We start from the raw sequence: 57,671 nt of genomic DNA, 5'->3' as shown, positions 1-57,671 counted from the left end.
GGCAAAGTCGAACTCGGCCATCAATTCGGTCAATGCCTGGCGAACCGACTGCACCTGCCGTTCATCCAGCCAGGCCATGCCCAGACAGGTCCAGGGCAGCTCGGCCCTGAGCAGCTTCACGGCCACGTGCTTGAGCTCGGGCTGCTTGGAGCGCGGGCAGCGCTCTGGCGTGGTCAAGGCGTTGACGCCCGCAAGCCGCTGCCCCTTGGAGCCCATGCCGCTCAGGTACATGCTGCCCCAGTGCATGGGCAGATAAAGCTGTGCGGGCTGCAACCCCGGGTCCGCCTGGACGGGCAGAACGATGGCGCCATAGCGGTTGGAGACATGGACCAGATCGCCGTCCTGCAGCTGCAGGCGCTGCATGTCCTGGCGACTGACCTGCAGCTGCGGTTCGCTGACATGGGCAAACAAGCGCCCCAGCTGGCCGGTGCGCGTCATGCCATGCCATTGATCGCGCAGGCGGCCGGTGTTGAGACTGAACGGATGCCGTGCATCGCGCGGCACAGCCACCGCCTGCCAGGGCTGGGCATCAAAGCGTGCGCGCCCGTCCTCCGTCGCAAACACCGCATCGCCATACAGACGCTGCCGGCCCTGGCTGGCGCCTTGCGGCATGGGCCATTGCTGGGGTCCCTTGACCTCCAGCACCGCCCAGCTCAGACCCGTGATATCCAGATCGCGCCCGCGTGTGGATTCGCGATGCTCGTTCCAGACAGCTTCGGCACCCGCGTCGGCATTCACGGTGTCATAGGGGAACAGCGTGGGCAGCGAGGGCCGCAGATGCTGCTCCAGGCGCCGTGCCAGCTGCACGCCTATCTGCCAGTCATGGCGTGCCGCCCCCGGTGCGACCACGGCAGCGCGCACCCGCGAGATGCGCCGCTCGCTGTTGGTGACCGTGCCCAGCTTCTCGCCCCAGGTGGAGGCAGGCAGCAGCCAGTCGGCATAGGCCGTGGTCTCGGTCGAGGCAAAAGCCTCCTGCACCACCACCAGCTCGGCACGCTCCAGCGCCCTGCGCACCATGGCCTGCTCGGGCATGCTTTGCGCGGGATTGGTACAGGCAATCCACAAGGCCTTGATCTGGCCGTCGGCAGCGGCCTCGAACATCTCCAGTGCGGACTTTCCGGGCTGCGCTGGAATCGACTCCACCCCCCATAGCCGCTCCACTTCGGCCCGATGCTCCGGCTTGGCCAGATCGCGATGCGCGCTCAGCAAATTGGACAGCCCGCCCACCTCGCGCCCGCCCATGGCATTGGGCTGACCCGTCAGCGACAGGGGCCCGGCGCCAGGCCTGCCGATCTGGCCTGTCGCCAGATGCAGATTGATCAGCGCGGCGTTGTTGGCCGTGCCGCTGCGGCTCTGGTTCAGACCCTGGCAGTACAGGCTGAGCGTGGGACGACGCGCGCCCGTCGGCTCCTGGGCACCGCCCAGCGCCATCCAGCGCGCCGCCTGGTAGAGGTCCGCCACGGGCAGGCCGCAGATGGCAGCGACCTTCTCGGGCGTCGCTTCGCGCACCAGCTCCTTGAGCTGTGCAAAGCCGCTGGTGTGCTGCGCGATGAAGGCGCTGTCCGTCCAGCCCTCCCACAGCATGATGTGCAGCAGACCGTGAAACAGCATCACATCGCTGCCCGGCTGCAGTGGCAGATAGAGATCGGCCAGCTCTGCGGTCTCGGTGCGGCGCGGATCGGCCACGATGATTCTGAGCTGCGAGTTGCGCGCCCTGGCTTCTTCCACACGCCGGAACAGAATCGGATGCGCCCAGGCCATATTGCTGCCCGTGATGAACATGCAGCCGGCCAGATCTATGTCCTCATAGCAAGCCGGTGGTGCATCGGCGCCCAGCGTGGCCTTGTAGCCGGCCACTGCGCTGCTCATGCACAGGCGCGAATTGGTGTCGAGATTATTGGTACCCAGCAAACCTTTGACCAGCTTGTTGAAGACGTAATAGTCCTCGGTCAGCAACTGCCCGCTGAGATAGAAACCCAGTGCATCGGGTCCATGTGCGGCGCGAATGCCGGCAATGCGAGCCGCCAGCTCGTCCAGTGCCTCATCCCAGCTCGCGGCCTGTGGTGCACCGCCTCGCTGCAGCCTGCGCATGGGCTGCAGCAAACGGGCCTGCTGCGCATAGGCGGGCGCAGCCGTCAGATGCAGGGTGCTTCCCTTGGTGCACAGACGGCCCAAGTTGGCAGGATGCTCGGGATCGCCGCGCACGCCGGTAATCTGCAGGCCATCGGACTCGATGACCACGCCGCAGCCGACACCGCAATAGGGACAGGTGGACTTGGTTTCTTTCATGGCGTCACCAGAGGGAGGCTGCGGCGCCCATGTTCACCGCAACGCGGGCCGCCACAACGCGGACCACCGAAGGCGAATCCGCAGCCGGCGCCGCAGCAGGGACAAGTGGATCGGGTCTCATGCATGGCAGACTTTCAGTGAAATTGCGCCGCAGCGCCCGGCTATCAAGCGCATGCTGCTACTCAATTCATACCTATCAAGACGCTAGGCCGCAGCACAGCTGGACCTGGCAGCGCAATGCGCAGGACCGGCATGTGGGCGGGTCTGCTCCAGGGCTCGGCTGGCCAGTTCGTCGGCGCGCAGCTGCACCGCACCGTCCTGCACACGCACGCTGAAATAAGGCGTGCAGCCCTCGTCAGGCGCCGCCGCCTCGCCGGAGCTCAGCGCAATCGTCCAGTTGTGCAGCGGGCAGGCCACGCTGCGACCGAACACAATGCCTTGCGACAGCGGGCCGCCCTTGTGCGGGCAGCGGTCCAGCAGCGCAAACACCTCGTCGTCGGCATTGCGGAACACGGCCACATCCAGCCCTTGTGCACGCGCCACGCGGCGTGCTCCCAGCACTGGGATGTCATCAATCGTGCAGATAGAAATCCATTCGCTCATTTCTGGCTCCTCGGTGCTTGTGATCAGACGCTGGCGCTTTCGGTTTGCGCCGCAGTCAGTGGCTGGAACTGGCGCGTATCCACGGCAGCCTTGTCGGCTTCGAACCAGGGATCGGGCTCGCCGTCCAGTGCAAACTGCAGCTGCTCCCACAGCGCCCTGCGGCCCTCGGCATCGTCGAGAATGCGTCGCTTGACATAGTCCAGACCCACGCGATTGATGTAGTGCACCGTGCGCTCCAGATACCAGCCTTCCAGGCGATACAGCTGCATGAAGGCGCCCGTGTACTCCATCACCTCTTCGGCGGTCTTGAGCTTGGTGAAGAAATGCGCGACCTCGGTCTTGATGCCGCCGTTGCCGCCCACATACATCTCCCAGCCCGAGTCCACGCCGATGATTCCCACATCCTTGATGCCGGACTCCGCGCAGTTGCGCGGGCAGCCGCTGACGGCGAACTTCACCTTGTGCGGTGCGTACATGCGCCACATGGCGCGCTCCAGGTCCTTGCCCATCTGGGTGCTGTCCTGCGTGCCCATGCGGCACCATTCGCTGCCCACGCAGGTCTTGACCGTGCGCAGCGCCTTGGCATAGGCATGGCCGCAGGGCATGCCTATATCGTTCCAGACGGCCTGCAGATCCTCCTTCTTCACGCCCAGCAGATCGATGCGCTGGCCGCCCGTGACCTTCACGGTGGGGATCTGGTACTTGTCCACCACATCGGCAATGCGGCGCAGCTCGGAGGCCGTGGTCTCACCGCCCCACATGCGCGGAATCACGCTGTAGCTGCCGTCCTTCTGGATATTGGCGTGGCTGCGCTCGTTGATGAAGCGGCTTTGCGGGTCGTCCCTGGCCTCCTTGGGCCAGGTGCTTACAAGATAGTAGTTGACGGCCGGGCGGCAGGAGGCACAGCCATTGGGTGTGCGCCACTCCATGAAGCGGAACACCGCATCCGTGCTCAGCAGCTTGTGCTCAGCGATCGCATCGCGCACGGCCTGGTGGCCGTGATCGGTGCAGCCGCACATGGCCTTGGTCTTGGGAGCCGCCGAGTAGTCGCCGCCGGCCGTGAACATGATGATCTGCTCCACCAGTCCCGTGCAGGAGCCGCAGCTGGCACTGGCCTTGGTGTGCTTGCGTACATCGTCAAGCGTGAACAGGCCCTTGTCCTTGATGGCCTTGCAGATCGCGCCCTTGGTCACGCCGTTGCACCCGCAGACCTCGTCGCCGTCGGCCATGGCCGCGGCCTTGCTCTGGCCCTGGTGGCCGGTGTCGCCGAGATTGGATTCGCCAAACATCAGCTTGTCGCGGATATCGGCCACGCTGCGGCCCTCGCGCAGCAGCTTGAAGTACCAGCTACCGTCGACCGTGTCGCCGTACAGGCAGGCACCGACCAGCTTGTCGTCCTTGATGACCAGCTTCTTGTAGACCCCCGCATAGGGGTCGCTCATGAGAATTTCCTCGGTATCGCCGCCGCCCTGGAAATCGCCTGCAGAGAACAGATCGATGCCCGTGACCTTGAGCTTGGTCGAGGTCAGCGAACCCAGGTAGCGGCCGATGCCGAACTCGGCCAGATGGTTGGCCAGCACCTTGCCCTGCTCGAACAAGGGCGCCACCAGCCCGTAGGCAATGCCTCGGTGTGCCGCGCATTCACCCACGGCATAGATGCGCGGATCGGTCACGGTCTGCAGCGTATCGCTGACCACGATGCCTCGGTTCACATGCAGGTGCATGGACTCGGCCAGTTCGGTGCTGGGCCGGATGCCCACGGCCATCACCACCAACTCGGCCGGAATCTCGCTGCCGTCCTTGAAACGCACGGCGCGCACGCGGCCACTGCGTCCTGCGTCTTCGTCGCCCAGCAGCTCCTGCGTCTGCGCCTGCATGCAGAACTGCATGCCGCGCTCGGCCAGCGATTTCTGCAGCATGCGGCCCGCCTGATCGTCGAGCTGGCGCTCCATCAGCCAGTCGCCGACATGCACCACGGTGACCTGCATGCCGCGCTTCATGAGGCCGTTGGCCGCCTCCAGCCCCAGCAGGCCACCGCCGATCACCACCGCATGCCTGAGTGTCTTTGCCGCTTCGATCATGGCCTCGGTGTCGGCAATGTCGCGGTAGGCCAGCACGCCCTCCAGGTCCTTGCCGGGGATGGGCAGGATGAAGGGCTTGGAGCCCGTCGCCATGATCAGTCGGTCGTACTCGGCGCTGGCGGTCTCGCCCTGGGCATTGACCGCATGTACCGTGCGCCGGGCTCGGTCCACCGCAGTCACGGTATAGCCGGCGTGCAGCAAGATATGGTGGTCCTGGTACCAGGACCAGTCGTTGAGAACGATATCGCCGAGCGTCTGCTCGCCGGCGAGCACGGGCGACAGCAGAATGCGGTTGTAGTTGGGATGCGGCTCGGCGCCGAAGACCGTGATGTCGTACAGATCGGGGGCAATGGCCAGCAGCTCTTCCAGCGCGCGCACGCCTGCCATTCCGTTACCAATCATGACCAGTTTGGATTTTTTCATCTGAGTCCCCGTGGGCTTGCAAAAAGGCCTCCCGCGCAGAACCGCTGCGTTTGGCAGCAGCACCTCCAAGGAAGCGCTTGTGTCCTGAGACGGCCCGGCAACAAAAAAAGACGTCTGCATGCTTCATGACTTGCATGAGCATGTAGACGTCTTTGTCTTTTGGGTTTTGATCCAGCCTTGCACCATCACCCTGTGGCCCACCTTGGCCACGACAGGGAACATGCAATTGCCATGCCAGCTCTGCCGTCTCGCGGAATGCAGCAGGCCAGAAAGAGATGCACCATCTTTGTGCCTGTGCGCCGCTTTGCTGTGCACCAAACAAACATGGCGCCCCAAGGCGCCATGCAGCAGACATCGAGGCCAGGCTCAGGCCGCTTTTTCCACATGGCCCTGGCGCGTGTAGAGGAAGTCGATCACGGCCTTGCGGTAGCTTTGATATTGGGCATCCTCGGCCAGCTCCACCCGGCTGCGCGGGCGCGGCAGTGCCACATGCAGCACCTCGCCAATCGTGGCTGCCGGCCCGTTGGTCATCATCACGATCTTGTCGGACAGCAGCACGGCCTCGTCCACATCGTGCGTGACCATGACCACGGTGCTCTGGGTGCGTGCCACGATCTCCAACAACTCGTCCTGCAGCTTGGCACGCGTGAGGGCGTCGAGAGCGCCGAAGGGCTCGTCCATGAGCAGCACCTGGGGCTCCATGGACAGGGCGCGGGCAATGCCCACGCGCTGCTTCATGCCGCCCGAGATTTCGCCGGGGCGCTTTTGCGCCGCATGGCTGAGGCCCACCATGGCCAGCGCCGCATCGGTGCGCTGCGCCAGCTGTGCCTTGCTTTCGCGCTTGCCGAAGACACGCTCCACGGCCAGGTGCACATTGCCCCAGCAGCTCAGCCAGGGCAGCAGCGAATGGTTCTGGAAGACCACCGCACGCTCGGGGCCGGGGCCCCTGATTTCCTTGTTCGCGCACAGCAACGCACCGCCCGTGGGAACGGTCAGTCCGGCAATCAGATTGAGCAGCGTCGACTTGCCGCAGCCCGAGTGCCCGATGAGACTGACAAACTCCCCCTTGGCAATGTTCAGATGGATGTCGCGCAGTGCGGGAAACAGGCCCTTGGCGGTCTTGAAGGTCTGCTCCACCCCGTGGATCTCGATGTACTTGGTGCTGAGAGATGTATGCATGAGGTACTCCTTGCTTTTTTCCGAGGCCACCGTGGCGCCGGCTTTGCCGGGCCACCGGTGGTGCCCCCTTGAGGGGGTGACGCGCCCGAAGGCGCGGCTCAGGGGTGGGTTAAGTCTTCACCTCTTCAAACGTAAAGGCCGAAGCCAGCTTGACCAGGGCCCACTCCAGCACCAGGCCCACGATGCCGATCACGAAGATGGCGATGATGATGTTCTTGACGTTGAGGTTGTTCCACTCGTCCCAGACCCAGAAACCTATGCCCACACCGCCCGTCAGCATCTCTGCGGCCACGATCACCAGCCAGGCAGTGCCCACGGCCAGACGCACGCCGGTCAGCATATAGGGCAGCACGGCAGGAAACAGAATGGTGGAGGCGATCTTCCACTCCGACAGATTGAGCACGCGCGCCACATTCATATAGTCCTGGGGCACACGCTGCACGCCCACGGCGGTGTTGATGACCATGGGCCAGATCGAGCAGATGAAGATGGTCCAGATGGCTGCCGGATTGGCGCCCTTGAACACCAGCAGGCCTATCGGCAGCCAGGCCAGCGGCGACACCGGGCGCAGCAGACTGATCAAGGGGTTGAACATGCGCGACAGAAAACTGAAGCGCCCGATCACGAAACCCAAAGGGATGCCGACCAGTGCCGCCAGACCGAAACCCAGGGCCACGCGCTGCAGCGAGGACAGCACATTCCAGCCCACGCCCTGGTCATTGGGCCCGTTGCGGTAGAAGGGATCGCTGAACACCTGCAGGGCCTGTTCCCAGGTCTCGGCCGGGGTCGGAATGCTCTTGCCGGTGCTGCTGGAGACCAGCGACCACAGGCCGACCAGCAGCGCCAGCCCCAGCAGCGGCGGCAGGGCCTGAGCAAATAGCTGTTCAGCCCATTGGCGCAAGCGGCTGGGTGCCACCACAACCGGAGCCGTGACTATCGCTTTGGGTTTGATATCTTTTTGCACTTCAGCCTTTACAAGTTCTGTGCCAGCAGCTATCTCTTTTGAAGTTTCGAGCAGCGCATCATTGGCCGCCTGGGCTGCCAGTTGCGGATCGTGCGGGGGATCGAGTTCGAGCGGTGATTGAAGTACGGCACTGACCATGATGGTTCTCCGTTAAGGTGGCGGCCTCAGGCGGCCTTGATCTTGAAGCTGTCGGCGTACTGGGCAGGGTTCCTGCCGTCCCACACCACGCCGTCGATCAGCTTGCTGGTGCGCAGCACATCCTTGGGCACGCTGACCTTGAGCTGGCTGGCCGCCTGCTGGTAGAGGTCGATGCGGTTGATCTGCCTGGCCACGGCCAGATAGTCGGGATGAGCCTTGAGCAGACCCCAGCGCTTGTGCTGGGTGAGGAACCACATGCCGTCCGACAGATAGGGGAAATTCACGGCCCCGTCGTTGAAGAACTTCATGTGGTTGGGGTCGTCCCAGGTCTTGCCCAGGCCGTTCTGGTAGCGGCCCAGAATGCGCTGATTGATGGCGTCCACGCTGGTGTTGATGTACGACTTCTGGGCCACGGTCTCGGCCATCTTCGTCTTGTTCTGCAGGCTGGCGTCGATCCAGCGGCCGGCCTCCAGAATCGCCATCATCACGGCGCGGCAGGTGTTGGGATTCTTCTGCGCAAACTCGCCCGTGGTGCCCAGCACCTTCTCGGGGTGGTCCTTCCAGATGTCCTGCGTGGTATTGGCGGTGATGCCTATGCCGTCCATGATGGCGCGATGGTTCCAGGGTTCGCCCACGCAGAAGCCATCCATATTGCCCACACGCATATTGGCCACCATCTGGGGCGGCGGCACAGTGATCAGCTTGGCCTCGGACAAAGGGTTGATGCCCGCAGCCGCCAGCCAGTAATGCATCCACATGGCGTGGGTGCCGGTGGGGAAGGTGCCGGCAAATGTGTATTCGCGTTTTTCCCTGGCCATGACCTTGGCCAGGCTGGCGCCGTCCACCGCGCCCTTGTCGGCCAGTGCCTTGGACAGCGTGATCGCCTGGCCGTTGTTGTTCAGCCCCATGAGCACGGCCATGTCCTTCTTGGGGCCGCCCACGCCCAGGTGCAGGCCGTAGACCAGGCCGTAGAGCACATGGGCGAAGTCCAGTTCGCCGTTGACCAGCTTGTCGCGCACGCCGGCCCAACTCGCCTCCTTGCTGAGAACGATCTTCACGCCGTATTTCTGGTCCAGGCCCAGCACCGAGGCCATGACCACGCTGGCGCAATCGGTCAGCGGGATGAAGCCGATCTTGACCTCTTTCTTCTCCGGTGCGTCGGAGCCTGCGGCCCAGGCGCCATGGTGGCCCAGCGTGCCATAGAGGGCGGCAGCGCCGGCCACGCGCAGAAACTCACGCCGGCCGCCGGCAGATACGGGCTCGGGCGCAGGAGCAGTAGACGAAGGAAGGCGCTGGCTCATGAGAAAACTCCATCAAGAATCGTGGTGAAGGCGATCCGGAAAACAAAAAGGCGCCCTTCCCTCCTCGGGTGTGAGGAGAAAAGGACGCCGTTGTCCCAGGTCACTCGTAATAACGCTTTAAGCGCGACCGCCTTTGGTCTGCTTGACATCAACAGTCATGCACAAACCATGCCAGGCCTTGATCAGAGGCGGAGCCGCCTTGCGCCTGCGGCTTTGGCCCATATTTGGTGCAGCGCAACAAACACAGCGCTGCCAAGCGCTATGCATTGGTGCTGCCCGGCAGCAGGTCCGCCGTGGCCAGAATGGCCTCGGCCACATCCAGCATGCGCCGGTTCTGGTTCATGGCCGTCTGGCGGAGCAGCTTGTAGGCATCGCCCTCGCTGAGCTGGCGGTAGTTCATGAGCACGCCCTTGGCGCGTTCTATGGTCTTGCGCTCCTTGAGCGTGGCGCGTGCCTTGTCGATTTCGGTCTGCATGTCCTGCAGGCGCATGGATTGCTCCTGCACCAGCAAGACAATGCTTTTCTCGAGCTGCAACCCGTACGCACCCTCTGCAGGCAAGGAGGCAGTTGACTGCGTGGCTCCCAGGAAGGCCGCAGCCGCTTCGGCGCGGGTCCCAGGCTGCGGCTGCATCTCCAGCAGCGCCAGTTGCTGGCAGAGCGCGGCACCTGCCTGCTCCAGCTTGCGCAGACATTGGGACTGCAGCTCCTCGGCCAGAAATGCCTCAATCTGGTGCATGGCATCGAGCCGGCTGGAACAGGCTTCGAACCACGGCGAGCTCAGGCTGCGGTCCAGCGCAAGGCCGTCACCGGCCGTGCAGCCCAGGCGCCGCAGCCGCTCGATCACCGTCATATCGGGACAGGCCCCGCATTGCTGCTGCCAGCGCTCCATCCCCGGGGGACTGGCGAAGTCTGCAAACACCTGAAAGCAGCGCTCCTGCGACTCGATCAGATGCAGCCAATGGCGCTGACGCTCCGTCCTTCCGACCCCTGCGGTAAACGCCGCGACCCCCGTGGCGCGCTCCTGGCCCGCAAGCTCCTTGCCCTGCATGAAATGAAACAACGCTACCAGCAATTTCGCGATATCGGGATCGCAAGCGCTGTCCGCCGCCTCGAACACCACGGTCAGACAGGCCGCAATCATGCGAATCAGCGCTTGCGTGCAATCCTCGGCACTGAGCTGCAGCGCATCGCGCCGGTGGCGCAGCAGCGGCAGGGCTTCAAAGCCTTGCAGCGCATTGGCGATCGCATTGAACAGACGAGCGCCATGCGCACCCGGCGCCCGCGCGCCCAGCTCTTCAAGCGCAAGGCAGACCCGCTCCATGACACGGTCCACATGCCGGCCATGATCGAGCAGGCTCTGCTGCGCCTGTGCTCCGCCGCTGACCAGAAAAATATTCGAGAGACCGCGCTCTTTTTGCAGCGCATGGACGAGCTCGGACACGCTCGCCACCAGGCTGCTGGCGCGGCTGATCTGCTCCAGCTCGGCAATCTCGCTTTGCCTTGCAGCCACCAGATAGTGCAGAGGCGTTTTCATGGGGTAGTGCTTGTCGTCATGTTGATGCCATGGACGATCAGCACATTTCATGCCATCTCACGCAAGGCGACGCTGGCGCCTCTCCCAGAGCCGGTCCACCATGGCGCCCACCCCTATGCCCACGACATAGGCCAGCAGATCCAGCGGATCGAAGCCGTTGCCCAGCACCAGATAGGCCAGCTTGTTGGCGCGCAGGGCCTGCATCCAGGGGGCCTGATAGAGCTGCAGGAACTCGATGGCAAAGGCAATGACCAGGGACCAGGCCATGAGCTTGCCACGCGTGACGGCCGGCCGCAGCCAGGCCACGCACAGCAGCACCACCCAGGCCCAGAGCGCATCGCCCGGATAGTTGCCCAGCACGGCAGGAAAGGGCACGTAGCCCCGGCGCGAGGCCAGCCCGATGGCGATGACCGCCACAATGAGCAGGGTCAACACCATCCGTGAGCGACGAAAGGGCCCGGCAGAGGCCAGATGTATCAACAAGCTGTCGTCCCCTTCAGTCGATATGCGCGCCGGAGTCCTTGACCACCTGCTTCCAGTACGCCAGCTCGGCCGGCAGCATGGCCTTGAAGCTTTGCGGCGTGGACTCCACGCGCTCGGCGCCCAGAGTCTTGAGGCGCTCGGCCATCTCGGGCTTGGCCAGCACGGTCTTGACGGCCTGATAGAGCTTGTCCACCACCGGCTGCGGCGTACCGGCCGGTGCAAACAAGCCATACCAGCTGGTCACGGCCAGGCCCTTGCCCAGCACGGGGATCTCGGGCGCCAGCGATGTGGGCCTGTCGGACGCCACGCCCAGCACGCGCAGCTTGCCGCTGCTGACAAAAGGCATCACGCCGGGAAAGCTGCCGAAGGTCACCGGCAACTGGCCGGCCACCACATCGGTGGCGGCAGCCGACGCTCCCTTGTAAGGCACATGCAGCAGGTTCACGTTCTTCTGCTTTTTCAGCATCTCGCCCAGCAGATGGTTGAGCGTGCCGTTGCCGGCAGAAGCGTATTCCACCTTGCCCGGGTGCGCCTTGGCATAGGCCACCAGTTCGTCCAGATTTTTGGCCGGGAAATTCGGATTCACCACCAGCAGATAAGGCGCGACGGCCAGTTGCATCACGGCAGTGAAATCCTTGATGGGATCGAACGGCACCCTGGAATACAGCGCCGGATTGATGGTGTAGGCGCTTTGGGCCGTGACCAGAAAGGTGTAGCCGTCGGCCGCGCTGCGCGCCACCTGGCCCGTGCCCAGATTGCCGTTGGCGCCGGCGCGGTTTTCCACGATGACGGGCTGGCCCAGCGAATTCTCCAGCCCCTGGGCCACGGCACGCGCAATCACATCGTTGGCACCGCCAGGTGCCTGGGGCACGACAAAGGTAATCGGCTTGGCAGGCCAGTTGCCGCCCTGCGCCAGTGCTTGCGTTAGAGGTGCCACCACCACGGCAGCCACCGCCGCCAGCAGCAGCGAGCGGCGTTGGTTTGCAGAGATAAAAACAGCGTTTCGCGCCATCTCGGTGCGCGCAACTTCTTCAAACTTCATGGCAATAATTTCCTGTGGTGGTGGACATGGATGCTGCCAGCCCTCCATGCCGGCCTGTCGTCCCATGCAACAAGCCATTCTTGCATCGCTCGCCGGGCGGCCTGAACAGCACTCACTGTTCAGCCATCGTCTTTGGCAGGGGCAGCCTCCTGCAAATGCCGTGCCCCAAAGCCTGGCCGCAGCGGGACGGTCTCTTCAAAGCAGCACCAGCCCCGGCGGCAGGCTGTCGCCCAGACTGCGCTTTTGATCCTCGGCCTCCATCTGCACCACCTGCTCGACCATGGTCATCCAGCGCTCGGGCGCACCGCTGCTGCGCATCTTCTCCAGCACCTGCGCTCTGACGGCATCGGGCAGGTCGCGCACGCGGTCGCCCGTCATGCGGGCCATCTGCACGGCAGCAAACATCGCGGTTTCGTTCTTGCGCCAGTCCTGTGCCAGCGTGGCGTTCAGGAACTCCAGCGCCGCCTCGGGCGGCATCACCAAATGGGCGTTCGCGGCCAGAGATTGGCGTGCCGCCAGGCGGCCTATGGCCCACCAGGTCTGCACGGTTTCATCCTCGCGCCTGAGGCGCTGCAGCATCCACTGCCCCATTTCCTGGCGGTACTGCCAGGGCACGGCCTCCATGGCCGCGAACAGGCGCAGCATGTCGTCATAGCTGCCATGACTGGATTTACCGCGCGTGTTCTGCTGCACGGCCTTGTGCATATGGCCGGCCACGTCTTCGAGCAGCTCCATCTGCCGGGCCTCGTTCAGACCCGCAGCCACGCGGCGCCAGAACACCCACCACTCCGTCCAGTTGGCGGCCTCTTTGGCATGACCCAGGCCCTGGCCATACAAGGACCAGACCTGGTCTATGCGCCAGCCATCGAGCTGCGCCCCTACACCGGGGCGCAGACACCAGCCAGCGAGATTGAACCAGACGCGCTCATGGTCGGCGGTGCGGCGGCGGCGCCTGCCACGGGCCAGCAGCGCATCGAACAGGGCACGCAGCAGGCCGAGCTCCCAGCCCTCGCGCGGGCCGAGGACTCTTTCGAGCGACTGACGCAGCTGGCGCACCTCCCGGGCCGTCACCTCCTGCGCCTGCGTGCCGAAGATGCGCTCCACCAGCGCCACGGCTTCGGGCAGCCTGGCTGCCAGAGAATCAGACTGTTTTGGGCCTTCAGCGCTTGGTTCACCCGCGCTGTCAGCGATGGGCTGCGAAGCCGAAGCACCGCGTACAGCAAAGGGCAGCAGCCAGGACTGGCCCGCATCCTGCACGGCGACGCAGCGCACTTCCAGCGTGCCGACCTCGCTCATGCAGGCTTGCAGCTGCACCTCGACCTGGGCAGCAGAGCGGCCTTCAGGAGCCGGCAGAACGGTGGCCAGCGGCGGCAGCTCCACCCAGCCATCGCCGGTCAAAGGTGCAATCTGGCCGGCCTGCGCGGGCGCGTTGCTCTGGCTATTGGCCAGCAAATTGAAACGCACGGCCTGGCCCAGCTTGAGCGCAAAGCGCCGGCCCGAGAGCACCATGCGCACGCCCTCTTCCGTGCCGCGCGGCAGCAGGCACAGGCCTTGCGGAGCCTCGCCCTTCTTGCCCGGCAGCAGCAGCCAGTAGCTGCGCGCCGAGCCGCCGCCAATGCGCGGCACCACGGTCTTGATCGCTGCCGACGCTTGCCCGGCCCGTGCTGCAGGCTGATTGGGCGCAGCAATCTGTGCCACCGCCAGCTCTGCCTGATGGCGAGCCAGCCCGTAGGCCGCCGCACCGCGCGCCACGGCCCAGTCCGGGTGCGGGTTGTGCAGCACGCGCACCGGACTGCCGCGCCAGCGGCCAAGCAGCTCCGTCAGACGCTGCACCATGGCATGGGCGTGGAACACGCCGCCGTTGAGCAGCACGGTATCGGGCAGGCCCCCACTCGCATGCTGGGCAAGAAAATGCGCCAGATGACGGCTGATGGCCGCATCGGCCGGATAGGGCAGGCCAAAGCCGCGCAGCGCACCCTGCCGCCTGGCGGGCATATCGCTGATCTGAACGACCGGCAAAAAGCCGTCGACCACCGACTGCCGCACCTGCTCACGGGTCAGCGTGACGCTTTGAGTCGCCGCCAGCAGCTTGCTGCCGCCCCCTAGCAAGGTGATGCCGATCTGCTCGGGGGCGTTCTGCGCCAGCAGCTGCTCCTTGGCCATGCGGCAGCGCTGCACCAGCTGGGCAAAGCGCTGTACGGACAGCCTCTGGCCCGGGTCTGGCGCCTTGGCCGCAAACGCCGGCTCAAGCTGATGGGCCAGCGCCAGGTCCATGTTGTCGCCGCCCAGCATCAGGTGCTCGCCGACGGCCGTGCGCGTCAGCGTGGGCAGGCCGCCGTCGGGCGCTGCATCCACGCGAATCAGCGTCAGATCGGTAGTACCCCCGCCTACGTCCACCACCAGCACCAGGCGGCTGTCAACCAGTTGCGCAGCCAGCTCATCGCCCTGCAGCACCAGCCAGTCGTGAAACGCGGCCTTGGGCTCCTCCAGCAGCTGCACGCGCGGCAGACCTGCCATCTGCGCGGCCTCCAGCGTCAGTGCACGCGCGCCCTCGTCAAATGAAGCAGGTACCGTCAGCACCACGCTTTGCAGGTGCAGCGGCGCTTCGGGGTGCGCTTGGTCCCATGCTGCTCGCACATGGGCCAGGTAGGAGCTTGACGCCGCTAGCGGCGATACCTTGGCCACGTCCTCGCCAGCCCCCCAGGGCAGGATGGCGGCCGTGCGATCCACGCCGGTATGCGAGAGCCAGCTTTTGGCACTGGCCACCAGCCGCCCCGGCACGGCAGCCCCCAGATCTCGCGCCCAGCGGCCTATGACGGCAGGCGCAGCTTCATCCGCGCCCTGCGGCGGCCAGGGCTGCTGCCAGGCTTCGCCCAGCTCGCCCTTTGCCGCCTGGTAACGCACCGAAGGCAGCAGAGGCTGGGCCACAAGCTCACCTGCCGTGTTGCGCTGGGCAATATCGAGCAGCGCGATATCGCTTGTCGCACCGTCCAGCGCAACGCTTGCCACGACCGTGTGACTGGTGCCCAGGTCGATGCCGATGACATAGAGGGGAGACGGTAAATTCATAGAGAGCCGAAAAACGCAGAACCCGGAAAACGCCATCCGGATTCTTGATCGTAGCAACTCTATGCAAGAAGCATTGCGAAATGGTACGAGCAGCCCGCCATCCCTGCGGTATCGGACCCTGCTCAGGACAATGGAGCGATAGGCACTGCACGCAGCTGTTCGGCCAGAAAATCCGCCACGTTGCGTGGCTCGCGCCCCAGCACCAGTCTGACGGTATCGGTCACCGCGGCCGCATGTCCCTCGTTCATCAGAGCAAAGAACTGGCCATGCACCCGAGCAATGAACGGGTCCTGCGCAAGCGCAGGCAATGGCGCCTCCACCCGAATCTGCCGGGACAGGTGGTACGAAGCGATCTGCGCCAGTTGCTGCGCGCCCACCGCCTGCCCACCAGTCAGCACCCACGGGCCGGGCGCGCGCTCGCGCATTTGGCGCACCAGCCTCTGATTAAGCAGCGCCTGCACGGCCACGTCGGCAATGTCCCTGGCATCGATATAGGACACAGCGGCGCCGATATGGTGGCAGCGGATCGCATCGCCCTCGCGCAGATCGCCGGCCACCCGGCTCAAGCCCACCTGCATCCAGGCATTGGGGCGCAGCACCACATGCGAGATGCCGCTGTCCTGCAGAAACTGCTCAACATGGCCATGGGCATCGCCCGACAGCGAAAGACCAGAAGGATTTATCGTCCAGTCCGAACCCGAAAGCTTGACGATATGAGACAGACCGGCGGTCTGCGCGGCCTCGATCACGCGCAACTGCTGCGCGGCCAGCGCGGGGCCTATGGGCGAGAGCAGGAACAGGCTGTCCGCCCCGGCCGAGGCCTCGCACAAGGAGGCCTGCTCATCGAAGCTGGCTTCGGCAATCTCCACCGCATCACCCCATAGCGAGCGTGCCGTGGCGGCGCAGCGCACCAGCACGCGCACACGCGCATGACGTGCCAGCAAACGCGGCACCAGCAACTGCCCCAGCCGCCCACTGGCACCGCTGACCAGAACTCTGGGTTCTGCTCTCTTGCTCATGCGCTGACTGCCGCCTCGGGCCGCTCGGCAGCAGCGGACTGCTGGGCGAGCAAGGCGGCCAACGGCCTCTGGTCCACCCAGTCCGCGAGGGAAAAGTCAGCTGCTAGGAATCCCCATTCGAGCAGAAAGTCCTTGAAATAGCCAATGGCATCAATCAGCTCTGGCTTCAGGCTGATGTCCAGATGGCGGTGCACATCGGGCCCGTTGGAAGCCAGGATCGCCTCCTCGCTGGTGGCGATCTCCCTCGCGACAAACCGCAGCGTCTCGTCGGGATGGGCTTCGGCCCAGCGGCCTGCGCGCTGCACCACGCGCAGCAGTTCCACCACCAGGTCTGGGCGTTGCCCGGCCAGGGCTGCATCCACGGTCAGCGTACGTGGCGTGCCATTGTTGATGCGCACACGCGGGTCGGGGTGACGGCCGAACTCGCTGACAATCTGAGCGCCAATCAGATTGGCCACCAACACCCCTTCGGCACCTTTGACAAAGATCGCATCCACTTCGCCGCGCACCAGGGCCTCGACTTCGCGGAAATAAGGGTGGCGGCGGCGCAGGCCGAACAGGCTGGGCGTGCCCTGCTCCTGGATGATGGACTCCTCGATCACCAGGTCGACCAGCTCCACATCGCGATGGCTGAGGCCAGCCAACGACAGGCCGGAGACCAGCCCCTTGAGTGCCGTCGCGCGGTGGAAGTCGATCAGATCATTGACGCGGGCTGGTACGCCAAAGCGCCTGCCGGCCAGTTGCTCGGGCGCATGAATGCCGCGACCAGGCAGCGTGATCAGCGCCTGGAACTCGTCGGTCCAGGTGATGGCGACGAGCCGGGTATCGCGCCCTTTGGCGCGCGCCCATATCGGAGGAATATTGCCGCCCTGCCGGAAGGACCATGACAGATGATGGTCGAAATGGCTTTCTCGCACGCTGCGGTCCTTGGAGTCGAAAATCGACTCCACACCAATGCCCAGCTCAGCAAAGGCCGACTGCAGCCAGCCTTGTTGCGCGGCAATCCCCAGCGGGGACGGCACGGGGCAGCGGGTATACCAGAGGGATTGCGGCTGAGCCGCCGTGCTGTGGGTGGAACTCATGCGTTTCTCCTTGATTGAGACGGTGAAAGAATCAGGACGCTGCCAGCCACACGCTTGCCAGATTTCCAGCCACGCCGTCGGCGCCCACCGTGTGGTTGCGCACACGCTTGTCGACGATGGTGTAGATATGCGGCGCGACCAAAGTGATGTCCGGCAGATCGAGGGCGATGCGCTTCTGGAACTCGGCGATATCGCGGATGCGCTGCGGCTCGTTGACCTCGACGGCTGCGGACTCCAGCAAGCGGTCCACCTCGGGGCTGACATAGTGGGCTCCATTGGAGAAAGGAAGGCCGCGCTTGAAGTTCTTTGACCAGTACAGCCGCTGTATGCCCACGGTGGGGTCGAAGGTGTTGCTCATGGCGCTGACATGCAGATCGAAAGCACGATCGGTGTAGACGCGCTTGATGTAAGTGGCGAAGTCTTGGCCGTTGATCTGCACGTCAATGCCTATGCGCCCCAGGGCCTGCTTGAGAAAATCTGCCGTACGCTGGCCGCCCTCGTTGGGAATCGGCGTCAGATGCAGCCGGATGCGCCAATTGCCACCAGCCTTGCCGCGCCGCAGCCCGGCATCGTCCAGCAGCTTCTCGGCAGCCTTGAGGTCATGGGGCAGTTGAGGAAGGTCGGGCACATAGAATTTCTTGAGGGCGGGATGGACCGGCCCCGAGGTCAGCCGCCCCTGACCGTACCAGGCGACCTTGAGCAGGTTTTCGCGCTGGATCGCGTGGGCAATGGCCTGGCGCACCCGCAGATCCTTCAAGGCCTCGTGCTCCAGGTTGAATTCCAGACGATAAACGGTGTTGATGTATTCATAACCCCGGGTCTCGAAGCTCAGGCCAGGCTTGGTGCGCAGGCGATCGACTTCGGAGAAGGGCACCGGCGAACTCGGAGCAATTTGCACCTGCCCGCTTTCAATCGCGGCCGTGCGTGCCGCTGCATCGGGAATGAAACGCACGATCAGCCGGTCAATGTACGGTTTGTCGCCATCCCAGTAATGGGGGTTGCGCTCGTAAATCACATGGCTGCCGCGCACCCATTCCTTGAACACGAAAGGCCCGGTCCCCACCGGTGCATTGTTGGCCGGATTGGCATCGGCCCGCCCCGTGGAATACAGATGCTTGGGCACCATGGGCGATTCCGAGGCCGCCAGCGCCGTGATCAGATAGGGAATCGGCTTGCTTAGCTTGAGCACCACGGTGTGCGCATCGGGTGTCTGGACCTCGGAGACGCTGGCAAAAGTGGCGCGACCGCGCGGATGGAACTCCTTGAGCAAGGCGATGGAATGCGCCACATCGGCCGACGTGAACGGCTTGCCGTCATGCCATTTCACACCCTGGCGCAGCTTGAAGCTGTAGAGCAGGCCGTCGGGGCTGATGGTCCACGACACCGCCAGCTGGGGCTGGGGGTTGAGGTTGAAGTCATAGGTCAGCAGGCCCTCGGTGACCTTGCCCGATATCGTCACTGACGAACCCGCCGTATGTGCAATCGTGGTCAATGTCGGCGGCTCGGGAAACAGCAGCAGCGTCAGCGTGCCGCCTTTTTGCGGCTTTTCCTGCTGGGCCCAGCCGACCGAGGGAACGATGGAGGACAGGCCGGAGGCTGCAGCAGCCAGCACAAAGCTGCGGCGCGAGGCCGGAGAAGAGTCGAGATCAGCGGACATGGTGAAGGCAGTCGGAGTGGAAAACAGACGGAGAGCGCGCTCTAGCGGCGCTGCAGGCCCGCGCGGCCGGCATTGCTGCGAATCAGGTTGTTGGGCGGTGAATGGATCTGGCTGCAAAGCACATTGCGCAGATGACGCTCCAGCGGATTGCGACGTGCCAGACCGTGGTTGCCGGCCAACTCCAGAGCCAGCGTGGCGGCGCGCACGGCGTTTTCCACAGCGACATGCTTGGCCACGGCCGCCAGTCCGTCGGGAGCAGAGCCCGCGTCATAGGCGCGTGCGTGGCTGTCCAGCAGGCAGTCGCTGGCCTGTAGCAGCACTTCGATCTCGCCAAACTTCTCCTGCACCGTGGGCAGCGAAGCCAGGGACGCACCGCCCAGTGCGCTGGGGCGCCGGTGATTGAGAAATTCGGCCAGCCAGTCGCGTGCAGCGCGCGCCGCGCCATCGTAGACACTGGCCACCAGACTGAAATACCAGGCAATACCATGCGCCTCGCGCTGCAGGCCATCAGCGGCCGGGCGCAGGCCCACCGCATGGTGGTCGGGCACCCAGGCCTCTTCCAGCAGCAAATCCTGGCTGACGGTGGCACGCATGCCCATGGGGTCCCAGGTCTCGACCAGACGCGAGCCCGGCGTGCCGCGCGGCAGCACAAAGCTGCCCAGGCGCGGCTTATCCTCGTCGGTCACCGCCAGCACGCTGATCCATGCCAGCAACGGCCCGCCCGTGACATAGATCTTGTGCCCGCTGAGCTGCCAGCCCCCTTGCACACGCCGGGCCCTTGTCGCAGGCAAACCGCCATGGGAGGGCGAGCCCAGCTCAGGCTCCACCTGGGCCGCATTGAGCAGCGCAGGCCCTTGCAGACTGGCAGCAATCAGCTCGGTCGCCAGTGCCGCAGACCATTCCCCCGAACCCGCCTGCTGGGAGCGCGCTATCGCCGCATGCATGCTGTAGTGCATGGACAGAATCAGCGCCACCGCAGGGTCGCCCTGGGCCACGGCTCCGACCACCGCGCGTGCCGTTGCCAGGCCCGCACCATGGCCGCCAGCCTCTTTCGCAATCGTCAGGCGCAGCAGGTCAGCTTCGTGCAGCAACGCAAACTGCGGCGCGGGCGGTGCGCCGCTGCTATCGTGAGCACCGGCCAGCGCGGCCAGCTGCACGGCCAGCGCTGCGGCCCTGGCCACTAACTCCGGCGCCTGCAGTGCGGTTGCGCCCCTGGCCTGGTCAGGCGAGAGATGCCCGCGCTCCATTTGCACAATTTCGCTCATGCCACGACCTCCAGGCTGTGGAGCGGCGGTGCCACAAAGCCGCCATGCGCGAGCTCGAACGCATGGGCAAAAGCGATCGTGGTGCGGTCCTCGAGATACGGACCAACAGCCTGGGCGCTGACGGGCAGCCCGTCGTCGTCCAGACCCAGCGGGAAACTGGTCGCCGGCAAGCCGGGCAGTACGGGCAGGCCCGCCCAGTTGAAGAGCTCGCGAAACCCCAGCTGGCGAATGCCGTCGGCATACGCCACCGGAAAGCGGCGCTCCTCCTTGGGCTCCTGGTGCTGGTGCGCAAAGGCCGGCGTGGGGGCGACAGGGCTGAGCAGCACATCGAAGTGGGTGAACAGCTGCTCCCACTGATGGCGCAGGGCATGGCGGTGCTCGTTGTCCTGCAGCCAAGTCGCATGCGGCAGGCTGGGCGCGCGCAGCAAGGCCGCCTCGGCGCTGCGATCATCCGCAGCCAACTCGGCCAGGCGCTTGCGCTGCGCCGGCGACAGCGGCGGCGGATTCGCCACCGACGCGCCCAGCAGGCTGCGATAGGTGCGGTGCTGCTCCCCGAGGTCGGGGCGCAGCACCGCCGGAAGATCGCGCCACAGCACGGGCGTCACGCCCTCGGCTTGCAACCGCTGGAGCAAGCGATCCATGACGAGCTGCTCGGAAAGACTGGGATCGGTCCCGGGCCAGGCGTCGATCACCAGTACGCGGAAATCCCTGAGCTGCCGGTGGCGCGCCGGTGGCAGCGTGAATTTCCAGCCCTTGGCCTCCAGCGGGTCAAGGTTCAGCAACAGGTCCAGTGCCAATTCCAGATCCTGTGCGGTGCGCGCCAGCGGCCCGGCCACCGACAGATCACGTGCACTGAAGCGCCCCTGGGGCGCTCCGGCTCCGCGCATGGAGATCAGCCCATAGCTGGTCTTGTGCCCGAAGATGCCGTTGAAATGCGCGGGTATGCGTACCGAGCCACCTATGTCGGTGCCCAGCTCGAGAGCCACATAGCCTGCAGCCACGGCAGCCGCGCCGCCACCCGAAGATCCACCAGGCGTACGCTGCAGATCCCAGGGATTGCGGCTGGTGCCGTAGATGGTGTTGTAGCTTTGCAGATCGGCCAGGGAATGCGGCACATTGCTCTTGCCGATGAGCACGGCTCCCGCCGCGCGCAGCGCAGCCACGGCCAAAGCATCCTGGCGCGCGATATTGTCCTGGAAGTCGGGGTTGCCCACGGTGGTGGCCAGGCCGGCCACGTCGAAGTTCTCCTTGACTGTGATGGGCACGCCCAGCAACGGTCTTCGCTCGCCGCGCTGCAAGGCGGCATCGGCCTGCAGCGCATCGCTGCGAGCCTGGACCACGGCGCGCACGGGCACTGCATTGAGTTGTGCCTCATGACGCTCCATGCGCGCCAGCGCCTGCTCTAGCAGCGCCACGGCCGTGACCCGGCCGTCGGCCAGGGCCTGAGCCTGCTCGCGTGCACTGGCAAAGACCAGGGATTCAAGCCCGTCATCGGCCGGCGTGGGAAGGGAGAGATTCACGGCGGTCATTTGCGGGGCTCCAGCCAGAGATCGGAGAAGTCGCCCGCCGTCAGGTCGATGCTGTTGTTGAGCCCGTGGACGCGGGTGCTGTGCACGCGCAGTGCCGATGGCACGGTGGCCAGCGGATAGACGGGCAGATCCCGTCCCACGATCTGCTGGATCTGGCGGAACTGTGCGGCACGCCGGCTGTCGTCCAACTCGACGGCAGCCTGGCGGAACAGCTCGTCGACCTGGGGATTGTTGTAATGCGAGGCATTGATCCAGATCAGCGGGTTCTTGATGCCGTCGGACCAGTAGATGCGCTGCACCCCCACCGAGGGATCGAACAGCCGACCCAGGCCGTTGATGTTCAGATCGAACTCGCGTGACGTATAGACGCGCTTTAGAAAAGTCGGCAGGTCGCCATCGAGGATGTCCACCTTGATGCCCACGCGGTTGAGTGCGGAGCGCAGATATTCGGCCGTCTGCTTGAACTGGGCACCGGGGATATAGCTGAGCCGGACGCTGAAGCGCTGACCGTTGGCCTGGCGCGGATAGCCCGCAGCATCGAGCAACTGGTTGGCGCGGTTCACATCAAAGCCGTACTTGAAGCTGCTGTCGTCGTAATAGCCGGCGAGCACCTTGGGAATCGGCGAGTTCACCAGCTCCGCCTGCTTGTAGTAGACGTTGTTGACGATGAACTGGCGGTCCACTGCGTGGGCGATCGCATGACGCACCTCGGCTTTGGCCAGTACCGGATTCTCTACATTGAATTCAAGAAAGGACGCGTTGTTGAGAAAGGCGTCATAGCTCGCATCCAGCTTGAGCGCGGGCTTTTGCAGCAGGCGTCCGAGATCGGCCAGACTCAGGTTCTGGGCGATATCGGCCTCGCCTGTTTCCACGGCCGCAGAGATCGCCGAGAGATCACGGACAAAACGGAAGACCACGCGATCCACATGGGGCACGCCCTGGCGCCAGTAGTTCGGATTGCGCTTGAGGATCACATGGCTGCCGCGCACCCATTGATCGAACACAAAGGGACCGGTGCCCACGGGGGCCGTGATGTTGGGACTGGTCAGCGGATCGGCATCGCCGTAACGTCGGGCCGGAACGATGGGCAGCTCTGCCGACGACAGCGACTTCAGCAGAAAAGGCGCCGGTTTGGAAAGCACCAGCACGGCCGTGTGGGGATCGGGCGTATCCACACGCTCCAGGCTCTGCAGCGTGATGCGGCCGCGCGGCCCCAGCTTTTTCTGGGTCAGAAGCGAATAGCGTACATCGGCCGAGCTGAAATCCTGGCCGTCATGGAACTTCACTCCCTGGCGCAGCTTGAAGGTGTATCTGAGGCCGTCAGGGCTGATGCTCCAGGATGTGGCCAGCAACGGCTGGGGTTTGAACTGAGCGTCATAGCGCAGCAGGCCTTCGGTGATCTTGGCACTGAGATCGCGGTTGTCGGTCTTGGTGTCCAGAAACGATACCAGCGAGGTGGGTTCCTGGGCGACCACCGCGGTCACCGTGCCCCCTTTGACGGGAGTGGCCGGCGTCTGGCCATGAGCGCCCGCAGTAATCACGGACAGCAGAGCCCAGAACATGGGCTTGTAAATGGTATGCATGGGAGAGTTCAGCAAGAAAGAGAAAGGACGATGCAGAACGGCGGCGCTCACAAGCGCAGACCAGCCTGCTTCATGAGCGGCAGAATGCGATCACCGAAAAACTCCAGATCGGGCTTGAAGTCGAAGAAGCTCAGTTGCAGGCCGTCAATGCCTGCACGCTTGAGCTGCACGAACTGCTCGACCACCTGCTCAGGCGTGCCGATGACTTCGATGTTTCCACCTATGGCCCGACGCTTGGGCGCATCAAGACCTGCACGACCCTTCCAGGCATGGGCATCGCTTTTGTGGCTGTTGAAGCCCTCGGGTGTGCGCAGGTCCTGATGGGCCACTATGGCGTCGTGATAGGCCCAGGTTTCCTTCTCGGTATCACGGCTGATCACCATGGGATTGAGCAAGGTGCGCACTGATCGACCTGCGTTACGCGCCACCTGCTTGACCCGCGCCGCATGGTCGGGCAGCACTTCGATGGCGCGCGCGAAGTCCGAGGCGCCAGGGCTGGTGATGAAAATCAGGTCCGAGTATCTGGCCGCGAATTCGATGCCCGCATCCGAGCCCGTGGCATTGACCAGCACCGGCCGGCCATAGCGCGGCTTGGGACTCACAAAGCCGCCGCCCAGCTTCCAGGGCGAGCGGCCCGAGAACGAGAAATTCTCTTCATCGGCCCACAGGCGCTGCACCACTTCGATGAACTCCGAAGCCATTTCATAGCGCTGGTCATGCTCGATCTGTTCCCAGCCGAACATCTTGTGCTCCACCTCGCGATGACCCGTCACCACATTGATGCCCCAGCGCCCTCCCGAGATGTGATCCAGCGTGGCGCCCCACTTGGCCAGATGCAGGGGGTGCAGAGGTCCGTAGAGCACGTGGATGGTCGAGATCAGCATGATGCGGCTGGTGACAGAAGTCAGTGCCGCCGTCGTGGCAAACGAATCCAGCGCCTGGCCATTGAAGACTCCGCCATACCCGCCCTTGGGCAGCCATTGCGACAAGGCAAACACCAGGTCGAACCCCAGGTTCTCGGCGTGAAGCACCAGATCCCGGTTGTAGTCAAAACTCCAGTCGGTGCTGCGCGGCAAGGTCGAAGCACTCCAGCCACCGGCCTGTATGGGCAGAAACAGGCCGAGCAGAACCGGCTGATTGAAAGCCTTGGAAAGCGGGCTTTCGGAATATTCAAGAGGTGAAGGGAAATGTTCCCAATCCACGAGAGAGCCAGGTCGTAATGCAGAAGTCATAGATCAGCCATGGGGTCTTGATATGTGACGCAGATATTTCTATAGAAATGAAAATACCGAATCACAGCGCCTTTCAATAATCACATGACGACTCTGACATCCCTAGCAATAATTTCGCATTTACATATTCAGAAATATGCCAAGGCCGAACCCCTCAAGAAAGTTCGAACGCTCATGCCTATAGATTTTTCAAACATAAACAAGAATCTCAAAAATATAATCTGCACTCATTCACTAATTCACCCTGAAGATATTTCTTATTTATTTTTCAATGATCGATATAAGAAATCAGGCTCAATAAACAGATTTCACTGAATATTTACGCCTCTATCATTCATGGATTAACACACGATTCCCCATGAGTGCCACTCCACGTTTATTACGCTCGCTTTGGTCCAATGCGAAATATGCGGTCCCCACCGTGCTGGGCGTCGCCGTATTGAACTTTCTGCTGCTGCAGCTGACGCCGGGCGATGCCGCCGATGTCATGGCCGGTGAAGCCGGCGCGGCCACCGCCGAGACCCTGGCGGCACTGCGCTCGCGCTTCGGGCTCGATCTGACGGTGTTCGAGCAGTTGCAGGCCTATCTGGGCAACCTCGCCCACCTCAGCCTGGGCTTCTCGCCACGCTACAACATGCCGGTGATGGCTCTGATAGCTCAGCGCCTGCCAAGCACGCTGCTGCTGATGGGACTGGCCCTGTCCATCGCGCTGACGCTGGGCATCGCGCTGGGCGCAGCCATGGCGTACTTCGCAGGCCGCCTGCCCGACCGCCTGCTCTCGGTGCTGTCCCTGCTGTTCTATTCAGTGCCCGGCTTCTGGGTCGGGCTGATGCTGATCGTGCTGTTCTCGGTGCAGCTGGGCTGGTTGCCCAGCGGCGGATCAGCCAGCATTGGCTCGCAGCTCAGCGGTCTGGCCGCCGTGCTGGACCAGTTGCGCTACATGGTCCTGCCTGCCACCTCGCTGGCCTTGTTCTTTGTCGCCATCTATGCGCGCCTGACACGTGCGGCCATGCTGGAGGTGCAGTCCCAGGACTTTGTGCGCACCGCAGCAGCCAAGGGCCTGTCTCCCTGGCGCATCACGCTGCGCCATGTATTGCGCAACGCCCTGCTACCCGTCACGACCATGGCGGGAATGCACCTGGGCGGCATGCTTGGCGGCGCCGTGGTCGTCGAAACCGTCTACAGCTGGCCCGGCCTGGGTCGGCTCGCGTTCGAAGCCGTGCTCAGCCGTGACTTCAATGTGCTGATGGGCGTGCTGTTTCTTTCTTCCCTGCTGGTGATCGCAGCCAATGTGCTGGTCGACCTGCTGCACGCGTGGCTGGACCCGCGCATCGAGGTTCGCTGATGTCCCTGTCATCCACACCCGATCTGCTGCAGACCGCACCGAATGCGGCTCCGTCGGCTGCGACTGCCGCGCGCAACGAGGCCGCAGCGCCCGAGCCGGTGCCCCCCTGGCCCAATGTGCATGCACCCGATGCGGTGCGTACCACCACCAGCGAGGCCAGTGCAGGCAGCACAAGCCAGGGCCATCGAGCACTGCGCGTTTTTCTGCACAACCCAACGGCCATGCTGGGCTGTGCCTTTTTGCTGGCGGTTCTGGCGCTGGCCCTGGCTGCCCCCTGGCTTTATCCCGGCGATCCGCTGGACATGGTGGCCCAGCCCTTTCTCTGGCCAGGCCAGGACTCGCAGTTTCTGCTCGGCACCGACTCCATGGGACGTGATGTCGCGGCCGGCATTGCCCACGGCGCCCGGATTTCGCTGCTGGTAGGCATCTCGGCAACCCTGATCGGTCTGAGCCTGGGCATCGGTATCGGCTCGATCAGCGGCTATTTCGGAGGCTGGGTCGATGACGTGCTGCAGCGCGTGGTGGTGCTGTTCCAGACCATTCCCAGCTTCATCCTGCTGGTCGTTCTGGTCGCCATTGCACAACCGGCGATAGGCACGATCGTCGTGGCCATAGGTCTGGTGACCTGGCCGACCGTGGCTCGCCTGGTGCGCGCCGAGTTCCGTTCGCTGCGCGAAAAGGACTTTGTGCTGGCCGCGCGTGCCCTGGGCTACTCGCATGCCCGCATCATCCTGCGCGAAATCCTTCCCAATGCCCTGCCCCCGATCATCGTCACCTCCTCGGTCATGGTGGCCTCGGCCATCCTGCTGGAATCCGCGCTGTCCTTCATGGGCATGGGCGACCCCAACGTCATCAGCTGGGGCAGCATGATCGGCGCGGGGCGCGAGCTGCTGCGTACCGCCTGGTATCTGACCGCCGCGCCGGGCCTGGCCATCGTGCTTGCCGTGCTGGCCTTCAACCTCATCGGCGACGGCCTCAACGACGCGCTGAACCCACGTTTTTCGCAGGAGCGCTGAATGAGCGGACAGACCTTGCTCGATGTACGCGGGTTGAGCATCCGTTTCCCGCAGCACGATCCGGTGCGTGGACTGAGCTTTTGCGTCAATGCTGGCGAGACCCTGGCCATCGTCGGCGAGTCGGGCTCGGGGAAATCGCTGACAGCGCTGGCGCTCATGAGGCTGCTGCCGCGCGCGGCGCGTATCGCCGAGGGCGAGGTCCGTTTCAACGGCCACGATCTGTTGCAGCTGAACGAGCAATCGATGCGACGTCTGCGTGGACGCGAGATCGGCATGATCTTTCAGGAGCCCATGACATCGCTCAACCCCGTCTACTCCGTCGGCTGGCAGATCGCCGAGGTGCTGCGCCAGCATGAAGGACTTTCCGCCAGGTCGGCGCGGCTGCGCGCCGTGGAGCTGCTGGACACCGTCCGCATCCCCGATCCCCAGCGGCGGGTGGACGACTTTCCGCATCAGCTCTCAGGTGGCATGCGCCAGCGCGTGATGATCGCCATGGCCATTGCCTGCAGCCCGCGCCTGCTGATTGCGGACGAGCCGACCACGGCCCTTGATGTGACCATCCAGGCCCAGGTGCTGGATCTGCTGGATCGCCTGCGCAAGGAACTGTCCATGGGTTTGATTTTGATCACCCATGACCTGGGCGTGGTGTCGCAATGGGCCGATCGCGTGGTCGTCATGTATGCCGGCCGCGAGGTCGAGCAGGCAAGCCCCGGCCCGCTTTTCGAGCATCCCCTGCATCCCTATACCCGGGGTCTGCTGGCTGCATCGCCGCGGCTGCAGCCCGGAGCGCATTATCAGGACGGCCCCCTGAGCGAAATTCGCGGCAGTATCGCCTCGGCCATCGGCCAGCAAGGCTGTGCCTTCGCCCCGCGCTGCCCGCACACCCTGGCCTATTGCCGCATCGCCGTGCCGCCACTGATGGATGCAGGACCAAAGCGCCTCAGTGCCTGCCCCGTCACCTTGCCTGCCGCTGCCACGCAGAACGCAAATTTTTCCTAGGATTGCCATGAGCCTGCTGAACGTCAGCGATCTTCAGACCCATTTCAAACTGCCCAAGGGCGTGCTGCGCGCCGTGGATGGCGTTTCCTTCACCGTGGAACGCGGCGAAACCGTGGGCCTGGTGGGCGAGTCGGGTTGCGGCAAATCCACCCTGGGTCGCAGCCTGCTGCGGCTTGAAACACCGACTGCAGGGCATATCACGCTCGACGGACAGGACATCCTGCCGCTCAAGGGCGCCCAGTTGCGCGGCCTGCGCAAGCGCATGCAGATGATCTTCCAGGACCCGTTCGCCTCGCTGAATCCGCGCCACAGCATTGGCAGCATTCTCGAGACACCGTTGCAGGTGCATGGCCTCGGTGATCGTTCCCAGCGCCGCAGGCAAGTGGAGCAGTTGCTCGACCGCGTAGGCCTGCCACGCAGCGCTTTGAGTCGTTACCCGCATGAATTCTCGGGCGGCCAGCGCCAGCGCCTGGGCATTGCACGGGCTTTGATGCTGCAGCCAGATCTGGTGGTCTGCGACGAGCCGGTGTCAGCCCTGGACCTGTCGATTCAGGCCCAGATTCTGAACCTTCTGGTCGAGATGAAACGCGAGTACGGTCTCTCCTACCTGTTCATCTCGCACGATCTGTCCGTGGTGCAGTATTTTGCCGACCGCGTGCTGGTCATGTATCTGGGGCGCATCGTCGAGAGCGCCGATCGCCGCAGCCTTTGGAGCACTCCTCGCCACCCCTATACCCAGGCCTTGATCGATGCCGTGCCCGACCCATCCCGCCACCGGCAGGTAGCCCCGCTGAACGGCGATCTCCCTAGCCCGCAGAACCTGCCGTCGGGCTGCCGTTTCCATCCTCGCTGCCCCAGGGCCAGCGAACTGTGCCTGAGGCAGGAGCCCGCACTGACCGATCTGGGAGGCGGCCACCAGGTCGCTTGCCACCATCCACAGACCTCTGTGATTTCCTTTCTCCACTAACCACCGATCAAAGCCATCTCCATGACCTATCGCTATCTGGGCCGCAGCGGCCTCAAAGTCTCCCGCCTCGCACTGGGCACCATGATGTTTGGAGGCCCCACCGATGAAAAGACCTCGCATGAGATCATCGCCAGGGCCAAGTCCCAGGGCATCAACTTCATCGATACCGCCGACGTCTATCAAAAGGGCGTGACCGAGCAGGTTGTGGGCCGTGCCCTGGCCACAGACCGCAACGACTGGGTTCTGGCTACCAAGTTCGGCAACCCGCTAGGCGAAGGCCCCAATCGTGCCGGCACCTCACGCAAATGGATCATCGAATCGGTGGAAAACAGCCTGCGCCGCCTTGGCACAGACTACATTGACCTGCTGTATTTTCATCGCGCAGATTTCGATGCCCCGCTAGGCGAGGCAGTCCGCGCCATCGGCGATCTGATCCGCGCCGGTAAGCTGCGCTACTTTGGCCTGTCCAACTTCCGCGGCTGGCGCATTGCCGAGGTGGCGCACCTGGCCGATGCCGAAGGCATAGACCGACCCATCGCCAGCCAGCCGCTCTACAACATCGTCAACCGCACGGCCGAAGCAGAGCAGTTGCCGGCGGCTGCAGCCTATGGACTGGGCGTGGTCTCCTACAGCCCTCTCGCGCGAGGCGTGCTGACCGCCAAGTACCCGAGCCTGGAAGCTGCCGATCCTGGCTCACGCGCCGCACGCAAGGACAAGCGCCTGCTGGAGACCGAGTGGCGTCCCGAATCCATCGACATCGCTGCCGAAATCAAACGGCACACCGACGCGCGCGACATCAGCACCGTCGATTTTGCTCTGGCCTGGGTGCTCAACAACCGCCTGATCACCTCTGCAATTGCCGGCCCCCGCACTCCCGAGCAGTGGGAAGGCTATATCCGCGCTCTGAACTACCGGTTCACTGCCGAGGACGAAGCCCTGGTCAACCGCCTGGTAGCTGCCGGCCATCCTTCAACACTGGGCTTCACCGACCCCGGTCACCCTGTGGAAGGCCGCATTCCCTACGTTGCCGCCGCATAAGCCGGCAGACGCCTCTGCAGGCGCCATCGTGAAGCTTCTGCCTGACCCGGCTTTCACGGTGGCGTCTGCCGCTCAAAGTCCGAAACAGGCCATCACCGATGAATGCATTCGTCACACCTCTGCGGCAAGTTGCAGCTGCACAGGAATCAGCAGCGCCATCCGCTCGCCCAAGCCGCACAGACATACTCTCGGGTCTGCCGCAGCTCGCCGCAGCCATTGCTCCCGGCGCGGCGCAGCGCGAGCTGCAGCGCGAAGCCCCTTTTGCGGCTTTTGAGCTGCTGCGTGCTTCAGGCATAGGGGCTCTGCGCATAGGTCGCGAGCAAGGCGGCCCCGGCGGCTCCATCGCCGATGTCATCGAGGTGGTCGCCACGCTCGCTGCAGCAGATTCGAACGTCGCCCATGCACTGCGCACTCACTTCAACACGACCGAGCTGCTGCGCCTGGACCGAAGCCCTTCGCCGCTCGCACAGCGCCAGATCGGCTGGGTGCTGGAAGGCAAGCTGTTCGGCGGTGCATTCACCGAGCTGGGCACGGCACGCGCAGGTATCAGCACCTCGACACTGCTGCGCGAGGGAGAACACCACCGCCTCAATGGCAAAAAGTACTACGCCACCGGAACCGCCTATGCGGACTATTTCAATGTCTTTGCCGTCAACGCGCAGGAGCAGCGCATCACGGCTGTGATACCCGTTCAACGCGAAGGCGTGCGCGTGCTCGACGACTGGGACGGCATGGGCCAGCGCCTGACGGCCAGCGGCAGCGTGGAACTGGACAATGTGCTGGTGTACGACGACGAGATCAGTCCCAGCTCCCGCGAACAATTGCCTGGCCGCCATGCTTCGGCATTACGACAGCTGATTCTGGTGGCCACCGCAGCCGGCATAGTGCGCAACCTCTTCAGCGATGCACGTCACTATGTACTGCACCTCGGACGCCCGGCCATGCACAGTCCAGCCGAGCGTTCGCGCGATGATCATTTCGTGCAGGCAGTGGTGGGAGAGCTGGCCGCAGCCAGCTATGCCATAGACCAGTTGGTGGCGGAAAACGCACGCCAGCTCGACCTGGGCGCCGAGGCACTGCTACTGGAGCATGAGGACACCGAGAACATCGTGCTGCAGGGCGCACTGGCTACGGCCAAGACGCAGCTCGTCGTCAGCCGCCTGGCTCTCAACGCCGCCGAGCGGCTGTTCGAGGTTGGTGGAGCCTCGGCCACCTCACGCAAACTGAATCTGGACAGGCACTGGCGCAATCTGCGCACCATCTTCAGCCACAACCCCTTGCTGCACAAATCACGGGTCGTTGGCGACTACGAACTCAATGGCACACGCACCCATTTGGAAGAGGGTCGCGTCTTCTAGACGCTGCACACAATCACAGCCGGCCTCTGGCCGAGCAGGTATCCGACTCTCTCTGGAGGTGGCCCCCAAAGCACATGTGGTCCGTCAACCTGTTGCGCAGCAGTGCTGCCGAACGCAGGCACGGGCAGGACCTCAAGGGGACCACAGTCCAAACCGGTGCATGTCCGCTGGCACGGGATTTGCCTTGTTACAGGCGCGCAGGTTCGCGCAAGTTTCATAGCAAAGATCGAAGGCTAGTCGCTACATGCCAGTCAAAACAACAACTGTGTCTCGTGTCCTCTTCGCCGCTCTGGCCACCGCCGGAGCTTCCGTCGCGCTGGCACAAAGCAGCGTGCAGATCTATGGCCGCCTCAATACCTCGGTAGAGCATCAGAAGGTCGGAGGCAGCAGCCTGACCGGACTCTTCAACAACAACTCGCGCTTTGGCTTTGTGGGCAGCGAAGACCTGGGCGGCGGCCTCAAGGCCGGCTTTCAGCTCGAATCCGGCTTTGAGTCCGACACCGGTGCCGGCACAGGCAGCACCGGCGCGCTGGCCTTTCAGCGCCAGAGCGAAGTCAACCTCTCAGGCAGACTGGGCAAGCTGCGTCTGGGCCGTTTTGGTGCTGCCACCTATTTCGGCATTGCAGACTATGGTGCACTGGATGAGCCCAACCACGACACCGGCTCCATCGCCGATGCGCTCTACGACTACGTAATGCGCAACACCAACAAGATTGCCTACCGCAGCCCGGTCATGGCCGGACTGACGGTGGAAGCCCAGGCATCGCTGCACGAAAAGACGGCCGGCACCGTGCAGAAGAACGGCTACGACCTCTATGCCAACTGGGAGCGTGGCCCATTGGCCCTGGGCGCGGGCTTTACCCAGCTGGGCGACGACAAGCAGTTTGCCCTGCGCGGCCACTACATCTGGAATGCGCTGCAGGTCGGTGCCTACTACCAGCGCTCGGACAACGGCTCGGGCTCGCTGTGCAGCCATGGCGGTGCCGGTTGCGGCACGCGTGACGCTGCGCGCGTGACTGCGGTCTACCGGGCCGGCGCTTCGGAGCTTGCCCTGGGCTACGGCTGGGCGAGTCGATGGAGCCATGTGCCCGGCAGCAGCGCGCGCCAGTGGATTCTTGGCTACAACCACCATCTGAGCAAACGCACCAAGCTCTATGCTGCCTACACGCGCATCGACAACGGATCGGGCGTGACCTATGGCTATAACTTCAAGGGTGGCGTGGGCTATGGGCAGGATGCCAGCAGCCTGAGCGTGGGTCTGCGCCACGCGTTCTAGACCTGCTTGAGCGGGGGGCGTGCCATGCTGCTGGTGGGCATGGTGCGCGCCTTGCTTCTCAAAAGAAGAGCTTCATGATCTTGCGCCTGGCGTGATTGGGCCTGAACCTTTTTGTGGCAGGCCTTTGTCACGGACAGAGGGCGGATCTCGGCCGGACGCGCAACCGCAAACGAGAGAACAAACGAGAAAACAGACGAGAGAACAAAAAAGCCCGCCAACCAATCGGCCTGCGGGCTTTCGCCGTCAAGTAACTCAGCGGCCTTACTCGGCAGCCTCCGCAGAGGTTTCCGCGCGCACATCGAACTCCACCTTCCAGCGCTCGCTTCCGCCCACGGGCACGGCATTGAGCTCCAGGGTGCCGATATCGGTCACGCGCGCCGCCAGGGTCACGGGCACCACCTCGCCGGCCGCGCGGCCGGCAGCGGGCAGATTCAGCTCGATCTCCTGCAGCTCCACCAGCTCTTCGGGCGACCAGAAGTCCAGCATGGTGCCGACCTGGTCGGAGCGGCGCACGGACGAGCCGAAGAAGCGCAGACGCACGGGCTCGCCCACGACCAGGCCGAACTCTTCGTCAGGCAGCGCGACTTCCGTGCCCTCTTCCATGCCGAACGGCGCCAGGCACAGGGCGGACAGGGGCGGCTCCATGCCGGGGATAGCAGGCATATTGCTCTCCACACCCACGTAATAGGACTGGGCCGTGCCGCCGCGAATGCGCACGCCACGGCCGCTGGTGGCGATATGGCCGTAATAGGCCGCACCGCGGGCCACGGCCAGATCGAGGTTGGCACCGTCCAGCAGACGCGCAGGCTCGCAGGCCTCGTCGTCCAGCCAGCCGTTGATGACTTCCAGGATGCGCTGCTCGATCTGGGGCGCCTTGAGCACGCCGCCGTTGAACAAAATGGCCGTGGGGTGCAAGAAGGTGGAGCCGTCGATCTGATCGCCGTTCAGGCCTTCGATCTCGGCCAGCGCATGAACCTGGCGGCTCAGAAAGGCCGCCAGATGGCGCGTGACGGCGGCATCCTGCGCATAGGGCAGGCCCAGCTGCGTGAGCGCGCCGCGCGCGCGGGTCTTGGGCTTGTCGCTGACGGCCACCTTGGGGAAAAAGCCCTCGACCAGCATGGCCAGCACTTCGTCGCGTGTCACTTCGGTGCGAATGCTGCCGCCGATGAGCTTGCTGCCCCGGCTGGGCACGACCACGGGCACGGCCTGCAAGTTGGCGTCAGCCAGCAATTGCTCCTTGGCTGCGCGGCAGCCATGGGCCAGCGCGCGGGTTTGCCAGGCATCGAGCTGCTTGCCCTCGGCCGCCAGCTTGCGCGCCACGCCATAGGCCAGGGCCAGATCCATGTTGTCGCCGCCCAGCAGAATGTGCTCGCCCACGGCAATGCGCTGCAGCTCCAGATTGCCTTCGCGCTCCAGCACGGCGATCAGCGAGAGGTCGGTGGTGCCGCCGCCCACGTCCACGACGAGGATGATGTCGCCATGCTTGACCTGCTTGCGCCACTGGCCGCCGCTGGCCTGGATCCAGCTGTACAGCGCGGCCTGGGGTTCTTCGAGCAGCGTCAGCTTGGCAAAGCCTGCAGCCTTGCAGGCCTCGGCCGTCAACTCGCGCGCGGCGGGGTCGAACGATGCCGGAATGGTGACGGTAATGTCCTGCTGGTCAAACGGGGCCTCGGGGTGGGCCTGCTCCCAGGCGCGGCGCAGATGCTCAAGATAGCGGGTGGAGGCGGTCAGCGGCGAAATGCGGCTGACCTCCTCCGGTGCATCGGCGGGGAGAATGCCTGCGCGGCGATCGACGCCGGGGTGGCAGAGCCAGCTCTTGGCGCTGCTCACCAGACGGATGGGCGTGGCCGCGCCGCGGCTGCGGGCGAATTCGCCGGTGATGAAGTCGCCGGGCGCACCGGGCAGGCTGCGCTCGGCTTCGGTCAGCTCGCTCTCGTGCGGCAGATAGAGAAAGGACGGCAGCAGGGGCCTGGCCTCGACACTGCCGGGAGCCGTGAGCTGGGGAATGTCCAGCACGCCCTGCACCACCTTCTCGCCATCGCTGACGATCTTGTTCACATAGGACAGCGCGCAGTGGGTGGTGCCCAGATCGATGCCGATGCTGTAGCTAGCGCCGGCAGATGGAGCATCGACCGGGCCAGCAGCGCTGCTTTGCGGCTGAGCGACAGCAGCCACGTTTTCAGCCAAGGGAGCGGCCTGGGGGGCCGCACCCGATGCGGCGATGGAGGCAAACATGTTCATGGCTCACAGCTCCACTTCGGCTTGGGCGATGACCTTGGCGGCCTGAATGTCGGTGAGCTGGGGGAGCCTGACCTGAGTCACCAGCCAGCCCCGGTGGGACAGCGTGCCGGTAAACGGTGGCTGGCCGACCACATTGCCCGTCAGTCGCACGGCAGCAGCGTCAAAACCGGCCTGCAAAGTGATGCGTGAGCCTTCGGCTTCGCTGCACACGGGCGAGAGCGTGAAATGCTCGCGCAGCACCTTGCGGCAGCCTTCATGCACCACGCGCGCGGCCGCGCCGATTTCGGCATCGGTATAGGGCGCAACATCTTCCTGGATGAAGTCCACAAAACGGGCCTCGCGCTGCATCAGGCCCAGCAGTTGCAGGGCGGCGCTGTCGGTGGCGACGAGCTTTTCCACCTCGACGGTTTTTTCAATCAGCTTCTCGACCGGAACCTCGACGCGCTTTTCGACGGTCTTTTCCACGATTTTTTCGACCGGTACTTCGACGCGAACCTCGACGATCTTCTCGACCGGCACTTCCACGCGTACTTCCCTGGGGGCGACGTCGGCGGCAAAAGCCTCACCGGCGCGCACACGACTCACGTCGGCGGCCAGGCGACCGTTACCGAGAATGGCAAAGAAACTGCCGATCGCGATGGCGATGCGGCTCAGGAATGAGGGGGGGGTATTGGCAGTCATGGAGTCTGTCTCAAAACAGGTTCACGCATGCAGAATCTCTCTGTGGCGCCCTTGCGGGCTGCGCTGCGCGAACCGAAAACGGAGCGGACCAGGCGGCAGCGACACGGCCGACCCTGGCGGCACAAGGCTGGACGCGCCGCAAGCGATGCGCGGGCCTGTGCAACAGGCGCAGATATTACCCAAAAAGCCCGATCTGCCCTCCCGCTATGGCTTTGCCGCGCCGGCTGCCGCGCCTGGACGCGCGCTGCCGGGTCATACGCGGCAAGCATGACCTTCTTCCGTTTCATCGTTATGAAGCCGCCGCCATTTGCCGGATAGTTGATGCAGGACCTTGACAAACAGGCCGCCCCGCAAACGGGTCCTGGCGATTCATGGGCTGCAGGCAATGTGCGGCACCATGGACGACCGAACAACAATTGCATTGCGTTTTCGATACGCCCACTTCCCGAGGAGACTTCCCCCATGCGCCTGATGACCGCGAACATAACGCTGGCATGTACCGCCCTTGTAGCCGCCATGGCCGCCTCCGGCGTCCAGGCCCAGACCACCCCCGGCAGCACGCTGGAGAAGCTGCAAAAGACCGGCAAGGTGGTCATAGGCGTGCGCGAAAGCTCGGCCCCCATGGCCTATGCCATAGGCGCCAACCACCGCTTCACCGGCTACCACGTGGAGTTGTGCGAGAAGGTGCTGGCCCAGATCGCGCCCAGCGCCAAGATCGAATACATGGCCATCACCGCGCAGAACACCATGCCGCTGGTGCAAAACGGCACCGTGGATCTGGGCTGCGGCCCCACGACCAACAACCTCAGCCGCCAAAAGCAGGTCTCGTTTGCCGTCACCACCTATGTCAGCCAGGTGCGCATGGCCGTGCGCGCAGACTCGCCCGTGACCTCGTTCAAGCAGCTGGATGGCAAGACCGTGGCCGCTTCGGCAGGCACCACCGCCGTGCAGCTGCTGCGCAAATACAGCCATGACAACAATGTGAAGCTGCCGACCCAGCTGGGCAAGGACCATTTCGAGAGCTTTCTGATGCTGGAGTCCGGCCGCGCTGACGCTTTTGTGCTTGACGACAATCTGCTGGCCGGCGTGATCGCCAACTCCAAGGACCCCAGGGGCTACAAGATCGTGGGCGAGGCGCTGGGGTCGGAGCCCATCGCGCTGCTGATGCGCAAGGACGATCCCGGCTTCAAGAAGGCCGTGGACGATGCCCTGGTGCGCATGATGAAGTCCGGCGAAGTGGCGAAGATCTACGACAAATGGTTTATGCAGCCCATTCCGCCCAAGGAAATGCCGCTGAACCTGCCCATGAGCGAGACGCTCAAGCAGCTGCTGCAAGCGCCCAATGACAAGCCGCTGGAAGCCTACAACAGCTGAAGCGACCACTAGACTGCGCCTGGAGCCATGCTTTATTGATAGCTTGTTGCGCTTGTTAAACAAGCACTTCAGACATATTCATAGCTGAATTCATTGAAGGAGCTGCGCTTGCAGCTCCTTTTTTTATTACATCGACGCAGAGCAGGCAAACTCCTGCGCGACCTGCTTGAGCCAGCCCTGGAAGGCCTGCAGCGGCGGATAGGTCGAGCGGCTGGTCGGCCAGGCCAGGTAATAGCGCTCGGCACTTTCCACCTCTGGCAGCAGCGGCAGGGCCTGGACCAGATCGCCGGCCTGCAGCTCGCGCTGGATCAGAAACTTGGGCAGCAGCGCCACGCCCACGCCGGCAATCGCCGCCTGCGCCGCCGTGGCGAACTGATCGAACAGCATGCCCTGCATATCGCCGCCCTGGCAGCCCTGGCTGCCGAACCAGCGCTGCCAGGCGTCGGGACGCGACGCCAGATGCAGCAGGGGTGCGCGCAGCAGATCCTCGGGCCGGGCAAAGCCGTGGCGGGCCGCCACATCGGGGCTGCAGGCCGGCACCACGGTCTCGCTCATGAGGAACTCCAGCTCCGCGCCCGGCCAGTTCGGCAGGCCGAAATGAATGGCCGCATCCACGGCTTCGAGCTGGAAATCGAACTGCGACAGCCGTGTGGTCAGGTTGATGGTGATGCCCGGATGGGCGCTGAAGAACTGCGGCAGCCGCGGCGCCAGCCAGCGCGTGCCGAAGGTCGGCAGGATGGCCAGGTTCAGGCTGCCGCCTTGGGGGTTGGTGCGAAAGCCCAGCGTGGCATTGGAGATGCGCGCCAGGGCGGCGCGGATCTCCTGCGCATAGGCCTGGCCCGCAGCGCTCAGGCGCACGGTCTGGCGCTCGCGCACGAACAGCTCGGTGCCCAGGCGCTCCTCCAGCGCGCGGATCTGGCGGCTGACGGCGCTTTGCGTGAGATGCAGCTCGGCGGCCGCTGCGGTAAAGCTCTGATGCCGCGCCGAGGCCTCGAAGGCGCAGAGCAGGGACATGGGGGGCAGAAAGCGACGGGATAGCTGCATGGCGGCAAGGATGTGGGGATGATTCGGGCGCAGGTTCATTCCGTCCAGGTATGACCTGCAGGCCGGATTATCGTTTGACCAAAGTCATGACGGCGCAGAACATGCTGCATATTCCTGCGGCCCCGCCAGCGGCGCGGCCATCCCACGACCCCAGCCCTTCTGTTTTGTCATGAGCGCCATGCCCCACGCCTCTTCCTCCGCAGCCCGCTTTGTCAGCGTCGACGAGATCCGCACGCGCTTCTCGCGCGCCATGTCCGAGATGTACCGCAAGGAAGTGCCGCAGTACGGCACCCTGATCGACCTTGTGGCCGATGTCAACGCCGTGGCGCTGCAGGCCGACCCCGAGCTGCGCCAGCGCATGGGCAAAAGCGGCGAGCTCGAGCGCCTGGATGTGGAGCGCCATGGCGCCATCCGCGTCGGCACGGCCGAGGAACTGGCCACGCTGCGCCGCCTGTTCGCCGTCATGGGCATGGAGCCCGTGGGCTATTACGACCTCTCGGTGGCCGGCGTTCCCGTGCACTCCACGGCCTTTCGTCCGGTGCACGACGAGGCGCTGCTGGCCAACCCGTTTCGCGTCTTCACCTCGCTGCTGCGCCTGGAGCTGATCGCCGATGAGGCGCTGCGCGCGCAGGCCGCCGAGATCCTCCAGCGCCGTCGCATCTTCACGCCGCGCGCGCTGGAGCTCATTGCCCAGGCCGAGCGTGACGGAGGCCTGGACAGCAGCGACGCAGACGCCTTTGTGCAGCAGGCCCTGGAGACCTTCCGCTGGCACAGCGATGCCACCGTGGACGCAGCCACCTACAACGCCCTGCAAAAAGCCCACCGCCTGGTGGCCGATGTGGTGTGCTTCAAGGGCCCGCACATCAACCATCTGACGCCACGCACGCTGGACATAGACCTGGCCCAGGCCGATATGCCCACGCGCGGCATGGATGCCAAGGACGTGGTCGAAGGCCCGCCACAGCGCGCCTGCCCTATCTTGCTGCGCCAGACCAGCTTCAAGGCGCTCAAGGAGGCCGTGCGCTTTACCGATGCCGACGCCAACGCGGACAGTGCCGGCGCCCATACCGCCCGCTTTGGCGAGATCGAGCAGCGCGGCGTCGCGCTGACACGCAAGGGCCGTGCCCTGTACGACGAGCTGCTGGGTCTGGTGCGCGGCATAGACAGCGCGGGCAGCGCCGCGCCCGACTATGCGCACCGTCTGCAGCAGGTCTTCACGCAGTTTCCAGACACGCACGAGCAATTGCGCCGCCAGGGTCTGGCTTTCTACCGCTACCGCCTGACCGAACATGCTCAGGCTCAGCTGCCCCAGGGCGCTGCCGAGGCAGACCTGGAAGCGCTGATCACCCGGGGTCTGGTGCAGGCCGAGCCGATCACCTATGAGGATTTTCTGCCCGTGAGCGCGGCCGGCATCTTCCAGTCCAACCTCGGCGGCGAGGAGCAAAAGCAATACCAGGCCCATGCCGCGCAGCAGGTCTTCGAGAGCGCACTGGGCGCGAGCGTGCATGACGAAATCGCCCTGTACGAGGCCAGCGAACAACAATCCAGGGCCCAGGTTCTCGGGATGCTGGCAGGAGCTGCGGCATGAGTCAAGGCAGCGCACTGGCTCCCTTTGCCGCCGTGTTTGCCGAGCCTGCGGGGTCTCCGATACGCGAGCTGTTTCCCTATCTCTCGCGCCCCGGCATGATCTCGCTGGCCGGCGGCTATCCATCACCCAGCCTCTTCGATGCCGAGGGCCTGGCCCAGGCCGCCCAGCAGGCCATGGCCCAGGGCCCGGGCGCGCTGCAATATGGGGCCACCGAAGGCCTGGGCGAGCTGCGCGAGGCCCTGGCGCAGCAGGCGCGCGAGCGCGGCATGCAGGCGACGGCCGCCGACATACTGGTGACCACCGGATCGCAGCAGGCCTTTGACCTTCTGGTGCGCGTGCTCGTGGAGCCCGGCGACACGGTGCTGGTCGAGGTCCCCGCCTATCCGGCCACGCTGCAGGCCCTGCGTCTGGCGCAGGCACGCATCCTGCCCATTCCCATGGACGAGCAAGGCCTGCAGACCGAAGCCCTGGCCGATCTGCTGGCCGCACTGCCCGCAGACCAGCGCCCCAAGCTGCTCTACACCGTGCCGAATTTCTCCAACCCGCGCGGCACGCTGCTGGCGGCCGAGCGCCGCGAAGCCTTGGTGCAACTTGCGCTGCAGCACGGCTTCCGGGTGGTCGAGGACGATCCCTATGGCGAGCTGCGCTTCGGCGAGCCCGGCGACGTCCCCCAGGCCATGCCAGGCACCGTGCGCGCCGCGGGCGAGCGGCTGGCCGAGCCCGGCGCCAACCCCGTCATCTATCTGTCCAGCCTGTCCAAGACCGTGGCGCCCGCGCTGCGCGTGGGCTGGATGCTGGCCGACGCGCCGCTGCTGCGCCGCTGCACGGTGGCCAAGCAGACGGCCGACCTGTGCACCTCGCCGCTGACGCAGTCGGTCGCTGCCTTCTATCTGGCCAGCGGCCGCTATCCGGCCACCGTGCAGCGCGCGCGCCAGGAATACCAGCGCCGCATGCAGGCCCTTGTCCAGGGCCTGGACGCGGCACCGGACAGCGGCATACGCTGCTCGCGCCCCGCTGGCGGCATGTTCGTCTGGGCCGAGCTGGACCACCAGATCGATCCGCAAAAGCTCTTCGACGCCGCCGTGGCCCAGGGCGTGGTCTATGTGCCAGGCAAGGCCTTCTATCCGGCCAACCCCGACCTGCACACGCTGCGCATGTCGTTTGCCGCGCCCGAAGTGCCGCAGATCGCGCAAGCCGTAGAGCGCTTGTGCCGGGCCGCAGCGCAAAGCCGCTGAGATAAAGCACCCCCTGTGCCGCTTCGCGTCTTCCCCCTCTCTGGCTTGGTCGCAGGGGGACGGCACCGACGCTGCGAGGCGGCCCTTGCACGGCGCCCGGCCATGCACAGCGCCATGAAATAACGGACAAGCAGGGAGTCATCTGCACCGGCCCGGGCTGCGCGGCATAATCGGGACTTCGACATCGTCTTGCCCATGGCCTTCCTGCACCTGTCCACCGCCGCCCGCCTGCGCCGCTTTGCCTTTGCCGCAGAGCTGCCCGCGCGTGCCTGCGTGCTGCGTGCGCTGCACACCCGCCGCCATGGCATTCCCACCGCATTCGTGAGCCTGAGCGGTGTCACGGCCATGCTTTCCGCCGCCGTGCGGATGGCTTGAAGCACACAGCTCACATCCTCCGCACGGCCTTCCCAAACAGCATTTCCCAGGTGCATGGGAGCGGTACGTCCACGTCTTCGACGTCCGTATCGCCACGCGCACCGCATCTTGCTCAAAGGACGATCCGGAGGTCAGCCATGGACATGGAACTCACTCAAAATTTCTTGCGCGGCAAAAATCCCTGTGCCATGGGTTATCGCTGGTTTGTGCGCAACAACCTGGCCGGCGGCGACTACCAGGCCGCCATGGACACCCAGGTGGCCGCCGGCCGCGTGGACGATGCACGCTGGCTGCTGGAGAACTTCGGCTCCACCAACAGCGTGCTGGAGCTCGAGCACCTGGAGGCCGACAACTTCGTCTATGCCGGCACGCTGATCGTGCACGGCGATGTGCGCGTGCCCGGCCAGCTGCTGGTGGGCCGCAGCCTGCAGGCGGGCGGCGGCATACGGGCGGGCAAGCTGGAAGCGGGCGAAGAGATTCAATGCGGCGGCGCCATCTTCGCCGGTGAACTGCTGCAGGCCGGCGGCAGCATCAAGGCGGCCTGGAGCGTGGAAGTCGAGGGCGAGCTGCGCGCCGAAGACCTGCGCTGCGGCTGGGAGCTGCGCGGCAGCGGCCATGTGAAGCTCAAGGGCAATGCCCATATCGGCCAGGAAGTGCAGGTGCAAGGCGACATGCACTGCGGCAAGGGCCTGAAAGCAGGCGGCGCCATCGAGGTGCAGGGCCTGCTCGATGTAGGCCATGGCATTGCCGGCAACGACGGCATCCTCTGCGGCAACCACATTCAGGCCGGCTGGGGCATCAGGGCCCAGGGCGATATCCGCGCGGCCTGCAGCATCCGCAGCGGCGAGACCCTGCAGGCTGATGGCGAGATCGCGGCCGGCCCGGGCTATGGCGTGTTTGCCGGCATGAATGTGCAGATGCAGGCCTGGCCCGACTGCGCCTGGGTGCGTGCGCTGAAAAAGCCCGAGGCGCTGATCAGCGGCTTCTGGGAAGGCCGGCCGGCCTTCGCCTAGACGCTGGCCGGGTTAAGGGGCAAACAGGCAAAATAGCTGTTTTGGCCCAAGGCTGGCGCCCGGCGCCCGCCTGTTGATAAGAGAGTCTGCCCCGTGTTTACCGGCATCATTCAGGCCGTGGCAAAGATTGCCGCGCTGCGCGACCAGGACGGCCTGCGCACCTTCATCATGGAGTTCCCCGAAGGCTTCTGCCAGGATCTGGCCATTGGTGCCAGCGTCTCGCACGACGGCGTCTGCCTGACGGTGACCGAGAACCTCTCGCCCACCAGCGCCAGCTTTGACGTGATGCTGCAAAGCCTGAACATCACCACGCTGGGCAGCTACAAGGCCGGCGACACGCTCAATGTGGAGCGCGCCGCCAGGGATGGCGCCGAGATTGGCGGCCACCCGCTGTCGGGCCATGTGGACTTCACGGCGCCGCTGCTGGAGGTGATGCAGACCGAGACCAACCACAAGATCCGCTTCGGCATTCCCGAAGCCTTCCGCCCCTATGTGTTTGCCAAGGGCTATATCGCCGTCAACGGCGCCAGCCTGACGGTGGCCGAGGTGAATCGCAAGGAAGGCTGGTTCGAGGTCTGGCTGATTCCCGAAACCCTGCGCATGACGGTGTTCGGCGACAAGAAGGTCGGCGATCTGGTCAATATCGAGATTGAGCGCAGCACCCAGGTGGTGGTCGATACCGTGCGCGAAACCATTGAAGCCAGCCTGGGGCGGCTCAAGCCCGTGCTCGAAGCCCTGCTGCAGGAAAAAGGCCTGAGCCTCGACGATTTTGTGGATGTGCCGCAACTGCCCAAGCCATAAGCCCGGATGCGGGGCAAGCGTCAGAACATCTTCCGGCGCCCGCCCCATGCCCTGCTTTCAGAGGACGGGTTTGAAGCGCTTGAGCCGCAGCGCGTTGGAGAGCACAAATACGCTGGAAAGCGCCATGGCTCCGGCCGCAAACACGGGCGACAGCAGCATGCCGTTGAACGGGTAGAGCAGACCCGCTGCCACCGGTATCAGCGCCACGTTGTAGGCAAAGGCCCAGAACAGGTTCTCGCCAATGTTCTTCATCGTGGCCTTGGACAGCGCAATCGCATTCGGAACTCCCGAGAGGTCGCCCGACATCAGCACCACATCGGCAGCCTCGATCGCGATATCGGTACCCGTGCCGATGGCGATGCCCACATCGGCCTCGGCCAGGGCCGGCGCGTCGTTGATACCGTCGCCCACATAGGCCAGCGTGCCATGCTCGGCCTTGAGACGCTTGACGGTTTCGACCTTGCCGCCCGGCAGGACCTCGGCCACCACCTCGTCAATGCCCAATTGCCTGGCGATCGCCTCGGCCGTGTGGCGGTTGTCGCCGGTAATCATGGCCACCTTCAGGCCCAGCGCATGCAAGGCATCGATCGCGGGCTTGGTGGTGGGCTTGATCGGATCGGCCACGGCAATCATGGCCGCCACCTTGCCGCCGATGGCGGCATACAGAGGCGTCTTGCCTTCGCTGCCCAGGCGCTCGGCCTCGGCCGCAAAGCCGTCGACGCTCAGGCCAATTTCGCGCATGAACCGGTCGGCGCCGATCTCCACCTGGTCGCCCAGCACCACGGCACGCACGCCAAAACCGGTCACCGAGGCGAAGTCGCTGATGGATGGAATCTCCATTCCCTCTGACTTGGCCGCATCGACAATGGCGCGCGCAATCGGGTGCTCGCTGCGGTCTTCCACGGCGGCCACCTGCGCCAGAACGACGGCACGTTCAAACCCTTCGGCCAGCACCAGATCGGTGAGTTCGGGGCGACCACGGGTCAGCGTGCCGGTCTTGTCCACAGCCACCACCCTGGCATCCTTGAGCTGCTGCAGCGCCTCGCCCTTACGCAGCAACACTCCCATTTGCGCGGCGCGCCCCGTGCCCACCATGATGGAAGTCGGCGTGGCCAGCCCCATGGCACAGGGGCAGGCAATGATGAGCACGGCCACCGCATTGACCAACGCAAAGCTCAGCGCGGGATCGGGGCCCCAGATCAGCCAGACCACAAAAGTCAGCAGGGCCGCCGCCATGACGGCCGGCACAAACCACATGGTGATCTTGTCCACCAGCGCCTGGATCGGCAGCTTGCTGCCCTGGGCCTGCTCCACCATGCGGATGATCTGCGCCAGCAGCGTGTCTGCCCCAACCTTGGTGGCTCTGAAAGCCAGCGCGCCATTCTGATTGACCGTGCCGCCCACCACTTCGGCGCCCTCGGCCTTCTCGACCGGCACGGGCTCGCCGCTGATCATGGATTCGTCGACAAAGCTGCGGCCCTCGATAACCTCGCCATCGACGGGAATGCGCTCGCCGGGGCGCACCTCGATCACATCGCCGGCACGCACCTGGGCAATATCGATTTCCTGCACCACACCGCCCTTGCGCACGCGCGCCGTCTTGGCCTGCAACTGCACCAGACGGCGAATGGCCTCCGAGGTATTGCCCTTGGCACGCGCCTCCAGAAAGCGTCCCAGCAGGATCAGCGCGACGATGACGGCCGCAGCTTCAAAGTACACATTCACCGTGCCTGCGGGCAGCCATTGCGGCACAAAGGTCGCGACCACCGAATAGGCGAATGCCGCCGAGGTGCCCACCGCGACCAGAGAATTCATGTCGGGCGCTGCGCGCAGCAGGGCGGGCACGCCTTTCTCGAAAAAGCGCCGACCCGGCCCGAACAGTACCAAGGCCGTCAGCACGAACTGGATGTACCAGCTGTTCTGCGTGCCGATGTTGCCCGCAATCCAGTGGTGAAACGCGGGCACCATGTGACCGCCCATTTCCAGCACAAACACGGGCAGTGCGAACACGGTCGCAAAGATCAGCGAGCGCTTGAGCGATTCGCGCTCCTGCGCCTGACGCTGGGCTGTGGCATCCTCGCCAGTCGCGCCGGCGTTGTGCTGCACGGCTTGCGCTTCATAGCCGGCCTTTTCGATCGCCGCAATCAAGCTGCTCACATCCACGCCGCCCTGCAGTTGCACGCTGGCACGCTCGGTCGCCAGATTCACCACCGCATCCTGCACTCCGGGCACTTTCTTGAGCGCACGCTCCACGCGGCCCACACAGGACGCACAGGTCATGCCGCCCACCTGCAAGTCCACGCTTTGCGCGGGTACCGCATAGCCTGCTTTTTCAATCGCCGCTACGGCCTGGGGCAGAACGGCCGCAGCCTGCGCCGGATCGGCCACGGTGAGGCTGGCTTTTTCCGTGGCCAGATTGACCACGGCCTCCTGCACGCCGGGCACTTTCTTGAGCGCACGCTCCACCCGGCCCACGCAGGATGCGCAGGTCATTCCTTCCACAGACAGCTCAAAGGCTCCGCTTTTGGTCAGTGCATTCATCGCGTTCTCCATTCACGTTGAAGGCCACTGTAGAGATTGACATCATGTAAAGGTCAACCCCCCGACAAAAACCTCTGCAGTAAGGGTGCAAACATGCAGCGGTTCAATCTGTGATTTCGGGCAGTCCGAAATGCTCCAGCAGGTCCGCCTCGGCCTGCGCAAGCATGGCCTGCAGGCCTTGCAGGGTGGAGCTGGCCATGTGCGGCGTCAGCACCGTGCTGGGCAGGTCCATCAAGGCTTCGGGCACTTGCGGCTCATGCGCAAACACATCGAGCGCCGCCGCCGCAATCGTGCGTTCCTGCAACGCCTGCTGCAATGCCACTTCATCGACGATGGAGCCACGCCCCACGTTCACCAGCACGCCCTGCGGCCCCAGGGCCTGCAGCACTTCGGCATCGATCAGGCCCCGGGTTGCAGGCCCGCCGCTGGCGCAGACCACGAGAAAATCCACCTCGGCGGCCAGCTCCCGCACGCTGTCGCACCAGCGGTACGGCACATCGTCCTTGGGAGCGCGCCCCGTATAGGCAATCGTTAGATCAAAGGCCTGCGAGCGCCTGGCCACGGCACGGCCGATGCGCCCCAGACCGACGATGCCCATGCGCTGCCCCGAAAAGCGCAGGGTGGGCGGATACCGCCCCTGCAGCCAGCGCCCCTGCCGCACAAACTCATGGGCCTGCACGATTTGCCGCGTGGCAGCCAGCAGCAGGGCCAGCGTGTGATCGGCAATGTCTTCGGAACAGACATCGGGCGCCTTGCTCACCTTGATGCCCAGTTCTGCTGCAGCCTCGAGATCGATGCCGTCCCGGCCCACGCCGATGACGACGATCAGCTCCAGCGCCGGCCACTGCTGCATCTGTTCGCGGCTGACGATGGACTGGGCATTGCACAGCATGGCGCGCACCTGAGCGCACAGCTCGCTGCGCCGGGCACTGCCGATCCCGGCCGCCTCAAGCAGCTCGAACTGCAGCTGCAGTCTCTCGCGCATGGCTGGCGCCAGCGCCGTGAGAAGCAGCAGCCAAGGACGCTGCGGGTTCGGTGATTCATGGATGGACATGGGAGGGCTTCCGGTAGATCGATGCAGTCTTCGCTTCCCGCCAGCATCGGGCGGGAAGCCAGAGCGGGCTTAGTCCAGCACGCAGGAATCTCTGCGGATTTCCTCGCGGCACATGGCCTCCCAGAGAAAGGGAAAGCCGTTGAGGTCGGTGCGCGCTCCGGTCGCCTGGATCACGGCATCGCTCAAGGGAGTGCCGCCACCGAGCGCCTGCACGCGCCAGGCCAGGCGGCAGCGCCACTCCAGCGTGATGGCCCGCAGATGGGCCTGTCGAATGCTCTCGCCCACCACCAGCGCACCATGATTGGCCAGCAGCGCCCATTTGCTCTGGCCCAATGCGCTGGCCACGGCATTGCCCAGCTCGCGCTGCTCTACCGTGCCACGGTATTCGTCATAGACCACGGGGTCGGTATCGACCAGGGCCGAGGTCTGGTCATAGACCGGTGGCACCTTGCCCGTGGCCGACCAGACCGAGCTCCATTCGGGATGGTTGTGGATGACCACGCGCACATCGTGGCGCTTTTCATGCACGTCCATGTGCAGCCGGATGGCCGGAGTGATGTTCCAGTCGCCCTCGATCACCTGGCCTTGTGCATCCAGCCTCAGGATGTCCGAGGCCGTCAGCTCGCTCCAGGTCAGCTCCCAGGGATTGGCAAGATAGCTGCCGTCATCCAGGCGCAGGGTGATGTGGCCCGCGATATGGTCGTTATAGCCTTCGCGCGAGAGCACGCGGCACAACAGCGCAAGCTGCTGGCGATCACTGAGCGCTGGCAGCAGCGGCTTGCGACCCGCGCGCGGCGCGTATCTGGACAGCAGTTCCCGATTCAAACCGTCGTGGCGCATGCGGCCTCCTGTTCGTGGTGCTTCTGGGCAACCGCTTGCTGGTGGGCAAACACCGATGCACGGTGCATGCGGCGCTGGTGCGGGGCGTAGTCCATGATGGCGTTGTGCACCACGCTGCGGTTGTCCCAGATCACCATGTCACCCAATGTCCAGCGGTGCTTGAACAGGAACTCCACCTGCATGCAGTGCGCGTGCAGATAGGCCAGGATGGCAAGGCTTTCGGCCTGCGGCAGGCCGTCTATATGCGTGACATAGGTGGGGCTGACGTAGAGCGCCTTGCGCCCCGTGAGCGGATGCACGCGCACCATGGGGTGCAGTTGGCGACGGTTCTGCGCGACCACTTCCACATAGCGCTCGTGCGTGCAGATGCCATGCTGCAGCGCCGCCGTCATGGGCCTGTTCATGTCATGCCAGGCACTCAGACCATCGAGGTACTGCTTCATCTGCGGCGACAGCGCATCGTAGGCACTGGTCATGCTGATCCAGCAGGTATCTCCCCCCGTGGGCGGCAGGATGCGCGCATGGGTCATGGTGACGATGGGCGGACTGGGCAGAAAGCTCTCGTCGTGGTGCCACATATCGGCGCGGTCGCCGAGCTTGGAGTCGATGACTGTGATCTGCTCATAGCCCTGCCCCAGATTGGGATAGAAGGTATGGACTTCGGCCTCGCCAAAATGCCGGGCAATCGCCAGATGCTGGTCGGGCGTCATATCGGGCACATGCAGCACCAGTGCTTCATGTCTGAGCAGGGCGGCTTCCAGCGCCTGCAGGGTTGGCGCAGACAACGGGTCTGCCAGGTCCAGCTTCAGCACTTCGGCACCGATGCGCGGGCCGAGAATCTGAACCGAGATGGGGGATGACATGGGCTTTCTCCTCTATGCAATGTCTTGCCCGAGTGCAGCGCTTCTGTCTCCTGCACAGCGTCTGCCTCAGGCTCTGTCGGGGCCGCTCCTTAGCGCTAGGATGGTGAGCGGCCTGATACAAAGTCTAGGCAGAGGGAGTGCGTTTTTCCACTCGCATTCCAGCCCCCTCAAAGACGTCGCAAGTCATTGATGGAAAAAGAAAAAATCAGCACCAACAGATAAACCGAAGACAGGACTTGCATTTCATGGACGCGCCCACCACCCCACGCCCCAAGGACCAGTTGCCGCAACCGCGCAAACAGCCTGTGCAGGCACGCTCCAGAGCGCTGGTTGATGCCATTGCCGAAGCCTGTTTGCGCCTTCTCGAAAAAGAGGGCGAGGACGCTATCACGGTCAATCGCATTGCGGAGGTATCGGGTGCTGCCGTGGGCTCTATCTACCAGTACTTTCCCAACAAGGAGTCCATGATTGCGGCAGTGTATGAACGCCTGCTCGATCAGGAATCCGAGCAGCTTTTCCAGATGCGCGAGCAGTTGCAGGGCCTGTCGCTCGAAGCCATATTGCGCCAGATCTTTGCGAACATGATCCGGGTCGAGCAGCGCCTGCATCATCTCAGCCATGCTTTCCACACGCGCTATCGCACGGCCTTGCATCTGGGGCTGTGGCATGCACCGCAGGCCAGCCGGGAGGAATTCATCAACACCACCTGGCTGCCACTGCTGCAGATGTATGGCTCGCAGGTGCAGACCGACAACCTGCCACTGGCTGCCTATCTGCTGGGCCAGGGCCTGCGCGAGATCATCCACAGCGCCGTGCACGATGTGCCGCAGCAGGCCCGCTCACCCGAGTTTCTCGACGCACTGGTGGCCATGGCCATGAGCTGCGTGAAGCGAGGCTAGAAAAACAAAGCGCGACACAGAGGTCGCGCTTCGAGCGGGGCTGGCCAAGTCTGACTTGGCCGGGCCTGACCTGGCCTGGTCGGGCCTGACCTGGCGGGGCCTATCGGATATGTGCGATCACGGCGCTCAAGGTCTGCGCAGTGCCTGCCTGGGCGGCCAAGGTGACACGGCCGCTCTTGTGGGCCGAGACCTGCATCTCCATCTTCATGGCTTCCATCACTGCGATCACGTCGCCTTCCTTGACCTCATCGCCATCGGCGACCTTCCAGGCATGCAGATTGCCGGCAATCGGCGAGATGACCGCATCAGGGTCCACGCTTTGCTGCGCGGCGGCCTGAGCCACGCCCGTCGTCGACGCAGACAGACCTTGCAGCAGCATGGCGGGCAGGCCCAGTTGCACGCGGCGGCCGTCGATCTCGATGGCGGTGCGCAGCAGGCTGGTATCGGCCACAGGTTCGGCGCGGGCGGCTGCGGCCAGTGGCTCGGCAAATTCGGTCTCTATCCAGCGGGTGTGGACATTGAAGCCCGTAGTCCCCACAAAGTCGGCCTGATTCAGCACGGCTTTGTGGAAGGGCAGCACCGAAGCCACGCCCTCGATCCGGAACTCGGCCAGTGCGCGGCGCGCACGGGCCAGGGCCTGCTCACGTGTGGCCCCCGTGACGATGAGCTTGGCCATCATGGAGTCGAAGGAGCCGGGAATCACCGAGCCGGTTTCGACGCCCGAATCGAGTCGCACACCCGGCCCCGAAGGAGGCGCAAAGCGCGTGATCAGACCCGGCGTGGGCAAAAAGCCGCGCCCCACATCCTCTGCATTGATGCGGAACTCGATGGAATGGGCGCGCGGCGCCGGAGTCTGCGTGAAAGACAGCGGCAGGCCGTCGGCCACACGCAGCTGCTCCTGCACCAGATCGATGCCCGTGGTTTCCTCGGTCACGGTGTGCTCGACCTGCAGGCGGGTATTGACCTCAAGGAAGGAGATGGCACCGTTGCCGCTGAGCAGAAACTCCACGGTGCCGGCGCTGACATAGCCGGCTTGCGCACAGATCGCCTTCGCCGCGCTGTGAATGCGTTCGCGCTGGGCCTCGGTGATGAAGGGGGCAGGAGCCTCTTCCACCAGCTTCTGGTTGCGGCGCTGCAGCGAACAGTCGCGCGTGCCCAGCACCACCACATTGCCGTGCGTGTCGGCAATCACCTGCGCCTCGATATGGCGCGGCTTGTCGAGGAACTGCTCCACAAAGCATTCACCGCGGCCGAAAGCCGTCACCGCCTCGCGCACGGCAGAGGCATACAGCTCGGCCACTTCGTCCATGCGCCAGGCGATCTTCATGCCACGGCCACCGCCACCAAAAGCAGCCTTGATGATGATGGGCAGACCATGCTGCTGGGCAAAGGCCAGCACTTCGTCGGCATCCTTGACGGGATCGGGCGTACCGGCCACCAGCGGCGCTCCGACCTGCAGCGCAATCTTGCGCGCCTCGACCTTGTCGCCCAGCTTGGCAATGGTGTCGGGGCGCGGGCCGATCCAGATCAGACCCGCATCCAGCACGGCCTGCGCAAAGGCTTCGCTCTCGGACAGAAAGCCATAGCCGGGATGCACGGCATCGGCACCGGCACGCTTGGCAATCGCAATCAGCTTGGCGATGTTCAGATAGGTGTCGGCGCTCTTGTCGCCATCGAGGCCGTAGGCTTCATCGGCACGCCGCACATGCAGGGCATCGATATCGGCGTCGGCATAGACGGCGACGGACTTCACGCCGTAGTCGGCGCAGGCTCGTGCGATGCGCACAGCGATCTCGCCACGGTTGGCAATCAGAACTTTTTTCATCAACTCACTCCTCAATCGGCGGCTGCAGGCACCAGCTCTGCAAAGGCGCGGATGGGGTTAAAACGAATCCAGGCCCCTACGGGAATCTGTCCCGCAAGATCCAGATGATGGGGTGCCACGCAGCCAATCACGGGATAGCCGCCGGTCAGCGGGTGGTCGGCCAGAAACAGCACGGGCTGGCCGCTGGCCGGAACCTGGATGGCCCCCAGCGGCGTGCCTTCGCTGGGCAGCTCGCTGGTCACGGCGCGCGTCAGCGCCTGCTCGCCGGCAAGGCGCAGGCCCACGCGATTGGACTGGGGCGTGACCTGCCAGCGCTGGGCAGCCAGCAAGGCCACGGCCTCGGGCGTGAACCAGTCGGTGCGCGGGCCCAGCTCCACATCCAGCACCACCTCGCCGTCCGGGGCTGGCAGCTCCGGCACCGGCAGGGCCAGCTCGGCCACCACGGCATGGCGGGCCGGCAGCACCGCCAGCAACTGGCCGCCGTGCAGGGCGGGCGGGCCGACATGGGCCAGGGTGTCCGTCGATGCGCTGCCCAGCACGGGAGCCACCTCATAGCCGCCGCGCACCGCCACATAGCAGCGGGCACCGGCCACGGGCTGGCCAAGGCTCAGCGTGTCGCCATCGGCCAGCGCAATCGCGGCATGGCGCGGCGCAGACCAGCGGCGCCCGTCGGCCGTGGTGATGCCAAGAGGAGCGTCTGCGCCGGTCACGGCCACTACGTTCTCGCCCACGCTTTGCAGCGACAGGCCGCCGCCTACCGTCTCCAGCACCGGCAAATGGCTGGCATTGCCGACCAGCCGGTTGGCCGCCTTGAACGCGGCCTGATCCATGGCACCCGAAGCCGACACGCCCTGCCCGGCCTGGCCGTGGCGACCCCGGTCCTGGAACAGCGTAAGCAGGCCTGTGGCGCGCACGCGCAAGGCGCAGTCATTGAAATTCGTAGCTGCTTGCGCTTGATCATTCTTTATTTCAGATACTTTTCTATCTGAAATCGAATTGGATAGAGCGCTAACAGCTCCCTTTTGCGTAGCGATATCGACAAACTGCACGCGATAGCCGGGCTGCAGCAAGGCCGGCAGATCGCGCGCCAGATCCCACATCGCGGCATCGGTGACGCCAATGATCTGCCAGCCGCCGGGGCTTGCCTGTGGATAGACCGCGCTGAAGCTGCCGGCCAGCGCCACGGCACCCGCCGGCACCTTGGTGCGTGGCGTGGCCCGGCGCGGCACCTGGAAGACGGGGTCTCCGCCGCTCAGATAGGCAAAGCCCGGTGCAAAGCCGGTAAAGGCCACCGACCATTCGCTGCCCGTGTGGCGGCGCACCACCTCTTCGGCGGTGATGCCCAGTATCTGCGCGACTTCGGCCAGGTCCTCGCCGTCATAGCGCACGGGAATCTGCACCAGCACGTCCGAGCGCTGCACGCTGCCGCTCAGATCGCAGGCAGCAATGCGCCGCACCAGCTGCGCCGCGCCGATGATATGGGGCGCGAACTGAACCAGAATGGTGCGTGCAGCAGGCACCAGCTCCTGCACGCCTTCTATGGGAGTAGCCTGCAAGGCCCCCAGCAGCACCAGCGTCTGCTGCAGGTCGGCCAGCTCCACCAGGATGGCGTGGCGGTTGACGGGCAAAAAGCGCATGGCACTCATGGCGCGGTGCCCACAAAGGAGGTGATCTGCACGCCCTCCTGCTCGAAACGCTGGCGGATGTTGCGCGCAATGGCCACGGCACCGGGGCTGTCGCCGTGCACGCAGATGGAGTCGGCCTGCACACGCACCAAAGAGCCGTCCACGGCCTCGATCACGCCCTCACGCACCAGGGTCAGCATGCGCTGGGCAATCAGGTTTTCGTCGTGCAGCACCGCACCGGGCTCGCGGCGCGAGACCAGGGCGCCGTCAGACGTATAGCCGCGATCGGCAAAGGCCTCGGCCACTACGCAGAGGCCCGCATCGCGGGCCCAGGCTATCAGGGGCGCACCTGCCAGCGCCATCAGCACCAGCGTGGGATCGATGGCCTTGATGGCGTTGATCACATCCATGGCCTGACGCCTGTCCTGGGCAATGGTGTTGTAGAGCGCGCCGTGCGGCTTGACGTACTGGACGCTGGTGCCGGCCGCCTGCGCCAGACCTTGCAGAGCGCCGATCTGGTAGATCACGTCGGCCACCAGATCACCGCTGGCCACATCCATGTTGCGACGCCCGAAACCCGAGAGATCGCGGTAGGCCACATGTGCGCCGACGACCACGCCGCGCGCCTTGGCGGCCCTGAGCGTGGCCAGTATCCCGGCCGCGTCGCCGGCATGAAAACCGCAGGCCACATTGGCGCTGCTGACGATGTCCAGCATGGCTGCATCGTCGCCCATGCGCCAGGCGCCGAAGCTCTCGCCCAGATCGCTGTTCAAATCCATTTTCATCATTCGTCTCCCGGTCGGCATCAATGCAGCTGACCTGCGTGTTCCAGCAAATCCTGCTGCACCGTCATGGCCGTATGAATGGCTGTGCGTATGCCCTGAATCTGTGTCTCCAGCGCCATGCTGGCCATGCCGGGCTGGCGCGCGGCCTGCTGCGGCAGCGCCGGTATGTGAATAAAGCCCCCGCGCACGCCGGGGCCGGCACGGCGCGACAGCCTGTGCATCAGGGCATAGAACACATGGTTGCAGACAAAAGTGCCCGCCGTGTTCGATACCGAAGCCGGAATGCCCGCGTCACGCAGATGGCGCACCATGGCCTTGATGGGCAGGGTCGAGAAGTAGGCCGCGGGCGCATCGCGCACCACGCACTGATCGACGGGCTGATGGCCCGCGTTGTCCGGAATGCGGGCATCGTCGATATTGATGGCCACGCGCTCCGGCGTGATTTCCGATCGCCCACCGGCCAGCCCCAGGCTGATGATGAGCGCCGGCTGCAGCCGCGCCAGCGCCTCATCGAGCGCCGCCATGGCCGCGCCGAACACGCAGGGCAGCTGCACGGCATGCACCACGCCATCCGCAATCAGCTCGCCGTCCAGCGCGCGCGCCACTTCCCACGAGGGGTTGACGCTATCTTTATCGAAGGGCTCAAAGCCGGTCAGCAGGATTCGCTTGGCAGCGGCAGTCATGGCAACTCTCTCTTATCGGAACATCAAAAAGTTGAGCAGGAACACATTGACGATCAGCAGCGTGATGGCCGTGGGAACCTGCGCACGGATGACGGCATTTTTGTCAATTTCCAGCAGTGCCGCGGGCACCAGGTTGAAGTTGGCCGCCATGGGCGTGAGCAAGGTGCCGCAGTAGCCCGACAGCATGCCGACCGCAGCCATCACGGCCGGGTCACCATGGTAGACGCCAACCAGCACGGGCACGCCCACACCACCCGTCATCACCGGAAAGGCCGCAAAGCCATTGCCCATGATGACGGTGAACAGCGCCATGCCGATCACATACACGGCCACGGCCACAAAGCGCACATCCATGTTGATGTAGGTGGTGGTCACATAGGCCACTGCCTTGCCCACGCCGGCATCCGAGAACACCAGGCCCAGCATGCCCAGCATCTGCGGCAGCACCAGGGCCCAGCCAAGTGCGTCGATCAGGCGGTGCGACTCGCGCAGGCCTTGCACGGGTGTCTCGCGCGTCATCTTGCAGGCCAGCACCAGCGCAATCACGCAGCCGATTCCCAGACTGACCAGCGTGCTGTTCTTGGGGTCGATCAGGGGAGTGCCGCCAAAGACCAGATGCTTGGCCGACAGCGTACCCACCATGGTGATCAGCGGGATGGCCAGCGCCGGCACGAACAGCTTGTTGCCCAGGCGCTTGGCGCTTTCCAGGTACTGCGCATCGGTGCGCGGCTGGTGCTTGCCGCCCATCACGCCGCCAAAACCCGCAATCAGGGCCATGACGACCGCGATCGCCCCCACCCATACGGGCGGCAGCAGATCACCGACGAGGAACACCAGCGCATACAGCGCCCAGAACAGGCCCGCCGAGAAACGGCGCGGATTGCTGCCATCGCGCAGCGTCATCACGGCCGTCACCGCCAGCACCAGGCCGACGAGGTAGTACAGGTATTGAATGGTGATGGTCATGCCGACTCTCCCTGGGCAACTTTCTTTTCTGCAGCAATTTCACGCGCCAGCTGCTTGTCCAGGCGATGCAGGCGGAAGGCATGGATGGCAAAGGCCGAGATGGCCGTGGGAATGCCCCACAGCGCGACATGAATCGGCTCGACCTCGATGCCCGCCTCCTTCAGGAAGGTGGTCATCAGCACGATCGCACCGAAGGCCACGAAGATGTCTTCACCAAAGAACAAGCCCACGTTGTCCGTGGCAGCCGACATGGCACGCAGCTTCTCGCGCACCTTGCCCGACAGCTTGCCGTAGCGGTTTTCCGTCGCGCCTTCTGCCATGGGGGCCAGCAGCGGACGCACCATCTGGGGATGCCCGCCAAGGCTGGTCAGCCCGATGGCTGCCGTCAGCTGACGCGCGGCCAGGTAGACGATCAGCAGGCGGCCGGCGGTGGCCGACTTGATGGAGCTGATCCAGTTCTGCGCATGCTGACGCAGGCCATGGCGCTCCAGCAGGCCGATCACGGCCAGCGGCAGCAAGATGATGAGCGGCAGATTGCGGGTCTTGATGAAGCCGGTCCCGATGGCGGCCAGAACCTTGTCCAGCGGAAAGCCCGCCGCAAAGGCTGTGCCGATGGCAGTCACGATGACCACCAGCATGGGGTTAAAGCGCAGCGCGAAGCCGGCAATGATGATGAGCACGCCGATCAGCGGCCACAGGTTTACGTCTACAGGCATGGAAGCCTCCGGAAATCACGCCCTGATCCGCTGCGCGGCGGGCTCTATCAAAGACGGGAACGCTCTCGGCAACCCCGCCCAGCTCTTTTGAAGAAGGCTGGGCAGCTCTGTGTCAGATCTGCTTCACCCCTCAAATTGTTGAACAATCTATTTAGATTTATTCCACAAATGAAATTGTTTGCAGAACAAATAGACTTTGTAATAGAGCAAACCCTAGGTATCACCACTCTTTGGGACTTCTCTGAGTCAACAGAACGATGGCTACACTCTGGCGACAGCCAAAAGGGAACGCCATGAAAGTCGCCGCAGAGGTCCAGAACCTGACCGAACGCATCGCCGAAGAAATACGCAGCCAGCTGGTCAAGGGCGTGCTGAGCCCGGGCCAGCGTCTGTCCGAAGCGGCACTGAGCGAAGCGCTGGATATTTCGCGCAACACCTTGCGCGAGGTGTTCCGCATGCTGACCAAGGAAGGTCTGCTGGTGCATGAGCCCAACAAGGGCGTATCGGTGGCCGTGCCCAGCATGGCGTCCATCATCGATATCTATCGCGTGCGGCGCATGATCGAGTGCCAGGCCCTTGCACAGGCTTACCCCATGCACCCGGCACTGACGCGGATGCGCGAGGCCGTGGAAAGCGGCCAGCGGCACAGCGAGGCCGAGGACTGGTCCGAGGTGGGTACCGCCAATATGGCGTTTCACAAAGCCATTGTGGCCCTGGCCGACAGCGAACGCCTCAACGAGATGTTCTCGCACCTGCTGGCGGAGCTGCGCCTGGCCTTCGGCCTGCTGCGCGACCCGCATTTTCTGCATGCACCCTATGTGAGCATGAACCTGAAGATCTTGCAGATCTTCGAAGCCGGCAGGCCCGCAGAGGCGGCGCAGGAACTCAGTGCCTATCTGGTGCACTCGGAGCGCATCATTTTGGCCGCCTATGCCCGGCGTCTGGCAGAAGCAGGAATCAAGGCTCCCTGATCATTTTTGTTCAACAATCCCTCACTTCTCACTAGCGACCATAAAGACAACGCCCTACGCTTCATAAAAACTCGTTGAAATCCCTCATGGATACTTGTTGAGACAAATGCTACTTTTGGCACAACTCTTGCCTGAGTTCATTCGTCCGCATCTCTTATCCGAGGAGTTTTCATGAAGCGTCGCCTTTTCTGCGCCACCGCCACCTTGCTCGCCGGCATCGGCATTGCCGGTCATGCCATGGCACAAACCAAGTGGGATTTCGCCACCGCATACGGGCCTGGAAACTTTCACTCCAAGAACAACGAACTGTTCGTGAAGGATGTGGATGCCGCCACGGGCGGCAAGCTCAAGATCACGCCGCACTTTGGTGCATCGCTGTTCAAGATGCCCGAAATCAAGCGGGCCGTGCAAACCGGCAACGCACAGATGGGCGAGTTCTTTCTGGTGAGCTTTCAGAACGAGTCGCAGATCTTCGGCACCGACGGACTGCCGTTTCTCGTGAGCAACTATGAGGATGCCTACAAGCTCTACCAGGCCCAGAAACCCGCACTGCAAAAGCTGCTGGACAAGCAGGGACAGGTGCTGCTGTATTCCGTGGCCTGGCCTCCCCAGGGCATCTACACCAAGAAGCCCGTCAACTCCGCGGCCGATCTCAAGGGCATGAAGTGGCGCGTCTACTCCCCGACCACAGCCCGCATTGGCGAGCTGATCGGCGCCCAGCCCGTGACCGTGCAGGAGGCCGAGCTGTCCCAGGCTCTGGCGACCGGCGTGGTGGATGGCCTGATCACCTCCAGCGCAACCGGTGCCGACAACAAGCTGTTTGAAAGCCTGAAGTACTACTACAACGTGCAGGCCTGGATTCCCAAGAATGCCGTGACCGTGAGCAAGAAGGCCTTTGGCGCACTGGACAAGAGCACGCAGGAGGCCGTGCTCAAGGCCGCTGCCGCCGCCGAGCAGCGCGGCTGGAAAGAGTCCAGGGAAGTGGATGCGCGCTCGATTGCCGCCCTCAAGCAAGGCGGCATGCAGGTCGAGCAGCCCTCCGCCCAGCTCAAGGCAGATCTGGGCAAGATCGGTGCGAC

46 protein-coding genes (2 of these 46 cut by a window edge) are annotated in these 57,671 nt (G+C 64.4%); 16 read left to right on the top strand and 30 right to left on the bottom strand.

All coding sequences use genetic code 11. The annotated features are described in order from the left end of the window. The 17 genes from P353_RS00700 to P353_RS00620 form a co-directional block, all read right to left on the bottom strand. A protein-coding gene (locus tag P353_RS00700) for a nitrate reductase (protein ID WP_034364255.1) crosses the window boundary here: on the bottom strand, positions 1-2,289 show its 5' portion. 573 nt of this gene lie to the left of the window's left edge; only the first 2,289 of its 2,862 coding nucleotides appear in the window; its start codon is at positions 2,287-2,289; the stop codon falls past the left edge of the window. A 204-nt stretch (positions 2,290-2,493) separates the two neighbouring features. Further along, positions 2,494-2,892: a nitrite reductase small subunit NirD gene (nirD, locus tag P353_RS00695; RefSeq protein ID WP_034364252.1), complete on the bottom strand. Its 399-nt coding sequence runs from the start codon at positions 2,890-2,892 to the stop codon at positions 2,494-2,496. A 23-nt stretch (positions 2,893-2,915) separates the two neighbouring features. Further along, positions 2,916-5,396 (bottom strand): nitrite reductase large subunit NirB, encoded by a 2,481-nt coding sequence (nirB, locus tag P353_RS00690; RefSeq protein ID WP_034364250.1) that lies wholly within the window; start codon positions 5,394-5,396, stop codon positions 2,916-2,918. Positions 5,397-5,762: 366 nt separating this feature from the next. After that, positions 5,763-6,575, bottom strand: a complete 813-nt coding sequence (locus P353_RS00685; protein ID WP_034364248.1) for an ABC transporter ATP-binding protein — start codon at positions 6,573-6,575, stop codon at positions 5,763-5,765. A gap of 109 nt (positions 6,576-6,684) precedes the next feature. After that, positions 6,685-7,677: a nitrate ABC transporter permease gene (ntrB, locus tag P353_RS00680; RefSeq protein ID WP_034364246.1), complete on the bottom strand. Its 993-nt coding sequence runs from the start codon at positions 7,675-7,677 to the stop codon at positions 6,685-6,687. A 26-nt stretch (positions 7,678-7,703) separates the two neighbouring features. Beyond that, a complete protein-coding gene (locus P353_RS00675) occupies positions 7,704-8,978 on the bottom strand; it encodes a CmpA/NrtA family ABC transporter substrate-binding protein (RefSeq protein ID WP_034364244.1) in 1,275 nt (424 codons plus the stop codon). A gap of 259 nt (positions 8,979-9,237) precedes the next feature. After that, positions 9,238-10,512, bottom strand: a complete 1,275-nt coding sequence (locus P353_RS00670; protein WP_034364242.1) for a nitrate regulatory protein — start codon at positions 10,510-10,512, stop codon at positions 9,238-9,240. Positions 10,513-10,569: 57 nt separating this feature from the next. Then, on the bottom strand, positions 10,570-10,950 hold the full coding sequence (locus P353_RS00665; RefSeq protein ID WP_198529015.1) for a DUF2809 domain-containing protein: 381 nt from the start codon (positions 10,948-10,950) through the stop codon (positions 10,570-10,572). A gap of 58 nt (positions 10,951-11,008) precedes the next feature. Then, on the bottom strand, positions 11,009-12,037 hold the full coding sequence (locus P353_RS00660; RefSeq protein WP_034364238.1) for a Bug family tripartite tricarboxylate transporter substrate binding protein: 1,029 nt from the start codon (positions 12,035-12,037) through the stop codon (positions 11,009-11,011). 195 nt (positions 12,038-12,232) lie between these two features. Further along, entirely contained in the window at positions 12,233-15,106 is a 2,874-nt protein-coding gene (locus P353_RS00655; protein WP_034364237.1) for an Hsp70 family protein, read from the bottom strand. Positions 15,107-15,228: 122 nt separating this feature from the next. Then, positions 15,229-16,125 carry an NAD(P)H-binding protein gene (locus P353_RS00650; RefSeq protein WP_034364235.1) on the bottom strand — a complete coding sequence of 299 codons (897 nt, stop codon included), beginning with the start codon at positions 16,123-16,125 and terminating at the stop codon, positions 15,229-15,231. After that, positions 16,122-17,207 (bottom strand): ABC transporter substrate-binding protein, encoded by a 1,086-nt coding sequence (locus P353_RS00645; protein WP_034364233.1) that lies wholly within the window; start codon positions 17,205-17,207, stop codon positions 16,122-16,124. The genes P353_RS00650 and P353_RS00645 overlap by 4 nt, the downstream gene beginning before the upstream one ends. A 31-nt stretch (positions 17,208-17,238) precedes the next feature. Further along, positions 17,239-18,864, bottom strand: a complete 1,626-nt coding sequence (locus P353_RS00640) for an ABC transporter substrate-binding protein (RefSeq protein WP_034364231.1) — start codon at positions 18,862-18,864, stop codon at positions 17,239-17,241. Between the two features lie 41 nt (positions 18,865-18,905). Further along, positions 18,906-20,129, bottom strand: a complete 1,224-nt coding sequence (locus P353_RS00635; protein ID WP_034364229.1) for an acyl-CoA dehydrogenase family protein — start codon at positions 20,127-20,129, stop codon at positions 18,906-18,908. Next, on the bottom strand, positions 20,126-21,658 hold the full coding sequence (locus P353_RS00630; RefSeq protein WP_052084620.1) for an amidase: 1,533 nt from the start codon (positions 21,656-21,658) through the stop codon (positions 20,126-20,128). Before P353_RS00630 ends, P353_RS00635 begins: the two co-directional genes overlap by 4 nt. Then, positions 21,655-23,241, bottom strand: a complete 1,587-nt coding sequence (locus tag P353_RS00625) for an ABC transporter substrate-binding protein (RefSeq protein WP_034365356.1) — start codon at positions 23,239-23,241, stop codon at positions 21,655-21,657. The genes P353_RS00630 and P353_RS00625 overlap by 4 nt, the downstream gene beginning before the upstream one ends. Positions 23,242-23,288: 47 nt before the next feature. After that, on the bottom strand, positions 23,289-24,473 hold the full coding sequence (locus tag P353_RS00620; protein WP_034364226.1) for an LLM class flavin-dependent oxidoreductase: 1,185 nt from the start codon (positions 24,471-24,473) through the stop codon (positions 23,289-23,291). Between the two features lie 358 nt (positions 24,474-24,831). On the opposite strand from P353_RS00620, the gene P353_RS00615 reads away from it, so the two are divergent. The 7 genes from P353_RS00615 to P353_RS00585 all read left to right on the top strand — a co-directional run bounded on the left by P353_RS00615 (position 24,832) and on the right by P353_RS00585 (position 32,472). Then, positions 24,832-25,818 (top strand): ABC transporter permease, encoded by a 987-nt coding sequence (locus P353_RS00615; RefSeq protein WP_034364225.1) that lies wholly within the window; start codon positions 24,832-24,834, stop codon positions 25,816-25,818. Beyond that, positions 25,818-26,834 (top strand): ABC transporter permease, encoded by a 1,017-nt coding sequence (locus tag P353_RS00610; protein WP_034364223.1) that lies wholly within the window; start codon positions 25,818-25,820, stop codon positions 26,832-26,834. Before P353_RS00615 ends, P353_RS00610 begins: the two co-directional genes overlap by 1 nt. Further along, positions 26,835-27,833 (top strand): ABC transporter ATP-binding protein, encoded by a 999-nt coding sequence (locus P353_RS30285; protein ID WP_034364221.1) that lies wholly within the window; start codon positions 26,835-26,837, stop codon positions 27,831-27,833. A 7-nt stretch (positions 27,834-27,840) separates the two neighbouring features. Further along, entirely contained in the window at positions 27,841-28,800 is a 960-nt protein-coding gene (locus P353_RS30280; RefSeq protein ID WP_034364219.1) for an ABC transporter ATP-binding protein, read from the top strand. A gap of 21 nt (positions 28,801-28,821) precedes the next feature. Next, complete coding sequence (locus tag P353_RS00595) at positions 28,822-29,838, top strand: aldo/keto reductase (protein ID WP_034364218.1); 1,017 nt, start codon at positions 28,822-28,824, stop codon at positions 29,836-29,838. Between the two features lie 98 nt (positions 29,839-29,936). Beyond that, positions 29,937-31,196, top strand: coding sequence for an acyl-CoA dehydrogenase family protein (locus P353_RS00590; RefSeq protein WP_034364217.1), 1,260 nt, complete (start codon positions 29,937-29,939; stop codon positions 31,194-31,196). A 244-nt stretch (positions 31,197-31,440) separates the two neighbouring features. Beyond that, positions 31,441-32,472: a porin gene (locus tag P353_RS00585; protein WP_034364216.1), complete on the top strand. Its 1,032-nt coding sequence runs from the start codon at positions 31,441-31,443 to the stop codon at positions 32,470-32,472. Between the two features lie 261 nt (positions 32,473-32,733). Here P353_RS00585 and P353_RS00575 read toward each other — a convergent pair whose 3' ends face one another. Both P353_RS00575 and P353_RS00570 read right to left on the bottom strand, forming a co-directional pair. Continuing rightward, on the bottom strand, positions 32,734-34,713 hold the full coding sequence (locus tag P353_RS00575) for an Hsp70 family protein (protein WP_034364212.1): 1,980 nt from the start codon (positions 34,711-34,713) through the stop codon (positions 32,734-32,736). A gap of 3 nt (positions 34,714-34,716) precedes the next feature. Beyond that, the gene (locus tag P353_RS00570) at positions 34,717-35,394 is read right to left on the bottom strand and encodes a DUF2760 domain-containing protein (RefSeq protein ID WP_034364210.1); all 678 of its coding nucleotides are present in this window, start codon (positions 35,392-35,394) and stop codon (positions 34,717-34,719) included. Positions 35,395-35,856: 462 nt separating this feature from the next. Between P353_RS00570 and P353_RS00565 the strand changes: the two genes are divergently transcribed. Beyond that, positions 35,857-36,768 (top strand): transporter substrate-binding domain-containing protein, encoded by a 912-nt coding sequence (locus tag P353_RS00565; protein WP_034364208.1) that lies wholly within the window; start codon positions 35,857-35,859, stop codon positions 36,766-36,768. Between the two features lie 126 nt (positions 36,769-36,894). On the opposite strand, the gene P353_RS00560 is transcribed toward P353_RS00565, so the two are convergent. After that, on the bottom strand, positions 36,895-37,812 hold the full coding sequence (locus tag P353_RS00560) for a LysR family transcriptional regulator (RefSeq protein ID WP_034365355.1): 918 nt from the start codon (positions 37,810-37,812) through the stop codon (positions 36,895-36,897). Positions 37,813-37,981: 169 nt separating this feature from the next. Between P353_RS00560 and P353_RS00555 the strand changes: the two genes are divergently transcribed. The 5 genes from P353_RS00555 to P353_RS00535 all read left to right on the top strand — a co-directional run bounded on the left by P353_RS00555 (position 37,982) and on the right by P353_RS00535 (position 42,824). Continuing rightward, complete coding sequence (locus tag P353_RS00555; protein WP_052084617.1) at positions 37,982-39,400, top strand: VOC family protein; 1,419 nt, start codon at positions 37,982-37,984, stop codon at positions 39,398-39,400. Next, complete coding sequence (locus P353_RS00550) at positions 39,397-40,635, top strand: PLP-dependent aminotransferase family protein (protein ID WP_034364206.1); 1,239 nt, start codon at positions 39,397-39,399, stop codon at positions 40,633-40,635. Before P353_RS00555 ends, P353_RS00550 begins: the two co-directional genes overlap by 4 nt. 195 nt (positions 40,636-40,830) lie before the next feature. Further along, positions 40,831-41,010, top strand: a complete 180-nt coding sequence (locus P353_RS00545; protein WP_034364204.1) for a hypothetical protein — start codon at positions 40,831-40,833, stop codon at positions 41,008-41,010. 143 nt (positions 41,011-41,153) lie between these two features. Beyond that, positions 41,154-42,023, top strand: a complete 870-nt coding sequence (locus tag P353_RS00540) for a hypothetical protein (RefSeq protein WP_034365353.1) — start codon at positions 41,154-41,156, stop codon at positions 42,021-42,023. 93 nt (positions 42,024-42,116) lie between these two features. Continuing rightward, a complete protein-coding gene (locus tag P353_RS00535) occupies positions 42,117-42,824 on the top strand; it encodes a riboflavin synthase (protein ID WP_034364202.1) in 708 nt (235 codons plus the stop codon). 57 nt (positions 42,825-42,881) lie between these two features. Here the strand turns inward: P353_RS00535 and P353_RS00530 are convergent, their stop codons facing one another. From P353_RS00530 to P353_RS00515, 4 genes are all read right to left on the bottom strand, one after another. Further along, positions 42,882-45,365 carry a heavy metal translocating P-type ATPase gene (locus P353_RS00530; RefSeq protein WP_034364199.1) on the bottom strand — a complete coding sequence of 828 codons (2,484 nt, stop codon included), beginning with the start codon at positions 45,363-45,365 and terminating at the stop codon, positions 42,882-42,884. Between the two features lie 103 nt (positions 45,366-45,468). Further along, entirely contained in the window at positions 45,469-46,419 is a 951-nt protein-coding gene (locus P353_RS00525; RefSeq protein WP_034364197.1) for a 2-hydroxyacid dehydrogenase, read from the bottom strand. Between the two features lie 69 nt (positions 46,420-46,488). Continuing rightward, positions 46,489-47,259, bottom strand: a complete 771-nt coding sequence (locus P353_RS00520) for a class II aldolase/adducin family protein (protein ID WP_034364195.1) — start codon at positions 47,257-47,259, stop codon at positions 46,489-46,491. Continuing rightward, complete coding sequence (locus P353_RS00515; RefSeq protein WP_034364194.1) at positions 47,241-48,122, bottom strand: TauD/TfdA dioxygenase family protein; 882 nt, start codon at positions 48,120-48,122, stop codon at positions 47,241-47,243. The genes P353_RS00520 and P353_RS00515 overlap by 19 nt, the downstream gene beginning before the upstream one ends. A gap of 245 nt (positions 48,123-48,367) precedes the next feature. On the opposite strand from P353_RS00515, the gene P353_RS00510 reads away from it, so the two are divergent. Next, positions 48,368-49,021: a TetR/AcrR family transcriptional regulator gene (locus tag P353_RS00510; RefSeq protein ID WP_034364192.1), complete on the top strand. Its 654-nt coding sequence runs from the start codon at positions 48,368-48,370 to the stop codon at positions 49,019-49,021. A 100-nt stretch (positions 49,022-49,121) separates the two neighbouring features. On the opposite strand, the gene P353_RS00505 is transcribed toward P353_RS00510, so the two are convergent. Genes P353_RS00505 through P353_RS00480 form a run of 6 tightly spaced genes read right to left on the bottom strand, consistent with a single transcriptional unit; the run spans position 49,122 to position 55,621 of the window. Then, a complete protein-coding gene (locus P353_RS00505; protein WP_034364191.1) occupies positions 49,122-50,846 on the bottom strand; it encodes an acetyl/propionyl/methylcrotonyl-CoA carboxylase subunit alpha in 1,725 nt (574 codons plus the stop codon). Between the two features lie 11 nt (positions 50,847-50,857). Beyond that, entirely contained in the window at positions 50,858-52,483 is a 1,626-nt protein-coding gene (locus P353_RS00500; RefSeq protein ID WP_034365352.1) for an urea amidolyase family protein, read from the bottom strand. A gap of 5 nt (positions 52,484-52,488) precedes the next feature. Next, positions 52,489-53,256, bottom strand: coding sequence for a LamB/YcsF family protein (locus tag P353_RS00495; protein WP_034365351.1), 768 nt, complete (start codon positions 53,254-53,256; stop codon positions 52,489-52,491). Positions 53,257-53,276: 20 nt separating this feature from the next. Further along, positions 53,277-53,939: a pyroglutamyl-peptidase I gene (pcp, locus tag P353_RS00490; RefSeq protein WP_034364189.1), complete on the bottom strand. Its 663-nt coding sequence runs from the start codon at positions 53,937-53,939 to the stop codon at positions 53,277-53,279. Between the two features lie 12 nt (positions 53,940-53,951). Continuing rightward, complete coding sequence (locus tag P353_RS00485) at positions 53,952-54,905, bottom strand: DUF979 domain-containing protein (RefSeq protein WP_034364187.1); 954 nt, start codon at positions 54,903-54,905, stop codon at positions 53,952-53,954. Continuing rightward, entirely contained in the window at positions 54,902-55,621 is a 720-nt protein-coding gene (locus P353_RS00480) for a DUF969 domain-containing protein (protein ID WP_034364184.1), read from the bottom strand. The genes P353_RS00485 and P353_RS00480 overlap by 4 nt, the downstream gene beginning before the upstream one ends. A gap of 293 nt (positions 55,622-55,914) precedes the next feature. On the opposite strand from P353_RS00480, the gene P353_RS00475 reads away from it, so the two are divergent. Beyond that, positions 55,915-56,592, top strand: a complete 678-nt coding sequence (locus P353_RS00475) for a GntR family transcriptional regulator (protein ID WP_012836944.1) — start codon at positions 55,915-55,917, stop codon at positions 56,590-56,592. A gap of 171 nt (positions 56,593-56,763) precedes the next feature. After that, positions 56,764-57,671, top strand: partial view of a TRAP transporter substrate-binding protein gene (locus P353_RS00470; protein WP_034364182.1) — the 5' portion only. The gene runs 76 nt beyond the window's last position; the window shows 908 of its 984 coding nt (coding positions 1-908); it begins with the start codon at positions 56,764-56,766; its stop codon lies off the right edge, out of view.

This window comes from Comamonas testosteroni (assembly GCF_000761245.1).
GTDB lineage: Bacteria > Pseudomonadota > Gammaproteobacteria > Burkholderiales > Burkholderiaceae_C > Comamonas > Comamonas testosteroni_C.
The sequence above is the reverse complement of the archived record's forward strand: the minus strand, read 5'-3'. Positions and strand labels throughout refer to the sequence as shown.

Bases quoted from the DNA above. Each gene is read 5' to 3' on its own strand.
- nirB (WP_034364250.1), bottom strand. From the start codon at position 5,396: ATGAAAAAATCCAAACTGGTCATGATTGGTAACGGAATGGCAGGCGTG.
- P353_RS00660 (WP_034364238.1), bottom strand. From the start codon at position 12,037: ATGAAGTTTGAAGAAGTTGCGCGCACCGAGATGGCGCGAAACGCTGTT.
- P353_RS00670 (WP_034364242.1), bottom strand. From the start codon at position 10,512: ATGAAAACGCCTCTGCACTATCTGGTGGCTGCAAGGCAAAGCGAGATT.
- P353_RS00570 (WP_034364210.1), bottom strand. From the start codon at position 35,394: ATGACTGCCAATACCCCCCCCTCATTCCTGAGCCGCATCGCCATCGCG.
- P353_RS00620 (WP_034364226.1), bottom strand. From the start codon at position 24,473: ATGACTTCTGCATTACGACCTGGCTCTCTCGTGGATTGGGAACATTTC.
- P353_RS00555 (WP_052084617.1), top strand. From the start codon at position 37,982: ATGAGCGCCATGCCCCACGCCTCTTCCTCCGCAGCCCGCTTTGTCAGC.
- P353_RS00510 (WP_034364192.1), top strand. From the start codon at position 48,368: ATGGACGCGCCCACCACCCCACGCCCCAAGGACCAGTTGCCGCAACCG.
- P353_RS00635 (WP_034364229.1), bottom strand. From the start codon at position 20,129: ATGAGCGAAATTGTGCAAATGGAGCGCGGGCATCTCTCGCCTGACCAG.
- P353_RS00505 (WP_034364191.1), bottom strand. From the start codon at position 50,846: ATGAAAAAAGTTCTGATTGCCAACCGTGGCGAGATCGCTGTGCGCATC.
- P353_RS00665 (WP_198529015.1), bottom strand. From the start codon at position 10,950: ATGGTGTTGACCCTGCTCATTGTGGCGGTCATCGCCATCGGGCTGGCC.
- nirD (WP_034364252.1), bottom strand. From the start codon at position 2,892: ATGAGCGAATGGATTTCTATCTGCACGATTGATGACATCCCAGTGCTG.
- P353_RS30280 (WP_034364219.1), top strand. From the start codon at position 27,841: ATGAGCCTGCTGAACGTCAGCGATCTTCAGACCCATTTCAAACTGCCC.
- P353_RS00540 (WP_034365353.1), top strand. From the start codon at position 41,154: ATGGAACTCACTCAAAATTTCTTGCGCGGCAAAAATCCCTGTGCCATG.
- P353_RS00585 (WP_034364216.1), top strand. From the start codon at position 31,441: ATGCCAGTCAAAACAACAACTGTGTCTCGTGTCCTCTTCGCCGCTCTG.
- P353_RS00550 (WP_034364206.1), top strand. From the start codon at position 39,397: ATGAGTCAAGGCAGCGCACTGGCTCCCTTTGCCGCCGTGTTTGCCGAG.
- P353_RS00650 (WP_034364235.1), bottom strand. From the start codon at position 16,125: ATGAGCAAGAGAGCAGAACCCAGAGTTCTGGTCAGCGGTGCCAGTGGG.
- P353_RS00475 (WP_012836944.1), top strand. From the start codon at position 55,915: ATGAAAGTCGCCGCAGAGGTCCAGAACCTGACCGAACGCATCGCCGAA.
- P353_RS00545 (WP_034364204.1), top strand. From the start codon at position 40,831: ATGGCCTTCCTGCACCTGTCCACCGCCGCCCGCCTGCGCCGCTTTGCC.
- P353_RS00480 (WP_034364184.1), bottom strand. From the start codon at position 55,621: ATGCCTGTAGACGTAAACCTGTGGCCGCTGATCGGCGTGCTCATCATC.
- P353_RS00615 (WP_034364225.1), top strand. From the start codon at position 24,832: ATGAGTGCCACTCCACGTTTATTACGCTCGCTTTGGTCCAATGCGAAA.
- P353_RS00520 (WP_034364195.1), bottom strand. From the start codon at position 47,259: ATGCGCCACGACGGTTTGAATCGGGAACTGCTGTCCAGATACGCGCCG.
- P353_RS00575 (WP_034364212.1), bottom strand. From the start codon at position 34,713: ATGAACATGTTTGCCTCCATCGCCGCATCGGGTGCGGCCCCCCAGGCC.
- P353_RS00645 (WP_034364233.1), bottom strand. From the start codon at position 17,207: ATGAGTTCCACCCACAGCACGGCGGCTCAGCCGCAATCCCTCTGGTAT.
- P353_RS00590 (WP_034364217.1), top strand. From the start codon at position 29,937: ATGAATGCATTCGTCACACCTCTGCGGCAAGTTGCAGCTGCACAGGAA.
- pcp (WP_034364189.1), bottom strand. From the start codon at position 53,939: ATGACTGCCGCTGCCAAGCGAATCCTGCTGACCGGCTTTGAGCCCTTC.
- P353_RS00610 (WP_034364223.1), top strand. From the start codon at position 25,818: ATGTCCCTGTCATCCACACCCGATCTGCTGCAGACCGCACCGAATGCG.
- P353_RS00485 (WP_034364187.1), bottom strand. From the start codon at position 54,905: ATGACCATCACCATTCAATACCTGTACTACCTCGTCGGCCTGGTGCTG.
- P353_RS00495 (WP_034365351.1), bottom strand. From the start codon at position 53,256: ATGAAAATGGATTTGAACAGCGATCTGGGCGAGAGCTTCGGCGCCTGG.
- P353_RS00675 (WP_034364244.1), bottom strand. From the start codon at position 8,978: ATGAGCCAGCGCCTTCCTTCGTCTACTGCTCCTGCGCCCGAGCCCGTA.
- P353_RS00640 (WP_034364231.1), bottom strand. From the start codon at position 18,864: ATGTCCGCTGATCTCGACTCTTCTCCGGCCTCGCGCCGCAGCTTTGTG.
- P353_RS00560 (WP_034365355.1), bottom strand. From the start codon at position 37,812: ATGCAGCTATCCCGTCGCTTTCTGCCCCCCATGTCCCTGCTCTGCGCC.
- P353_RS00500 (WP_034365352.1), bottom strand. From the start codon at position 52,483: ATGCGCTTTTTGCCCGTCAACCGCCACGCCATCCTGGTGGAGCTGGCC.
- P353_RS00630 (WP_052084620.1), bottom strand. From the start codon at position 21,658: ATGACCGCCGTGAATCTCTCCCTTCCCACGCCGGCCGATGACGGGCTT.
- P353_RS00525 (WP_034364197.1), bottom strand. From the start codon at position 46,419: ATGTCCATCCATGAATCACCGAACCCGCAGCGTCCTTGGCTGCTGCTT.
- P353_RS00515 (WP_034364194.1), bottom strand. From the start codon at position 48,122: ATGTCATCCCCCATCTCGGTTCAGATTCTCGGCCCGCGCATCGGTGCC.
- P353_RS00530 (WP_034364199.1), bottom strand. From the start codon at position 45,365: ATGAATGCACTGACCAAAAGCGGAGCCTTTGAGCTGTCTGTGGAAGGA.
- P353_RS30285 (WP_034364221.1), top strand. From the start codon at position 26,835: ATGAGCGGACAGACCTTGCTCGATGTACGCGGGTTGAGCATCCGTTTC.
- P353_RS00655 (WP_034364237.1), bottom strand. From the start codon at position 15,106: ATGAATTTACCGTCTCCCCTCTATGTCATCGGCATCGACCTGGGCACC.
- P353_RS00685 (WP_034364248.1), bottom strand. From the start codon at position 6,575: ATGCATACATCTCTCAGCACCAAGTACATCGAGATCCACGGGGTGGAG.
- P353_RS00595 (WP_034364218.1), top strand. From the start codon at position 28,822: ATGACCTATCGCTATCTGGGCCGCAGCGGCCTCAAAGTCTCCCGCCTC.
- P353_RS00565 (WP_034364208.1), top strand. From the start codon at position 35,857: ATGCGCCTGATGACCGCGAACATAACGCTGGCATGTACCGCCCTTGTA.
- P353_RS00625 (WP_034365356.1), bottom strand. From the start codon at position 23,241: ATGCATACCATTTACAAGCCCATGTTCTGGGCTCTGCTGTCCGTGATT.
- ntrB (WP_034364246.1), bottom strand. From the start codon at position 7,677: ATGGTCAGTGCCGTACTTCAATCACCGCTCGAACTCGATCCCCCGCAC.